This window comes from Pseudomonas sp. GM78 (assembly GCF_000282475.1).
Taxonomy (GTDB): Bacteria; Pseudomonadota; Gammaproteobacteria; order Pseudomonadales; family Pseudomonadaceae; genus Aquipseudomonas.
The window spans coordinates 1-57,671 of sequence record NZ_AKJF01000084.1 but is presented as its reverse complement, the minus strand read 5'-3'; the positions used below and the strand labels follow the sequence as shown (position 1 = coordinate 57,671).

Below are 57,671 nucleotides of genomic sequence, written 5' to 3'. Positions count from 1 at the left end.
GGCCTCGCTATCCAGTCGTTCGTCCAGCTGCAGCTCGCGGTCGATGTGGGTGTCGCGCACCAGTTGCAGGATGTCGCGTTGCAGTTCCCGGGCACGCCGTGGATCGAGCAATTGCGCCTCGTAGTATTCGTCCGCCAGCAACTCGAGGTTGCGCAGCGGGCCGTAGGTCTCGGCGCGGGTCAGTGGCGGCATCAGGTGGTCGATGATCACCGCCTGGGTGCGGCGCTTGGCCTGGGCGCCTTCGCCCGGGTCGTTGACGATGAACGGATAGATGTTCGGCAGCGGCCCGAGCAGCGCGTCCGGCCAGCAGTGCTCCGACAGCCCCACGCCCTTGCCAGGCAGCCATTCGAGATTGCCGTGCTTGCCGACATGGATCACGCCGTGGGCGCCGTAGGTAGTGCGCAACCAGAAATAGAACGCCAGGTAGCCATGGGGCGGCACCAGGTCCGGGTCGTGATACACCGCACTGGGATCGACCTGGTAACCCCGCGCCGGTTGAATGCCGACGAAGGTCAGGCCGAAGCGCAATCCGGCGATCATCATTCGTCCGTCACGGCACATCGGATCACTGTCGGGCGTGCCCCAGCGTTCCAGTACCGCCGCCCGGTTGGCGTCTGGCAGCGCGTTGAACATTTGCAGGTAATCGTCCATGGCCAGGCTTTGCTGGCACGGGCGTTGATCGAGGGTATCGAGGTCGTTGCTGACACCGCCGAGCAATTGCTGGATCAACGCGGTGCCGCTGTCTGGCAACCCGGCTGGCAGCGGATAACCTTCTTGATGAAGCGCACGCAGGATGTTCAACGCCGCAGCCGGGGTATCGAGCCCGACGCCGTTGCCGATGCGACCATCGCGGGTCGGGTAATTGGCCAGGATCAGCGCGATGCGTTTTCCGCCATTGGGCAACCGCGCCAGATCGATCCAGCGCCGCGCCAGTTGCGCGACAAAGTCCATGCGCTCCGGCTGCGCGCGGTAGCAGACCACATCGGACTGACTGCGCTCGCTGCGCCAGGCCAGGTCCTTGAAACTGATTGGTCGGCTGATGATGCGCCCGTCCAGTTCCGGCAATGCGATGTGCATCGCCAGATCGCGGGGGCCGAGCCCCTGTTCGCTGGCACGCCAGCCGGGCTCATTGTCCTGGGCGCAAATGGCCTGGATCACCGGGATATTGCGGCGAAACGGGCGCAAGTGCGGTGCTTCCGGGCTGGACTGAGCGAAGCCGGTGGTGTTGAGAATCACCCCCGCCTCGACTTCATCCAGCCAGTCCTCGATCGCCGCAAGGCAGCCAGGCTCTTTTAGACTGGCCAGCGCTATCGGCAGCGGATTAAGCCCCGCCGCCTGCAAACGCTGGCAGAAAACATCGATGAAAGCGGTGTTCGCCGCCTGCAAATGCGAGCGGTAAAACAGCACCGCCGCCACCGGTTGACCGCTTTGCCACTCGGCTTGCCAGTCACCCAGTGCCGCGGGGCTTTTTTGTGGGTGGTAGATCGCCGTTCGCGGCAAGGTGTGCGGCTCGGCCCAGGCGTAGTCGCGACCCAGCCAGCGATTGGCCAGGCAACGGAAAAAGTCGAGGGCATTGCCCATGCCACCCTGGCGCAGGAATTGCCAAAGCCGGTCGCGATCCTCAACGCCCACGGTGCTGAGATCGCTGAGCTCCGGGTCCGGGCGGTCATCGCCGGGCACCAGAATCAGCTGCACACCCCGCTGCGACAACTCCACCAGCCGCTCGACGCCGTAACGCCAATAGGCAATGCCGCCGTGCAGCGAAATCAGGATGACTTTGGCGTGGCGCAGTACTTCGTCGACATACAGGTCGACCGACGCATGGTTCTGCACCTGCATCGGGTTGGCCAGGCGCACGCTCGGGTAGTCGTCGGGCAACTGCTGCGCCGCTTCGGCAAGCAGCGCCAGGCTGGAGTCACCGCTGCACAGGATCACCAGCTCGGCGGGGGTTTGTCCAAGGTCGGCAATGTTGTCATCCGACACGAATCCGCCGGGCTGGGTCCTGAGCAGGTGCATGGGTTACACGCTGAGCGCGGCGCGCAATTGCGCTTCGAGCGTTGCGGCGTCCAGTGCCTGGCCGATCAATACCAGCCGGGTGGTGCGCGCTTCTTCTGCGCCCCACTGGCGGTCGAAATGCTTGTCGAAACGGGTGCCCACGCCCTGGATCAGCAGGCGCATCGGTTTGTTCGGGACCGCGGCAAAGCCTTTGACCCGCAGGATGCCGTGCTGCACCACCAGTTGGGTCAGCGCATCCATCAGCAGGCTTTCGTCGGATGCCGGCAGTTCGATGGAGATCGAATCGAAAGCATCGTGGTCGTGATCGTCTTCGCCTTCATGGTGGTGGTCGTGATGGCTGTGGCGGCTGTCGATGTGTTCTTCGGAACCGGCGCCGAGGCCGATCAGCACGTCCAGCGGCAGGCGGCCGCTGCTGGCTTCGATGACTTTCACCGCTGGCGGCAGTTCTTCGGCGACTTCCAGGCGCACGCGGGCCAGGTCTTCAGGGCTGATCAGGTCGGCCTTGTTGAGGATCACCAGATCGGCGCTGGCCAACTGGTCGGCGAACAGCTCGTGCAGCGGCGATTCGTGGTCCAGGTTCGGGTCGAGTTTACGCATGGCGTCGACTTGATCCGGGAACGCGGCGAAGGTGCCAGCCGCCACGGCCGGGCTGTCGACCACGGTGATCACCGCGTCAACGGTGCAGGCGCTGCGGATTTCCGGCCACTGGAAGGCCTGTACCAGAGGTTTTGGCAGGGCCAGGCCAGACGTTTCGATCAGGATGTGGTCGAGGTCGCCGCGACGGGCTACCAGTTCGCGCATCACCGGGAAGAACTCTTCCTGTACGGTGCAGCACAGGCAGCCGTTGGCCAGTTCGTAGACGCGGCCATTGGCCTCTTCTTCGGTGCAACCGATGGAGCACTGCTTGAGGATTTCGCCGTCAATGCCCAGTTCGCCGAACTCGTTGACGATCACCGCGATGCGGCGGCCCTGGGCGTTGTCGAGCATGTGCCGCAGCAAAGTGGTTTTGCCCGAGCCGAGGAAGCCGGTGACGATGGTGACGGGGAGTTTGGCCAGTGTTTTCATCGGATGCCCTTTGGCAAGGTGGCGGGCATACGGGACGAGAACCGGCAACGCACAAGCGCGCCGGATGCGTTCGCCACCGGATCACCCCGCCCGGTTGTAGTGAGAATCTGTATCGAGGCAGGTCTCCTGGCTGACGGCTGGCCAGTCATTGGACTGGCGGTTGCTGCGCCTTCCCGCGCGCGCCATGGCTGGCGCATGCAGTGGCATGGCAGAAACTGAACCGTTCACAGTTGCGGGGGCAGCCGCGGCATTGACCGCGTTCCCTTCTTAGCTTCGACAAACGCCGAAGAACCTCGAAAGCGCAAGGCTACGCATGGTATCGGGGCGGGTCAATGTCTTGTGTCGCCCGGATTAGATCATTCCCACGCGCAGCAAAGGAATGCCTCAACGGACGCTCCGCGTTCGGCTCCGGGTGGGACGCGGAGCGTCCCGGGCTGCATTCCGACGCAGAGCGTGGGAACGATCCAACCCTCAAACGAGAACCCTTGCCAATTGACGCCCGCCCCTTGCCCATGCTCTCCTACGCATCTTGTTACGGGTGCCCTTCACAGGGTGAAACGGGAAACCGGTGAATCATGTGCTTTACTTCAGGCCATGTCAGTCCGGTGCTGCCCCCGCAACGGTAAGCGAGCGAAGCGTCAGATCCACTGTGCCATTGCGGCATGGGAAGGTGACGCTTACAGGTCAGGGCTAGTGCCTGCGCCCCTCGTGAGCCCGGAGACCGGCCCGCAACACAAAGTGAACAATACGATCACTTCAATCAACAAACCCGCGGTGGGCGGGCGCTGTTCGGACTTCTGCGCGCCCGGTCGTGCGGAGCTCTGCTTGCGCTCTTATTCCCCGCTGACAGAACAGAGGGAAGCGCCATGTCAATCATCAGCAGCACCGGCCACAGCAATACCGCCAGCACCACCACTACCCTGTCCCAGCGCCTGACCGCCGCCGTTTGTGCGTCGATCCTCGGCGCGTGCCTGGTGTATTTCGCCGGTTTCTCGCACATCGAAGCCGTTCACAACGCGGCTCACGATACGCGCCACAGTTCCGCGTTCCCGTGCCACTGAGACCTGCCGACATGATCAAGCGTATTGCGCAAACCGCAGGTTTCACCGGGCTGCTGGCCGCCCTGCTGCTGACCCTGCTGCAAAGCTTCTGGGTTTCTCCGCTGATTTTGCAGGCCGAGACCTACGAAAAATCCGAACCTGCGGCCGTTGAAGTTCATGAACACGCCGCTGGCGTCGCCGCCCATTCCCACGATACCGAAGCCTGGGAACCGGAAGACGGCTGGCAGCGCGTGCTGTCGACCACTGGCGGCAACCTGGTGGTGGCGGTCGGTTTCGCCCTGATGCTCGCCGGTCTCTATACCCTGCGCGCGCCGACCAAAACCTCCCAGGGCCTGCTCTGGGGCCTGGCTGGCTACGCGACATTCGTACTGGCACCGACCCTTGGCCTGCCACCTGAGTTGCCGGGTACCGCCGCTGCCGATCTGGCGCAACGCCAGCTCTGGTGGATCGGCACCGCCGCCTCCACCGCTGTCGGTATCGCCCTGATCGTGTTCAGCCGTCACTGGCTGATGAAAGTCCTTGGCGTGGCGATTCTCGCCGTACCGCATGTGATTGGCGCACCGCAACCGGAAGTGCACTCGATGCTCGCCCCAGAGGCACTGGAAACTCAGTTCAAGATCGCTTCGCAGCTGACCAACGTGGCGTTCTGGCTGGCTCTGGGCCTGATCAGCGCCTGGTTGTTCCGCCGCAAAAGCGATGGCCAGTACCACGCATGACTGACCTCAGCGCAGCGCCGACCCTGGTGGTCGGCCTGGGCTGCCAGCGCGGCTGCCCCGTCAGCACGTTGCGGGCACTGCTCGACCAGGCACTGCAGGCGCACCGGATCGAACTGCATCGGATCAAGGCCCTGGCCAGTATCGATTTGAAGCGCGACGAACCAGCCCTGAACGAACTGGCCGAACAGCTTGGGTTAGAGATGCTGTACTTCAGCAGTGAACAATTGGCCGCTTATCAACCGCACCTCAGCCACCATTCGCAGATCGCGTTCGAGCGTACCGGCTGTTACGGCGTGGCGGAAAGTGCCGCCCTGGCCTTGGCCGAACAGTTGGCCCAGTCGCCGGCAAAATTGCTGATTCGTCGACAAAAATATGCCCAGGCCACCCTCGCCTTGGCCGGCGCCGCGTAAAATCCCCGATAATCCGCGCATTCGATCATGAGCAATCTTCATCTGAAGCCTTGCCCAGCCCCCATTTTCAACAGGAACCTTTGATGACCGTCTACTTCATTGGCGCAGGTCCCGGCGACCCGGAACTGATCACCGTCAAGGGCCAGCGACTGATTCGCAACTGCCCGGTGATCATCTATGCCGGCTCGCTGGTGCCCACCGCAGTGCTGGAAGGACACCGCGCCGAACAGGTGGTCAACAGCGCCGAACTGCACCTGGAACAGATCATCGAATTGATCAAAGCGGCCCATGCCAAGGGTCAGGACGTGGCTCGCGTGCATTCCGGCGACCCAAGCCTGTATGGCGCCATCGGCGAGCAGATTCGCCATCTGCGTGAGCTCGATATTCCTTTTGAAATCATCCCCGGCGTGACCGCCACGGCCGCCTGCGCAGCGCTTCTTGGTGCGGAACTGACGTTGCCGGACGTGTCACAGAGCGTGATCCTGACGCGCTACGCCGACAAAACCGCGATGCCCGCTGGAGAAGAACTGGGCAGCCTGGCGCAGCACGGGGCGACCATGGCGATTCATTTGGGGGTCAATCATCTGGAGAGAATCCTTGCCGAATTGCTGCCGCATTACGGCGCGGATTGCCCGATCGCGGTGATTCACCGGGCGACCTGGCCGGATCAGGATTGGGTGGTGGGGACACTTGAGGACATTGCCGCCAAGGTTGCTGCCAAGGGTTTTCGGCGCACGGCGTTGATTCTGGTGGGTCGGGTGTTGGGGAGCGATCATTTCAGCGAGTCGTCGCTGTATCGCGCCGGGCATGCACATTTGTATCGCCTATAAGGGCCCTATCGCTGGCAAGCCAGCTCCCACAGTTGACCGCGATCCCCTGTGGGAGCTGGCTTGCCAGCGATGGCGCCAGTAAATTTCACCCATAAAAAAACGGCGCTCACGGGGCGCCGTTTTTTTCATTCCGCAGCGAACACCTTAGTAGTAGGCGTTTTCTTTCTGCGTGTGGTCAGTCACGTCACGCACGCCCTTGAGCTCGGGAATACGCTCGAGCAAGGTGCGCTCAATGCCTTCCTTCAAGGTCACGTCCGCCTGGCCGCAGCCCTGGCAACCGCCACCGAACTGCAGGACGGCGATGCCGTCTTCGACCACATCGATCAGGCTGACCTGGCCGCCGTGGCTGGCCAGCCCCGGGTTGATCTCGGTTTGCAGGTAGTAGTTGATACGCTCGTTGATCGGGCTGTCGGCATTGACCATCGGCACCTTGGCGTTTGGCGCCTTGATGGTCAGCTGGCCGCCCATGCGGTCGGTGGCGTAGTCGACAACGGCATCGTCCAGGAAAGCTTCGCTGAAATGGTCGATGTACGCGGTGAAGCTTTTGAGCCCCAGCGCCGTGTCTTCGGGTTTTTCTTCGCCCGGCTTGCAATAGGCAATGCAGGTTTCGGCGTACTGGGTGCCAGGCTGGGTGATGAAGACGCGGATGCCGATGCCCGGGGTGTTCTGCTTGGAAAGCAGATCGGCCAGGTAATCGTGGGCGGCGTCGGTGATGGTAATAGCGGTCATGGAAACTCCTCGCAGGCTTGGGCGCAGTTTACGCCAATCATCGCGCCGGACAAAGTCCTAGTATTTTTGTCGGGAAAGATTCCAGCCAATCTCTCCAAAAGGGACTACAAATTTTCATAGCGATTCATGTCCAGCACGCCCTCTTCCACCGGCTCGGTTTCGTGGATATAGCGGCTCAGGTCATGAAAGTACTGCCAGAATTGCGGATGACTGCGCCGAATTCCCCAACGTTCGACGATTTTATCGAAACGATCGGCATCCTTGGCGTTTTCCATCGCATCGACAAACTCAGGCACCTGATCGGCCGGAATGTTGAACATGAAGTTCGGGTAACTGCTTAGAACCCCGGGGAAAATGGTGAGCGTATCGAGCCCCGGCTGATAGCGCAGCGACTCACCGAGCAGGAACGCCACGTTGCTGTGCGCACGGTTGCGCAGCAGGCTGTAGACCACACGCTGACCGCTCGCGGTTTCGATGCGCAGCATGGTCGCTTCCGGCAGCAGATCGATGACCTTGAGGCCGGCCGCCGGCCGTGAGGCTAAACGGCTCAAGACCTGCTCGGCTGCCTGCAAGGCCGGATCGATGTTCGGCCGCGAGCAATAGGCGCCGTCGCAGCGATTGATCGGGTCAGGCTTGGCGTTCAGCTCGCCGTAGCGGGCCAGCAGCTGCATGGCGAAGTCGCGCTTGGGGTCTTTTTCATCGAGTTTCAGGGCGGTCGGCGTGTCGTCGTCGATGGACTCATAATCCATCCACATCTTGAATTTCCCGCTGTTCTGATACCAATCGTCGAGGAAATCATCCCGGGAGTCAGCCGGCATCAGGCGCAGGAAATTCTGCTCGGCGCCATTGCGGATCAGGTCGAAATACAAGCGCGTCTGGGCCTGGTGGGACACATTGCCGAACACATCGAAATTCACTGCCAACTGATAGTAGGTGCGCTCCAGCAGCGGAAAGTCGAACAACCACATCGTCTGCGGTACGTCGCCGATCAGACCCTTGGTCACGGCGGCGCTGTCATAGTGGCGGAAAATGCTCAACAACGCGTTGTCATTGCCGGCCCACAGGCTCGACCAGCTCGGCGCCGGCAGATCGGCGTAGCTGTCCCGGCGCAGGGCTTCGTATTCGTTACGCTTGTCGCGATAGTCGTGCCACAGGCTCAGGACGCTGCCGACGTCGTCGTTCTGCCCCGGCATCGCCAGCAACGGCGTGGCCTGGCCGCGATAGTTCGGGTCGGTGATATAGAGGTCGTGTTCCGGTGCCTGGAACAGCGCCCAGAAGTTGTCGCGGATCACGTCAGTGGCGATCTGCCCGCGGCAGACCGGGCCGCGAATGAAGGTGCGCACGAAGTACTCGGCGTTATCGAGCATGAACTGATAACGCGCCTGGGCCGGGATGGCTTCGAAGGTGGCGAACGGATTGGCCCGACGTTCCGGACCGTAGCCGGGCAAGGCACTGACCTGCCAGTTGCCGTTGTAGAACAGACTCTTGACCCGGGCCAGCTTCGCCGCGCTCAGGGCATAGGTGATGTGGGTCTTGTGCACGATCACCCCCTGCACCGGCCACAGGCGGTAATACACCTGGGTGCCGGGGTCGTCGTTCGGGCGACGGGTGTTGATCAGGTCGATGGGCTGGCCGGTCGGCGTGCGGGATCGCACCCACTGGAAGAAATGCCCCGGCTCGCCGTCCTTGAAATACAGGTGCGCGAGAAACCAGTGCTCGAACAGCCAGCGCCCTACCAGACTCTGCCGGGCGCCCGGTGCGTTGAGCAGGTTTTCCCACTGCACCACTTGCAACGCTTCCTTCGCGCTGGGCACCAGGGCCTGTTCATCGATCGGCGCGCCCGAGGCCAGCCAGCGTTGCAGCGTCTGGTATTGCTGATCGGTCAGGCCGGTGACCGCCAAGGGCATGCCTTCCTTGGGATGAGCGCTGGCATACCCGTCGAACTCGCCCGGCAAGGCGCACATGTTGTCGCGATTGAGGCCCAGGACGATGTCCTCGGGCAATTTGGCATTGGGTTGCAAGCGGTTGGTGTGCCCCAGCTCGAGCATGCGCGCCATTAATGCAGCCTGGCTGCCCTGGGCGTCAAGCACCGAATAGAAGCCCTTTTGTTGCCAGGCCCGCTTGCCGAACGCGTCATAGAACAGGCGACTCGGCGCGACGGCCTGGCTGCGATCGCCGTCATACACCGGGACTTTCGTTGCACCACGGGCCGCGCCCTCCCCGCTGCCCAGGTTGAGCTGACAGGCGGCGTCGTTGCAGGCGTGGCAGGCCACGCACTTTTCGCTGAAGATCGGCTGAATATCGCGGGTATAGGAGATTGCAGGGGCAATCGCCGGACTTTGCGCGACCGCGCCCCAGCTTAAAAACATCAACACACTGGCGATGACGACGCGATACGACATGTCCCTGGTCCCGATCCTTTAGAAAACGCCGCGATTCTACCGGGCTGGCCGCCACACCAACATGAGCGATATTCATGGAAAACCCGGACATGCTCTAAAAGCGCACAGGTTTGCTATCATCCCGGCCCTTCGTCATGGTCTTTTCGAGTAGTCCCAATGTCCGATCGCAGTGTTCGCCTTCAAGCTCTCAAGCACGCCCTCAAAGAGCGCATCCTGATTCTCGATGGCGGCATGGGTACGATGATCCAGAGCTACAAGCTCGAAGAGCAGGATTACCGTGGCAAACGTTTCGCCGACTGGCCGAGCGATGTCAAAGGCAACAACGACCTGCTGGTGCTGACGCGTCCGGACGTGATTGGCGGCATCGAGAAGGCCTACCTGGATGCCGGTGCCGACATCCTGGAAACCAACACCTTCAACGCCACCCGGATTTCCATGGCCGATTACGGCATGGAAGAACTGGCCTACGAATTGAACGTAGAAGGCGCTCGCCTGGCGCGCAAGGTCGCCGATGCGAAAACCCTCGAGAACCCGGACAAGCCGCGCTTCGTTGCCGGCGTGCTTGGCCCGACCAGCCGTACCTGTTCGTTGTCGCCGGATGTGAACAACCCGGGCTACCGCAACGTGACCTTCGATGAACTGGTGGAAAACTACACCGAGGCCACCAAAGGCCTGATCGAAGGCGGCGCCGACCTGATCCTGATCGAAACCATCTTCGACACCCTCAACGCCAAGGCCGCGATCTTTGCCGTACAGGGCGTGTTCGAAGAGCTGGGCATCGAATTGCCGATCATGATTTCCGGCACCATTACCGATGCCTCCGGCCGTACCTTGTCCGGGCAAACCACCGAAGCGTTCTGGAACTCCGTGGCCCACGCCAAGCCGATCTCGGTCGGCCTGAACTGCGCCCTCGGCGCCAGCGAACTGCGCCCGTACCTCGAGGAGCTGTCGAACAAGGCAGGCACCCACGTTTCCGCGCACCCGAACGCCGGCCTGCCCAACGAGTTCGGCGAGTACGACGAACTGCCGGCGCAAACCGCCAAGGTCATCGAAGAGTTCGCTCAAAGCGGCTTCCTCAACATCGTCGGCGGTTGCTGCGGCACCACCCCGGGCCACATCGAAGCCATCGCCAAGGCCGTGGCCGGTTATGCGCCGCGCCAGATTCCGGAAATTCCCAAGGCCTGCCGCCTCTCGGGCCTGGAACCGTTCACCATTGATCGCAACTCGCTGTTCGTCAACGTCGGCGAGCGCACCAACATCACCGGTTCCGCCAAATTCGCCCGGCTGATCCGTGAAGACAACTACACCGAAGCCCTGGAAGTCGCCCTGCAGCAGGTCGAGGCCGGCGCGCAGGTGATCGACATCAACATGGACGAAGGGATGCTCGATTCGAAGAAGGCCATGGTGACCTTCCTCAATCTGATTGCCGGCGAACCGGACATCTCCCGCGTACCGATCATGATCGACTCCTCCAAGTGGGAAGTGATCGAAGCCGGCCTCAAGTGCATCCAGGGCAAGGGCATCGTCAACTCGATCAGCATGAAGGAAGGCGTCGAGCAGTTCATTCACCACGCCAAGCTGTGCAAGCGCTATGGCGCCGCCGTGGTGGTGATGGCGTTCGACGAAGCCGGCCAGGCCGACACCGAAGCGCGCAAGAAAGAAATCTGCAAGCGCTCCTACGACATTCTGGTCAATGACGTCGGCTTCCCGCCGGAAGACATCATCTTCGACCCGAACATCTTCGCCGTGGCCACCGGTATCGAAGAACACAACAACTACGCCGTAGACTTCATCAACGCCTGTGCCTACATCCGCGACGAGCTGCCCTATGCGTTGACGTCGGGCGGCGTGTCCAACGTGTCGTTCTCGTTCCGCGGCAACAACCCGGTGCGCGAGGCGATCCACTCGGTGTTCCTGCTGCACGCGATCCGCGCCGGCCTGACCATGGGCATCGTCAACGCCGGGCAACTGGAAATCTACGACCAGATCCCCGTCGAGCTGCGCGATGCCGTTGAAGACGTGATCCTCAACCGCACCCCGGAAGGCACCGACGCCCTGCTGGCCATCGCCGACAAGTACAAGGGCGACGGCAGCGTCAAGGAAGCCGAGACCGAAGAGTGGCGCAACTGGGACGTCAACAAGCGCCTGGAACACGCACTGGTCAAGGGCATTACCACGCACATCGTCGAAGACACCGAAGAATCCCGACAGTCCTTCGCCCGTCCGATCGAAGTGATCGAAGGGCCGCTGATGTCCGGCATGAACATCGTCGGCGACCTGTTCGGCGCCGGTAAAATGTTCCTGCCGCAGGTGGTGAAATCCGCCCGGGTGATGAAGCAGGCCGTGGCCCACCTGATCCCGTTCATCGAACTGGAAAAAGGCGACAAGCCGGAGGCCAAGGGCAAGATCCTGATGGCCACCGTTAAAGGCGATGTGCACGACATCGGCAAGAACATCGTCGGCGTGGTGCTGGGCTGTAACGGCTACGACATCGTCGACCTTGGCGTGATGGTGCCGGCGGAGAAGATCCTCCAGGTGGCCAAGGAGCAGAAGTGCGACATCATCGGCCTGTCCGGCCTGATCACGCCGTCGCTGGATGAAATGGTCCATGTAGCCCGCGAGATGCAGCGCCAGGATTTCCACCTGCCGTTGATGATCGGTGGCGCCACCACCTCCAAGGCACACACGGCGGTGAAGATCGAGCCCAAGTACAGCAACGACGCGGTGGTGTACGTTACCGACGCCTCCCGTGCTGTGGGCGTGGCGACCCAGTTGCTGTCCAAGGAACTGAAGGCCGGCTTCGTCGAGAGAACCCGCGAGGAATACATCGAAGTGCGCGAGCGCACCGCCAACCGCAGCGCCCGCACCGAACGCCTGAGCTACGCGGCGGCGATCGCCAAGAAGCCACAGTTCGACTGGAGCACCTACACGCCGGTCAAACCAACCTTTACCGGCGCCAAGGTGCTGGACAACATCGACCTCAAGGTACTGGCCGAATACATCGACTGGACGCCGTTCTTCATTTCCTGGGACCTGGCCGGCAAGTTCCCGCGCATCCTCCAGGATGAAGTGGTCGGTGAAGCCGCGACCACGCTGTACGCCGATGCCCAGGAAATGCTCGCCAAACTGATCGATGAGAAACTGATCAGCGCCCGCGCGGTGTTCGGTTTCTGGCCGGCCAACCAGGTGCGCGACGACGATATCGAACTGTACGGCGATGACGGCAAGCCCTTGGCCAAGCTGCATCACTTGCGCCAACAGACCATCAAGACCGACGGAAAGCCGAACTTTTCCCTGGCGGATTTTGTGGCGCCCAAGGACAGCGAAATCACCGACTACGTGGGCGGTTTCATCACCACCGCCGGCATCGGTGCCGAAGAAGTGGCCAAGGCTTATCAGGACGCTGGCGACGATTACAACTCGATCATGGTCAAGGCCCTGGCCGACCGCCTGGCCGAGGCCTGTGCCGAGTGGCTGCACCAGCAGGTGCGTAAAGACTACTGGGGTTACGCCAAGGACGAGACGCTCGACAACGAGGCCCTGATCAAGGAGCAATACAGCGGCATCCGCCCTGCCCCGGGCTACCCGGCGTGCCCGGATCACACCGAGAAAAGCACCCTGTTCACCCTGCTCGACCCTGAGGCCAGCGAAATGAAAGCGGGCCGCAGTGGCGTGTTCCTCACCGAGCACTACGCGATGTTCCCGGCGGCTGCGGTCAGCGGTTGGTACTTCGCGCACCCGCAGGCGCAATACTTCGCCGTGGGCAAGATCGACAAGGATCAGGTGCAGAGCTACACGTCGCGCAAGGGTCAGGAGTTGAGCGTCACCGAGCGCTGGCTGGCGCCGAACCTCGGCTACGACGACTGATCCGGTGAGCTCTGGAGTCGAGCCTGTCGACTCCAGAGTGTTGCCAACCGAGGATCAGGTCATCGTGGCCTGCTCGGCCAGTTCACGGGACGTGAGTTCGCTCAACAGGTTCTTGCGGTCGACCTGGTTGTCCGATTCCAGCGTCTTGAGCGCCTGAAAGTACGCCTGGTTGAACTCGGCGTACTGGTCTTCAAGGTCCGCGCATTTCTCTTGGAACTGCTGTTGCACCCGGGTGAATTCAGCCGGGTACTTTTCTTCCAGATAGTCTCTCCAGTATTTGCGCGCAATCAGTTGGTCGTTGAACACCGTGGTCTGCTCCTGGGCAATGATCCGGGTATAGGCTTGATCGAGATCAGCCGCCGCCACCCCCGCCATGTTGGCGTAGAGCATGCCTTGGGGTTGATCGGGAAGGTCCAGGCGTTGTGCCAGTCCGATGCGGTAGGCCAGGCGTATTTCCGCCGGATCGGTAGTCGGGCGAGCACTGATTCTTGCGCTGGCGATCTCCTCCACTTGCGACAGGCGAAACAGCCGCCTGGACAGCTTGAGCAACTCGCGACCCTTATGCTCGGGAGCAATGGACTTCAGGGCTTCGTACTCGAACACCTCGACTTCCAGCTCGTTGAACAACAGGATTCGACCATCGCCGCAGGTCATCTGATGCCTCAGTGCTTTCGCCAGACCCATCAGGCGTTGACTCAGCGACTCGTCAGCATAGGCCGACTCAATCACGCGCCACACCCGCTGCGTCAGGCCGAGACGATCCGTATGAAAATCCTGGGTATGGCGCAGCTGCGACAGAATGTATGAAAAGTCGTGGGTGATGTCCTGCTCGATCATGGCGCTCCACATCGCGTGCTTTTCCGAATCCGCCGCAACCCCGCGGAACCAGCGCTCCTTCTGGGCCTCCTTCGATTCTTGATCAGGATGCGCGACAGCTTCACCAGGCTCCGGCGATACCTCGGACTCAAATCCGGCCAGCAGGTGATCGATATCCAGGTGAGTGAATCCAAGGCCTCGCCCGGTCTGGCGCAAGTAATCCTGCAAGCGCACGAACTCATCCGGCTCAAGCAGGTTGTCGAACAGATTGGTGCCGCTCATGAGGTCCGCGTGCTCAGGCTGCAATGCCGCCTGGGGAATGGTCGATATCTGGTTGCTCGTCAGCTCCAGGGTGGTCAGTGCGGGTGCCTCCAGCACCCCCGCCGGCCAATCACGCAGGTTATTGCCACGCAGATCCAGGCCTTGCAGTCGGTCAAGACCGGTCATGTCAAATTCGCTCAAGTGATTTTCGCCCAGGTCCAGCCATTGCAGGCGCGGCAGGGAACGCAACTGGCGCTGTAGCGGCACGTTGGCACGGATGTCGGTAAAACTGGCGTTCAGGCGGGTCAACTCCTGGCACTGGGTCACAGCCTCGGGCAAGCTGCCCAGGCCGTTCTGACTGAGTGTCAGGCTGCGCACGCGCGGAAACGAACGCAGGAATCCTTCGGAATTTGCCGATAGCCCGACGTCACTCAGATCCAGTTCCACAACATGATTGAAGCTGAACGGCATTGTCGGCAGATCGCCGAGGATCAGGCCGTTGAAATCCAGAGTTCCCTCGACACCGGGAATATCCCTCAATGTGAGCTGCCAGCTTTCCAGCAATTGGTCGGCAGCCCGGCGACGGTCCACGGCGTTCACCCACGCGCGACGCAGGCGTGAAGCCGGGGCATCGATCCATTCATTCAGGCGACTGATCAGCTGGGTCTGTTGCAGCTCCCATTGCACCAGTCGCGCTTCAATCTCCGTCGCACCCAGGCCGCCAGCCAGCCATGCGTCGATGCGCTCTACGGCTTGGGCTTCGCCCAGTTGTGGATCAAGACGCTGCAGCCGGCCGGCGGAAGTCGGCGGCAAACTACCGTCAACTGGCGCGAGGTTCTGTGGCAACAGTAGATTGGGCTGCTCCGACACCTCGACCGGGAAAAACTCCGGATCGCCACCTGTACGACCTGCCGCCAGATGCGCCCGGGTGATGCCCATCGGCGTCTGGGACGGCGTGCGTTCAGCGAAGGCGCGCACTGCCACCAGGGCTTGGGGGCTCAGTCGGCAACCTTGCAGCAGGGTCACACCCAGCAGTCGATCATGACCGGTCAACGCCTCTACCGGGATGTCGGTGATCGCGCTGTGATTGAGGGCCAGGCGGCGCAGTCGGGGTAACGATAGCACTCCGTTGGGCCAGCGGGTCAGGCGTGTATGCCCCAGGTACAGGCTCTGCAGGTTCGTCAGCGAACTGACGTCCAGGGCGCCTACCCGGTTATACCCCAGGTTCAGCGTCTGCAAAGAGGTCAAGCGATTGATCCGGGCCTGCGCCGTCGCCGTGATTGTCAACTCGTTGAACGAAAGGTCGAGCGCGGTCAGTTCGGACAGCGAGTCGAAGGCCTGGGGCAACTCGGTCAATCGGTTGGCGCTGAGTTCAAGTGTGCGCAGTTGCGGAAACGCTCGCAGGAAATCGTTCACCTGCGCAGCCGTCAGCCGGCTGCCGGTCAGGTTCAAACGGCGGATATGGGCAAACACTGTATCGCCCAGTGCGGGCAGATCACCGATGGCGCCCAGCCCCGTCATGTCGAGCACGCCGATGCCTGACCTGGCAGGCGCCCACGACGGTCCTGCGACGGGTTCGTCAGGCGCGTATTGGGCGCGCAAGCTGTTGCGCACACATTCACGAACCCTGTCGGCAATCACCTCGCGATGATGAGCCTGGACCTGCTCCCCTTCGACCCTGACCGGGGTGTTCTGCCAGGCATCGAGCGCCAGATTCAATGCATTGCGTTGCTGGTGCAGGGCGTCGACTCGCTCGAGCAATGCCATGCCTGTCACCCCCTCGGCATTGAATCGCGCCAACGCGTCGGTCGCGAAGGAGTAATCCTGGGGCATCAGTAAGCCCAGTCGCGCACGACAGTAGTGCGCAACCATCTGCGCTTCATCCGCCAGGTGCGCGGGGTTGTCGCGCACGTAGTTGTAAGCCTTGCGCAACGCCTGCGGTTCCAGGGCCCCCCAATTCAACCTCAGGCCACGCCAGAGCGCTTCATGACCGGTATAGAGTTCGGCGGGCAGGTCCGGAATCGCCACGGTTTGCAAGTCCAGGACCTGGAGCGCCGGCAGATCCAGTACCCCGGTCGGCCAACGGCCGGGTTGGCCGAACAAGCTCAGGGAGCGCAGGCTCGTCAGCTTGCTGAAGTCCATCGAATCCGCGTCCCCCCACAGCGACAGAACCTCCAACTGCGTCATGCCCTCGAGTGCTCGCAGGAACTGCGGCGCATACGTCTGCCCCAGGCCTGCGAGGTTAAGCTCGGTAACCGTGGTCCACCGCGGCACTTTCCCGGCCAGGGCGGCCGTGTCCTGCTCCTGCACGAGAATGTCGAGTTTCTTGAGTTGCGAAAACCTGCCCAGCAATGCCGGGCCGGCGTCATCGGTGAGTTGACCGCTGTTGAGTCGCAAGGTTTTCACATGGCTGAAGTCGGCATCCCACTCGGGTAAAGCATCCGCGCCGTGCACATCCAGTTCAAAAGCAGGGTCCTGGCCCCGATAGAGGCCGTTGCGCCAGCACCGCAGAATTCTTTCCACCTGCGAGCGCCGCGCGGCTTGCCCGGGACCGATGCCGATCCAGGCGTTCAACTGGCGGGTTAACCCTTCGAATTCCCGCTGGCGGTTATTCAGCAGGTTGAATACCTGCTGATGGCTATCCCCGGCGCTCAGGCGGCTGCTGATGAACTGAATGGCTTGTTCATCGGAAATGTTCGGGTAGAGCACGCGAACCCGGGTAACCAACCCGGCATCGGGCAAGTCGCCGAAGCCGGCCCCACGACCGCTGGCCAGGTAGCCGAACTGGCCTGAAGGCAGGCGCAAGGACGGCCCCGGACCGTCGATGGGACGGTGATTGAGCACCTGCGCCATCTCCTCGCGGTGGGCGCTGGCAGAGGTGGCCAGGTCTTCACGCAAGGCCTGGGCCTGATGGCCTTGCAGGTTATCCCGGGCAGCTTGGGGCAACACCTCCACCAGCGACTCGAACAGATTGCGCCCGTGGGCGGGGATGCTGTTGAGCGCCACGCCCTGAGCATCGAACGCCCGGTAAGTATCCAGACTTTTGATCAGGTAGTAACCGGGCCTTGCCATTGCGCTGCCGACGCTGTCCAGCAGCGGGCCCTGAATGAAGCCGGCGCGCACTTCCACGCGCATCTGCGTGGTCCAGCCGGGCATGTGCTGCAGGCTGTGCAACGCCAAGCGGTCACTGGCCGCCGAGGCCATGCTGTCCAGGCGCAAGCCGCACAGTGCACGGTTGAGGGCGGCTTGCTGTAGATGCAGACGGATCGCCTTGGCCTGGCGCAGGGACATTTTGCCGCTACTGCGCAACCGGGACAGATCACTGGCACGGGAACCATTGAGCACGTCCTGGGCGGCCTCGGTCGACAACGTCGGGAAACTGCGCTGCAGGCGCTGGATATCGGGATGGGTTGTCGGTTCGGGGGTGTGCAGACGCTTGAACAATGACTGCCTGCGAGTCAGTGCCCGATCGGCGAGACGGTCCCTCAAAATCTGCACCCGGTCCACGCCGGGGCCTGCACTGTGCGCACCCAGCAGTTGAACTTTTTGCTGTTCGTCGAGGGCCGCCAGAACGATATCGGGCAGCTTTCCTGCGCGCACTTCGGCTCGAGTCAGCTTGATTGTCGGTCTGTCACTGTGTTGCCCCGACGTCACACCATAGCGCTGGGAGGCGCCCCAGTGTTCAGCGCCCTCGAAGACTTCCAGCACGCCCTCAACAGGCCAGTTGGGCAATTCGAGGGTCAAGGGTACGGCAAACTCGGCGGCGACGTTGAGGCGGGAACCCTGGCGCAGGCCTGAAATGAACTCATCCACCTGCTGATCGGCGCTGAACGTCGCGATGGTCTCCGCCAGGCGCGGCGGCGGTATTTGGTGATCGATATGCATCTGGCGCAAGGCATCATCACTGACCCCGCTGACCTGCGAGATTTGCTGCAACTGCGCATCCGAGAAGGCCTCCATCCGCGAGCCGATGCGGCGCAACAAGGTCAGGCGGTCCCACTCGAGGGGCCGCTCATCGAGATGGCGCCAGGCGCCGAACTGGTTGTGCTGCAAGATCGGCTGGTAGGCCTCGGGATCGGTGGGATGTTTGATGCGCCATTGCTTGAGCGCCGGGTCGTAGGTTTTCTCAAAGGCATTGCCGTCGAACTTGATGTAGGTCTTGTCCCCAACTTCATATTGTCCCAGTGCGTTTGGCGTCACGCCATCGAGTGCAACGCGGCTTTTGTACGACGCCAAATCCGGGTTCCACAGGCGCGGCTCGCCGAACGGCGTGGTAACTTTGCGCATGCCGTCAACGAAGCGCGACGCCGTGATCGGTGGCGCCTTGCTGGCCACTGCGCCCAGCACCGCCATGAAGGCCACGTTCTGCATGACCGACGTGAGGTGCCCCCAGGCCTCCTCGGCGTCGCCCTCCTTCCAGGCCTCCACCCCCTGATACACCTCACGGCCCAATTGCACCGCAGTCACCAGCAGCATCACTTCGCCAAGCCCGGGAACGAAGAACGCGCCGACGTTGAGGATGTTCAAGCCCCATTCGGCCAGGTGTTCGAGGCGTTCGATCCAGGCCTGGTGGTCAACGGCAGCCGTAGGCACCGCCAGGTGCCTGGCGTTTGACTTGATCCGCGCCAGGTGGGTTTCGTAGCGCGCACCGAATACTTCAGCGTCGATGAAGGTTTCGCTCAGGGCCAGGTTGACGTCGTCGTTCCACACCTCTTCATACATGCCACCCTGGTAGGCTTCGGGGTTGTAGGGCGGGCCCGGCCAGACCGGGTTCGGATTCCATCGCTGGGTTTTGAGTTGCGCTTTTAGCCTGCGAAAAAACCTCGGTGACTCGTCCTGGGGCAGCAATCCGGCGATAAAACGCTGAAAGCTTCGCGAGCGCAATCGAACGGCAAAGTCTTTGGCAAACTCGGCCAGCGACGGGAATTCCTTGACCGGGTGCTTCGGGTCACCCGGGATGTAGACGATGATTCGCGCCTGCGCGTCGACTGCCGCACGCCAAACGTGGACTGGCAAGAACAGCTCGGCGACATCTTCCAGGGTCGAGGTGGGCTTGCGGGACGCAGGACCCATGATCAATACATCGCTCAACACCGAACCCAGTGCCGTCAATTGGCTGTACGCCACGGCCCGACCATCGATCTTGGGCTCCGGGCTGCCATTGACTACCGCGAGCAAGGTCGCATACGCCGATTCACTGAGGTCCGACTTCATCCGCGCGATGTGAACTTGCAGGCGCATCAGGTCTTTGTTGGCCTTGATCATCTGTTCGCGCACGGTAGCACCGGCGCCCGGCGTATCGAACACCGTGCTCAGGTGAGCCTGGTACTGCTGGCCCAGGTCCAGTTGCCGGCACAGCGTGGCGAACTCTCCAGGCTTGATCGACAGCTTGTCGCGGATCTTGTAGCGCGTACTCCAGAACGGATAGTGCTCGCGCCGATCGTAAAGCTCGTTCTGCAATGCCCCGGCGGGAGCCAGCGCACTGGTCTCCTGCAGGGCGACTTCATCGAAGGGCTCATCAAGCTCGAAATTGCGTAACGCGGCCTGCAACAGTGTCTGCTCATCGACCTGGTTGGGCGCTCGCAGGTGAAACAGCATGGTCTTGGTCGGATCGGGGGATTGGCCAAAGGTCTTGTTCATGGCCTCTGCCAGCAACGGCTTGGCAAATTCGGTGATGCCCTTGAAGTCCTTGAGGGTCTTGGCCAGTACCTGGGTAGAACTGTTGCTGCGCAACTGACTGTCATACAGCGCCAGGCGCAGCGCGGGCGACGCCCCGGCGTACAGCTGCGGATGGTTCCTGGCGAATGTTTCGGCCGGATCCCTGGCCCGGGTAAGGTTGTCGATATGGGCGGGGGCGAGGTGTCGGGTCCAGTCGGGCAGGCGTTTCTTGATGAACGGAACATGAAATCCATGATCCATGGGCGGGGAAAGCTCGGGCATGACGTGCATCCTGATCACTGTGGTTGAGGGATCAGGAAATCACGGCCATTTGAGGGCATGGCGGTACATAGTTATGCAGGGCAACCGGGCTCATTCACCAACAGGGTTGTTTGACTATGCTTACAGATCATATCTGCATGGCGAGGGGTATATGGACGACGACAACACCAACAACAAACCGCCGACCTTTTGGCAAATGGTGCACAGCGTGATGGCCGCGGCATTCGGGGTGCAGAGCGGAAAAAACCGCGCGCGGGACTTTACCCACGGCAAGCCGAGTCACTTCGTGATCCTGGGAATACTGTTCACCACCGTGTTCGCCCTGACGCTGTTTGCCATCGTCAAGCTGGTGCTGTACCTCGCAGGCATCTGAGCCCGCTCTCAGGCATTGCTACGCAATGAATATTGCATACGGATAACCGGTCCGCAGTCGGCGCTGGCAGCCCGACCACGGCCCGGGCGCTAACGGTTATTGATGGCTGACCCAGAAAACGGCAGTGCCCACGACCAGGATGATCAGGAACAAAATGGCCCAGGCATCCACCGTGCTATCGGGTTTTGAAGCTTTGGAAGGGTTGCTCATTGCATCGCCTCTTGTCGGTTTTATCGGTGATTGCATAAAGACTCGATCACAGTAAAGACGACGATTGCCCGCACCACAAACAGGGGCTTTGCAACAACGATTCTCATTAGTCCTTTTGGTTCTTTACATATACTCAAACATCACTTTTGCGCATAACCGCAAACTGGTATCTTGCCCCGGCTCCATTAGGAGTGCGCGGCCGTGCGCGCAGAATTGCAGAGGCTCTTGGACTGCGGCAAGCAAAAAACGCAGCTGTATCCGAGCGACCCAAGCCTGAGAACAGGACTTATATGTACGTATACGACGAATACGATCAGCGGATCATCGAGGACCGCGTCAAGCAGTTCCGTGATCAGACCCGACGCTATCTGGCAGGCGAGCTGAGCGAAGAAGAATTCCGCCCCCTGCGCCTGCAAAATGGCCTGTATATCCAGCGCTTCGCGCCGATGTTGCGGGTGGCGGTGCCTTACGGCCAACTGACTTCGCGCCAGATGCGAATGATGGCCAAGATTGCCCGTGACTACGACAAGGGCTACGCCCACATCAGTACCCGGCAGAACGTGCAGTTCAACTGGCCGGCGGTGGAAGACATCCCGGACATTCTTGCCGAACTGGCCACCGTGCAGATGCACGCGATCCAGACCAGCGGCAACTGCCTGCGCAACGTCACCACCGACCAGTTCGCCGGTGTCGCCGCCGACGAGCTGATCGACCCGCGCCCGTGGTGCGAAATCGTCCGCCAGTGGACCACCTTCCACCCGGAATTCGCCTACCTGCCGCGCAAGTTCAAGATTGCCGTCAACGGTTCGACCTCCGACCGTGCCGCCATCGAAGTCCATGACATTGGCCTGGAGCCGGTACACAACGCCGCAGGCGAACTGGGCTTCCGCGTGCTGGTCGGCGGTGGCCTGGGCCGTACGCCGGTAGTGGGCGCGTTCATCAATGAATTCTTGCCGTGGCAAGACCTGTTGAGCTACCTCGACGCCATCCTGCGGGTCTACAACCGCTATGGCCGTCGCGACAACAAGTACAAGGCGCGGATCAAGATCCTGGTGAAGGCGCTGACCCCCGAGGTCTTCGCCCAGAAAGTCGACGCGGAAATGGAGCACCTGCGCGGTGGCCAGACCACGCTGACCGAAGCCGAAGTGCAGCGCGTCGCCAAACACTTCGTCGACCCGGACTACAAGGCGCTGGACAACCAGAACGCCGCCCTGGCCGAGCTCGACCAGCAGCACCCGGGCTTCGCCCGCTGGCGCGTGCGCAACACCCTGGCCCACAAGAAGCCGGGCTACGTGGCCGTGACCCTGTCCCTGAAGCCGACCGGCGTTGCACCGGGCGACATCACCGACAAGCAACTCGACGCCGTGGCCGACCTGGCCGAGCGTTACAGCTTCGGTCAATTGCGCACTTCCCACGAGCAGAACATCATCCTGGCCGACGTCGAGCAGGACAAGCTGTTCACCCTGTGGGGCGAGCTGCGCGAACAAGGTTTCGCCACGCCGAACATCGGCCTGCTGACCGACATCATCTGCTGCCCAGGCGGCGATTTCTGCTCCCTGGCCAACGCCAAGTCGATCCCGATCGCGGAATCGATCCAGCGCCGTTTCGACGACCTGGACTACCTGTTCGACATCGGTGAACTGGACCTGAACATCTCCGGCTGCATGAACGCCTGTGGTCACCACCACGTTGGCCACATCGGCATTCTCGGCGTGGACAAGAAAGGCGAAGAGTTCTACCAGGTGTCCCTTGGCGGCAGCGCCAGCCGCGACGCCAGCCTGGGCAAGATCCTTGGCCCGTCCTTTGCCCAGGAAGCCATGCCTGACGTGATCGAGAAGCTGATCGACGTGTACATCGAACAACGTACCGAAGACGAGCGTTTCATCGACACCTACCAGCGTATTGGCATCGACCTCTTCAAGGAGCGCGTCTATGCAGCGAATAATTAAGAACAACGAAGTCGTCGACGAAACCTGGCACCTGCTGCCCAAGGATTTCAGCATCGACGAGATCACCAATTGCGACGACTACATCGTCCCGTTGCAGTTGTGGCGTGAACACAGCCGTATGCTCCTGGCCCGCGACGGTGGCCTGGGCATCTGGCTGGACGCCGATGAAGAAGCCGAGGAGATCGGCGAAGACGTGGCCAGCTTCCAGGTCATCGCCCTGAACTTCCCGGCCTTCACCGATGGCCGCAACTACTCCAACGCCCGCCTGCTGCGTGACCGCTACGGTTTCAAAGGCGAACTGCGGGCGATTGGCGACGTGCTGCGCGACCAGTTGTTCTACCTGCACCGCTGCGGTTTCGATGCGTTCGCGATTCGCGCCGACAAAGACCCGTACGAAGCCCTGGAAGGTCTCAAGGACTTCTCGGTGACCTATCAGGCTGCCACCGACGAACCGCTACCGCTGTTCCGTCGTCGCTGATCGGTAAACCTTGAACCCCGTTCGGGGTTCAAGGCTCCCTCCTCGTTCTGACGCGACAATCCATTTACAGGCCTGCGCGCTGTTCCAGCGTTTCGAAAGCCGCCCATGGATTTTCGAGCCGTACACCCGCCGCGATCAATCGATTCCATATTGCGTCTGAAGCATCTGCCGCTTCCACAAGTCCCCAGACTCGCTCCTGAAGCGACAGGTAACCGACATGAAAATCAGGGGTCAGGCTCAATCTGTTTATCGCGCTCAAAAACCGCGTACCAGAGGGTTTTTCTGCCAGCCGCTGCCAAAGCGCTTGCCGGGATTGTTTCAGCGGTTCTTCGCAGCCTCGTAGCCACACCCTCGGCTGTCCATAATCAACGTCGGGCTCGCTCAGCCATAAATTGATCCCCGTTTGCTCACGATGGCTGATCAGTCGCCGAAGCGTGTCTTCGTCCGTCAGAGGATTGCCCTCCAGCAACACGCGATCCACCGAGACAGCCTGATTGATCACCGCGGGTGGAACCCGGACAATGCGGTTATCACGCAAATCCAGTGAGACCATATAGGGCTCATCCCTGACGCCGATCGGGCAACGTGCAATCCGGGTGTTGTTCAAGTTCAGCCACCGCAAGTCATTCATCCCGAGCAGAACGGGAGGTATGCCCAATGGGTTGTCACTCAGGTCCAGCATTTGAAGCCTAGCCAAGCCGCTCAGCTGCGACGCCGTCCCTTCGGTGAAAACCAGGCCGGTGGCCTTCAGATTGAGCGACCTGAGATGAACCAGGCTGAACAGGGTCGTCGGCAGAACAGTCTGCCCATTCCCCTCGGCGTCGAATTCGATCAGATCGGCATGTTCGAGATCCAAGGTCTGCAGATTCGGAAAACACTCCAGGAACCCATTCAGGGATTCACGCTCGGCCACATGCAAGTGTGGCATCGACAGCTCGACGACATCGTTGAACCGGACGTTCATAACCGGTAATCGGTGATAGTTCTCGAAGCCCATGTGGAGCTTTATTCCCACAAACTGTTCACCTGAATAGACGAGCTGGTCTGGCAATGCACGCCCTTGCCAAATCGCGGTCAGTTCAGCGGCCAACTCGATCCTGGTTTCCCGCTCGTAGTCCATGGTGTTTTCAACCAGCTCGGCGTTATGTGCTTCGATCTGCTCACCGGTCATCCCCTGCGCCTCGTCATCAGTGTCGATGAGGAAGGGAAAGTCCATGTCCTCAATGTCTTGCACCACCTGATCGATCCAGCCTCTCAAGTCAGTGTTGAGCTGCTGTAACTGCTGTTTCAGCAGATCGATGTGCGCCTGTGCATCACCACCTGCACGCTGGAGCAGTCCATCGGCCTCAGCATCCGAGAAATCCGGGTAGATCTCCCTAACCTGTAACCTCATCATTTCATGCGTCAGCGCTGCTGCCTGCGGCGTACCGGGGAAGCCGCCGCCACGTAGTCCTTGCGCCTCGAATGGCAGACCAGAATCCATCCTGTGCAGTCCGAGTAACAACTCCGCTCGGGGCAATGCCCGCTCGCTGATTTTGTGCCGTAATACCAAGGCCGGATCAACCGGGGAAAGTTGCAACGCCTCGCGCTCGCCCCCGGAAAGGACATCGAGCAGCGCCGCATAAAAATCCACTTGTCCGGTGCTTCCCTGGTAATGGCCGGCCACCTTGATCAGTCGTCGAACGTTGGGAGCGTCAAGCGCACCACTGCGATCCACAATCGGGCCGATGAGGGAGTTCTCGCGCACTTCAATCCGAATGTTCTTGGGCCATCCTGGCAGGTTTTTCAGCGAATGCAGGGCCAGCGTGTCCGCTTGCGCACTGACCTGCGAGCGCAGGTACAAGCCTTCATAGGCACGATTGAGCCGCACATGCTGTTGGTACTGCCGGGCCTTTTGGTCCAGATGCTTGAATACTTGCCGGACACGGGCAGCTTCCACGGGGCCCTGGATGTCCACGCCGTAGCGGTCGAGCATTTGCTCGATGGCACTTTTTGGAAGTCCCGGATATTGGCGTTGCAACAGCCGGACCCATTCATGAGCGGATTCTTGCAATGCTGCGTAACGACTGTTGAACAATTCGGCTTGTCCGTCCTGCCCAAGCGCCTGATCGAGCTTAAAGCGGCTGATCGTATCGGCCAGTAGCGGCGTTGGCGGTCGCCCAGTGTGCATCAGGCGCAGCATGTCGTCATCGACCGTGCTGACTTTTCCGATCTGCACCAATACCTCATCGCTGAACGAGGCCACCGAGGGACCGATACCGCGCATCAGCTGCAGTCGTGACATCCCGGCTGCTGCTTTCACCCCGTCTTCCACAGGCGGTACCACAGGGACGGGCTCACGAGGTATCAGTGCGCCGGTTTCAACCCGCCCAACACTGTCCTGCGCCCCGGCGCCCGCCAGCGGCAGCGCGTTGAGCAATCCAAACACCAAGCGAGTTACGCCCTCCTTTCGCTGACTGGACGTTTCACCGTTTACGGCCTCGTCCAACCCGTAGCCGGCATCGATCAGTCCAGCCAGCGCCAACAAACCTTCCCCTCCCGGTACAAACAAGGCCAGAGGCCCGAACCGGTTGACCCACTGTACGAGCGGCTCGACCACGGCGCTCAGATTGTCGCGATTGACCTGTGCGTCGTCACGGATGGTTATGACACTGTCCCGTGCAGCCTGCTTCATCGTCAGCACAAGCTGTGCGAACGGATCGATCGCCGGTTCCTGATCGTCGAAACCGATGTAGTCGGCGGGGTCCCAATAACCGTCATTGTTGAAGAAACCGGCATTGTTGGTCAGCCAATGCTTTTTCGGGTAAATCGCCATGCCGTCCAGCGCGGTCAGCACACCCGCATGGAAAGTACCGTCCTGACGGTCATCTTCGGAAAAGTGCGACGCCAGGGCCTGCTTCGTGTCCTCGGCGGCGCCCTGTTTCACCACCCATTGGTGCAGCTGCGAGACGTTGGTGAACTCATGCAGCGGCGAAGAATTGCCCGGGATGTACACCAGCACCCGGTCACTGGCCGCACCGCGAAACATCCAGATATCGGTCGCGGTATAGCGATAAAGCTTCAGACGGCTGGCCGTGACCTTCGGCGGCATTCGGGTGGGGGCTTTCAGCTGTTCAAGCGTCAGGGTTTCCCAAGGCTGATCCGTTGGCAAGCCGGCTGCCTGTATCGCCAGGGCAAGGCCCTTTTCGCTCAAGCGCCGTTCATGACGCTGCAACCAGGCCGTCATGACGAATGCGGCTTTGGTCGACGTTCTCAAAGGGTAAGGACTGGCAGCAGCAATCACTTCGTCCGACGGCCAGGCGTGATCTAGATAGGTTTTGTAAAGCTCCTGCAGGTCCAGCTCCCACACCCATCGTTTGAAATCCGCCGGTCTCACATCGATCTGGGTCAGCGGACCATAGGTTTGTGGAACCGTTTGCCGATAAATTCCTTCATACGCCTGATGATTGCCGCTGCCATGATTGGCGAATTCATCGACGTTCTCGACAATCCGCACGCATGGCCCGATGTCCGGTTGCGTGTACAGACCCAAGGCCGTTTCAGCAAAACGTCCATCTTCAACGGTCTGGTAATTGGCAAGCAGCGCTTGCAGCAGCGATTGCGAACGCGCCACTTGCCCCTGCTCGATACCGTCCTGTGCGGGATGGCCCTGGTAGTGGTAATCGAGCGTCACCAGCAAGGCAGTCTGCGGATCGATGTTCGTCCCCCACTTTTGCTTGATCGAGTGCTCGCCAAACTGGCCGGGGGATTGTGGCAGTGCGATGTCCACGACGCTTTTCAATTCATCGCGCATGTGCAGAGACGGCACCGGGCAAGGGCCGGCAACATCGTGAGGTAGTTCTTTCATGGTGCATTCCGTTGCAGTCATTTCCGAACCACCACTCTACTCGACCCACTCCCCGGAAAAAGCAGGAGCGATTGACAGTGACGATAGGAAATTTCGCTGTTTGACCACGGAAAGCGGAGCGTTCTGAAGGGCAAAAAAAATGAAACCGTGGCGGTTACCACGGTTTCATTTGTTTGAAGCGCTGAAAGTTACCAGAAGCGTTGCTGGGTCAACCGGCTCCACCAACTCAGCAGCAGGCGATCAACCGAACCGCTGGCCGCCATGCCGATGCGTTCCGGCAGGCTTTTGCGTTCGGCGTAGTGCAAATGGTAAAGCTCCGATTTTTTCGCCCGTTCGGCGAGGTACTCATCACTGGTCTTGAGCTCGTCCACCAGTTGCTTGTCCAATGCCGCGATGCCGAGCCAGATTTCACCCGTAGCCACTTCGTCAATGGCCAGTTGCGGGCGATAACGCGATACAAAGTTCTTGAACAGCTGATGGGTGATGTCCAGGTCTTCCTGGAACTTTTCCCGGCCCTTCTCGGTATTTTCGCCAAACACAGTCAAGGTTCGTTTGTATTCACCGGCGGTCAGGACTTCGAAATCGATGTCGTGTTTTTTCAACAGGCGATTGACGTTGGGCAACTGTGCCACCACACCGATTGAGCCAAGGATGGCGAACGGCGCGCTGATGATCTTCTCGCCGATGCACGCCATCATGTAGCCACCACTGGCGGCGACCTTGTCGATGCACACGGTCAATGGCACGCCGGCCTCACGGATACGCGCCAGTTGCGAAGACGCCAGGCCGTAGCTGTGCACCATGCCGCCACCGCTTTCCAGGCGCAGCACCACTTCGTCCTTTGGTGTTGCCAGGGTCAGCAGCGCGGTGATTTCGTGGCGCAGGCTTTCAGTGGCCGAAGCCTTGATGTCGCCGTTGAAATCCAGCACGAACACCCGGGGTTTGGCGTCGGGCTGTTTCTTCTGTTTTTTCTCGGTCTTGGCCTGGGTCTTGCGCAAGGCCTTGAGCTGGTCCTTGTCGAGCAAGGTTTGCTCCAGGCGTTCGCGCAACCCTTTGTAGAAATCATTGAGCTTGCTGACCTGCAGCTGGCCGGCGGATTTGCGTCGACCTTTGCTGCGCAAGGCCGCAAAGCTGGCCAGGACCACCAGTATGGCGATCACCAGGGTCACGGTCTTGGCCAGGAAAACGGCGTACTCGGACAAAAACTCCACAGGGACTCCTTAAACGTTGCGCGGCATGCAAGCGCGCGGGATACCACCAGCATACCCATGCGCCGCCCCTGCTACCAGCCGTGAAACCTCTGGAAACAGGCCTGTAACAGGCATTTCAAACAAGCGTATGTTTTTTCATTGACAGCTCACCGTCATCCCCATAACCTCGCCAAACCTTCAACGTACCGGGATGACGCGGACGTGGGCAGTATCTACTTGATTCGACATGGCCAGGCCTCCTTTGGTGCAGACGACTATGACGTCCTGTCGCCCACCGGTATCCGCCAGGCAGAAATCCTCGGCCGGCACCTGGCCGAACTCGGTATCAGCTTCGACCGCTGCCTGTCGGGCGACCTGCGCCGCCAGCAACATACGGCCAATAGCGCGCTCGAACAATACGCTGCCGTTGGCCTGCCGGTGCCGATCCTCGAGACCGATAGCGCGTTCAATGAATTCGACGCCGACGCGGTGATCCGCGCGCTGTTGCCTGCCATGCTGGCGGACGAGCCCGAAGCGCTGAACATCCTGCGCAACGCCGCGCAGAACCGCGGCGAGTTCCAGCGCATCTTTGCCCTGATCATCGAACGCTGGCTCGCCGGCACCTACGACACGCCGGGCCTGGAAAGCTGGCTGGGCTTTGTCGAACGCGTGCAGGCCGGCTTGCAGCGCATCCTCGAACAAGCCGACAACACCCAGAAAATCGCCGTGTTCACCTCCGGCGGCACCATCACCGCCCTGCTCCACCTCATTACACAAATGCCGGCAAGACAGGCTTTTGAATTGAACTGGCAAATCGTCAACACCTCGCTCAACCACCTGAAGTTTCGTGGTCGCGAGGTGGCCCTGGCTTCCTTCAACAGCCATGCGCACCTGCAACTGTTGAAGGCCCCGGAACTCATCACGTTTCGCTGAGTCCGGACTATTGTGACCTTGGCTGTAACCACCCAGCTCTTATTACCCTTGCTCTAATTACCAAAAAAAGGATCAAACCATGACCTCCGTAGCTGATGCCGTACAAGCAATGAAAGCCAAGTTCAACCCAGCCGCTGCTGCCGGTCTGGACCTGGTCTTCGGTTTCCGCATCGACGACACCAAGAACTTCTCGCTGGTCGTCAAGGACAGCACCTGCGAATTGCTGGAAGGCGAAAACCCGGACGCCCAGGTGACCCTGGTGATGGACGGCGAAACCCTGCAAGGCATCGTCAGCGGCGAAACCGACGGCATGCAAGCGTTCATGGGCGGCAAGCTGCGCGCTGAAGGCGACATGATGCTGGCGATGAAACTGTCCGAGCTGTTCCCGGCCTAAGCGCGTCGCTTGCGGCTTGCGCAAGCGACCCTGGCTGCAAACGAATCCCGCCCCTTATGGCGGGATTCGTCGTTTTACACGCCTGAAAACGGCTGCCTGCGGATTTGCCGTCTATATTCCATCTGGCCGCATGCGGCTGCTTTCAGCTGTTTGCCCTCAACTCACGTTGCGCGGAGCACTGACATGAGCCCACCTGAGGACCACAACGGCGTCAACCGCCGCCATGTACTCCAAGGCCTGTCCGCAGGTGCCGTCGGTGCCTGGATCAGCCCGCTGTTCGCAGGGAGTAAAACCATGCCAGACAACCCCGCCGATCTCATTCTCTACAACGGACGCCTGCACACCGTCGATCGCAAGAAACCCCAGGCCAGTGCCGTCGCGATCAAGGACGGGCGCTTCGTGGTGGTCGGCAGCGACGCCCAGGCCATGGCCCTGCAAGGCCCCGGCACGCGAGTCATCGACCTGCACGGGCGCACGGTGATTCCCGGCCTCAATGACTCACACTTGCACCTGATCCGTGGCGGCCTCAATTACAACCTCGAACTGCGCTGGGAAGGCGTACCGTCGCTGGTCGATGCGCTGCGCATGCTCAAGGACCAGGCCGACCGCACGCCCACGCCGCAGTGGGTACGGGTTGTCGGTGGCTGGAACGAATTCCAGTTCGCCGAAAAACGCCTGCCCACCCTCGACGAACTGAACAAGGCCGCGCCCGACACGCCGGTGTTCGTCCTGCACCTGTACGACCGTGCGCTGCTCAATCGCGCCGCGTTGAAAGTGGTGGGTTATACCCGCGACACGCCGAACCCGCCGGGCGGCGAAATCCAGCGCGATGCCAATGGCGATCCCACCGGCATGTTGATCGCCCGGCCCAACGCCATGATCCTGTATTCAACCCTGGCCAAGGGGCCGAAACTGCCGCTGGAGCATCAGGTCAACTCCACCCGGCAATTCATGCGCGAACTCAATCGCCTGGGTGTCACCAGCGCGATCGACGCGGGCGGTGGCTATCAGAATTACCCGGACGACTACCAGGTCATCCAGCAACTGGCGAAGGATCAGCAACTGACCGTGCGCATCGCCTACAACCTGTTCACCCAGAAACCCAAGGAAGAACTGACCGATTTCAAGCATTGGACCAGTACCTCACGCTACGGCCAGGGCGACGATTTCCTGCGGCACAACGGTGCCGGGGAAATGCTGGTGTTCTCGGCAGCAGACTTCGAAGACTTCCTTGAGCCGCGCCCGGACCTGCCATCCACCCTGGAGCAAGACCTGGAACCGGTGGTACGCCACCTGGTGGAGCAACGCTGGCCATTTCGCCTGCATGCCACCTACAACGAATCCATCAGCCGCATGCTCGATGTGTTCGAGAAGGTCAATCGCGACATTCCGTTCGACGGCTTGCCGTGGTTCTTCGACCATGCCGAAACCATCACTCCACAGAACATAGAGCGGGTCAAAGCGCTGGGCGGCGGCATCGCCATCCAGGACCGCATGGCCTTCCAGGGCGAGTACTTCGTCGACCGCTATGGCGCCAAGGCGGCCGAACACACACCGCCCATTGCACGCATGCTGGCCGAGGGCGTACCGGTAGGCGCCGGCACGGATGCGACGCGGGTGTCGAGCTACAATCCATGGACGTCGCTGTACTGGCTGGTCAGTGGCCGGACTGTCGGCGGCCTGGCGTTGTATCCGCAAGGCTTGAGCCGCGACACCGCGCTGGAGCTGTTTACCCATGGCAGCGCCTGGTTCTCGTCCGAGCAAGGCAAGAAGGGCCAGATCAAGGTCGGGCAACTGGCGGACCTGATCGCACTGTCGGCCGACTATTTCCATATGGAGGTCGAGGGCATCAAGGGTATCGAATCGGTGCTGACCCTTGTCGATGGCAAGGTTGTCTACGCCAGCAACGAGTTCGAAAAACTCGGCCCCCCGCCCATCCCGGTGGTGCCGGAGTGGTCGCCCGTGGCCAAGGTGCCCGGCCACTGGAAGCCATCGGCACCGCTGACGGCTCAGGTTCATCAATGTGTCGGGGCTTGCGTGGTGCATGCGCACAGTCACGAACGGGCGCGTTTGTCGAATGCGCCGGTCAGCGACTTCCGCGGGTTCTGGGGGGCGTTTGGCTGCTCCTGTTTCGCGTTTTGACCTGAAGTGCAAAAGATCGCAGCCTGCGGCAGCTCCTACAGGGGTTCTCTGTAGGAGCTGCCGCAGGCTGCGATCTTTTGATTTGCCTTACAATGCCAGCACTTCCCGCACTGGCCGCCCCATGGACATCGACCTCGCCCGCACCTTCCTGGAAATCGTCCGCCACGGCAGCCTCGCCGCGGCCGCCGAGAAACTCCACGTCACCCAGACCGCGATCACCGCGCGGGTACAGAAGCTGGAAAGTCACCTGGGCAGCACGCTGTTCGTACGCAACCGTGCCGGCGCCCGCCTGACGCCCAATGGCGAAGCGTTCGTGATCTATGCCAATCAACTGGTGGAAACCTGGGAAGCCGCGCGCCGGGACTTGCCCTTGCCCGAGGGCTTCCATGACGTACTGCACATCGGGGGCGAGGTCAGCCTGTGCAATCCGTTGATGCTCAGTTGGGCCGGCGTACTGCGCGACAGGATTCCCGGCCATGCGCTGCGCATGGAAATCCGCGATGGCGAACACCTGCTGCGCCAACTGGAGCTTGGGGTGCTCGACGCGGCGCTGGTCTATCAGCCCGAATACTGGCCGCGCCTGCAGGTCGAGCAGATTCTCGAAGAAAAACTCATCCTCGTGCGCCACCCCGAACGCCCCGAACCCTACGTATACATCGACTGGGGCCAGCACTTCCGGCGTCAACATGACGCCGCCCTGCCGGAAAAGGCCAAGGCGGCGCTCAGTTTCAACCTCGGCCCCCTGGGTTTGCAGTACATCCTCGAACACGGCGGCAGCGGCTACTTCCGCACCCGGGTGGTCCAGAGCTACCTGGAAAGCGGCATGCTGGAGCCCGTACCCAAGGCCCCGGAATTCAGTTACCCGACCTACCTGGTTTACTCCCGCGACCGCGACTCGGCGGCACTGCAGCTGGCTTTCGATCTGCTGCGCGAGGTGATCAAGGGCGATGACGATTGGTCGCAACGCTGGAATCCGCTGACCTGAATCCGTTTTATCAAGGATCGGCCAACCAAAACCCCGGGATCGACTAATCTGCTGGAGATAACAATAACGACAGGTGATTGCAGTGAGGCAGACCACCGAAGCATTCCGTGCCCGTTACCGTTGCGACATTCACCCCCGTTATAACCCCTGGCTGCATGGCACCTTCGTGCTGGTGTTCGGCCTGGTGGCGATCGGCATTTTCTGGAGCACCGTGCATAAGGTTCAGCCTCTCGAATGGCTGGCAGTACCGGTGTCCCTGCTGTTCTTCAGTTTCATTGTGTACATGGTGCATCGCCACCTTGGCCATCATAAAAAAAACTTCGCGCGGATGTTCTATGCCCGCCATGCCGGCGACCATCACAGCTTTTTCGCCCCCGGCAAAATGACGTATGACAGCGCTCGCGACTGGCGCGTCATCCTGTTCCCGGCCTGGTTGATCGTGGTGCACACGCTGCTGATCGCCCTGCCCCTGTGGTGGCTGCTCCAGCCCTTGGACGCCAACGCCGCCGGGCTGGTAGGCGGCTGCCTGGTCCTGGGTTACCTGACCTACGAAGTGTTCCATGCCTGCGAGCATCTGCCGGCGCACAACCGGATTACGCGCCTGCCATGGATCCGCCAGATGCGTCGCCTGCATGAACTGCATCACCGCCGCGAGATGATGCAGCAACGTAATTTCAACATCGTCTTTCCGTTGATGGATTACCTGTTCGGCACCCTCTACTGGGAGCCGGAACCGGAACCGGCCATCGAGTACCTGAAGAGAACGCCCATGACCCGCATGCAGCATCAGATCGACATCGCCGGTAATCCCGTTGCCGTGCTCGCCTATGCCAGCACCGTGAGCAGTTGGCCGCAGTGGCATCCATCGTCCCTGCGGATCAACGGCCCGAAAGGGCCTTTGCATGCTGGCGCGCGATTCGAGGAGGACATCCGCGCCGGTGGCCGTGACGGGCACTTGAGCTGGGTGGTCGATGAGTACCTGCCTGGACGCCGCTGGATTGCCCGGGCCCATGGCGACAATGGCCTGTCATTGCTGCTGACTTACGAATGTGCAGCTGAAGGCGATGGCACGCGGTTCGTGCGCACGCTTGAATACCGGTTCAGCAGCCTGGGAATGCGAGTGGCCAATCAATTGCTGCTCAAGCGACGGATCGATCGCGAATCGGCGGCGTCGATGCTGGCGCTTCGCGACACCGCGCAAAAACACCTGGCACAGTCAGGAGTCCGTGCGTGATTCGACCGATCAGGTTTCTCCATGGGCTATTGCTGCTGATCGTTGCCCTCGGCGCCTTCCTGCTATTGATGCCGACCAAGGTCGACCCTGTGGCCTGGACGCCGCAACCGGCACCGTCCCTCAGCAGCGGCCCGTACGCGGACAACCAGCGTCTCAAGGGCCTGGTACGCGTCGGCGCGCAGAACATCGACGGCCCCGAAGCGCTGCTCCTGGAAAACAACGCGCTGATTACCGGGCTGCATGATGGCCGGGTCATTCGCACCAGCCTGGACGGCCAGGACACCAGGATGTTGACCGACACCGGCGGCCGCCCCCTGGGGTTGGCCCGCCACCCCAATGGCTTGCTGGTGATCGCCGACGCCGTCAAGGGCTTGTTGTCACTGGACGCCCAGGGTCGCCTGGTGGCCTTGACCACCAGCGCCAATGGCGTGCCGTTGGGTTTCACCGATGACGTGGCCATCGATAAGTCCGGGCACTACGCCTACTTCAGCGACGCCTCCAGCCGTTTCGGCTACGGCGAGGACGGTGAGGCTATCATCGAACATGGCGGCGACGGACGCTTGCTGCGGTATGACTTCCAGACCGGCAAGACCACGATGCTGCTGGACAAGCTGGAGTTTGCCAATGGCGTCACCCTGGGTCCGGACGATGCCTTCGTGCTGGTCAACGAAACCGGTGCGTATCGCATCACTCGCTACTGGTTGAGCGGACCGAAAGCCGGCACCCATGACCTGTTCATCGATAACCTGCCGGGGTTGCCGGACAACCTGTCTTTCAACGGCCGCGACCGTTTCTGGGTGGCGCTGTATGCGCCGCGTAACGCCTTGCTCGACAAAACCGCGCCACACCCTTTCGTGCGCAAGATGATCGCGCGAGCGCTGATTGTTCTACCCAAGCCGGTGGAAAAACGCGCCTTTGCGCTGGGACTGGATCTTGAGGGCAAGGTGATCGCCAACCTGCAGGACGGCAGCAGCGACAGCTATTCGCCGATCACCACCGTGCGTGAGTATGGGGACTGGTTGTATTTTGGCTCGTTGAAAGCGAAAAATATGGTGCGATTGCCGCTGAGTACGGCGTTGCACTAAAGCGGTAAACCTGTGGGAGCGAGCCTGCTCGCTCCCACAGGGATTTGGGTACACCGCATTATCGATTTTTTTCATGCCCCCGTTCCCGATCGATGTCAGTGCCGTCATCCTGATCCATGGGGATGGCACCTTCGTTATCGGGCAGTTCATCAATGCCCGGCTCGTCCTCCGGGTTGACGGTAGTTCGACCGGGACTCAAGGGATCGGGATGGGTCGGAATGGGGTCATAGCCCCCTTGTTCTTCGCTGGGAAATTTTGGATCAGCCATGGGGCACCTCGCCTGTCGCCGCATCATCGGGCTCTGAACATTCGAGGTGCCGGTCAATATCGTCGTTCCAATTATTCAGCCACCGATTGTCGGTGGCTCATCACGAAACATCAGGACGACGACTGCAGCTGTTTGACGATCTTGTCCTTGACCTCCAGGCGTTTCGCCTTGAGCTTGGTCACCGCGTCGTCGCTGGATTTGGCTTCCTCTGCCTCCACCACAGCTTTATCCGCCTGGGAATACTTGTTGATCAGTGAATCCAGTAACGGATCCTCGGCGCGTTTCTTCTGAATTTCTTCCTTTGTGCGTTTCAGATCCTGAAAAAGGTCGTGGGGCACCGGCATGGAACACCTCCGTTTGTTAATCGGTAGCAAACGCGATTGATTGCGTTCGCCAATTATCAGAATGGCCTCGGTTGGCCGGTTCTGTCGACCATCTGTCAGACCAGCGGTGCCCATTCGTCGTCCTGTCGCCAATGCGATAAAACCTTTACCCCCACCGCGACCTCCACAGCGTAACGATCAATTCGATCGCCCATGACAACCGTGTGGAGAAGAACCAATGGACAGATTCAACCTGCGCCATCTCACTCTGGCCATCGCCTTGAGCACCAGCATGGGCGCGGCCTTCGCGGCAACCGACAATGATTTCGTCGACAAGGCGGCTGCCGGCGGAATCGCCGAGATCGAAACCAGTCGCCTGGCCCTGGAAAAAAGCCAGTCAGCCGATGTCAAGGCGTTCGCCAACATGATGATCACCGATCATTCCAAGGCCAACGATGAACTGGCGGCCATCGCGAAAAAGAATGACATTGAAGTGCCGGACAACACGACACTGGTGAAGCAGGCCAAGGAAAAGATCCTCGACATGCGTGACGAATCTTTCGATTCGGCCTACGCCAACAATCAGGTCAAGGCTCACGAAGACGCCATCGAGCTGTTCAAGAAACAAGCCAATACCGTGACCGACGACAGGACCAAAGGCGCAACCGAACTCAAGGGCTTTGCGCAAAAAATGTTGCCAGGGCTGGAAAAACACCTGGATATGGCGAAAAAGCTTCAGGCTGCCCATCCAGACAAATAATCCTCATCAGAATAAATAGACCGCATCCATCGATGCGGTCTTTTTATCTGGGCCAGGCCATGCCGCCCTCGGTGTCGATGCAAAAAAAAAGATCGCAGGCTGCACCAGCTCCTACAGTCCATATGCAGCGAATGAAAATACCTGTCGAACGCGAACAACTATTTCATCCGCGAAATGTCACTGCTTTTGCGCCGGTCATTTTTTCCGGGAATCGGCCGCATACCACTCAAGGAGACAAGTCCCATGGCGGCACTGCAAACCAGCACGCTCGATGCGATGAAGAACAACCAGGCACAACTGCTCACCGAGTGGAAAAACGGCTTGGAATCCAGTGGCGCTACGCGCAATCTCAAAGAGCAGGACCTGCAACAGCAGACGTCGGAATTCCTGCAACTGGTCATTTCGGGCCTGCAAAACGGCAATGACCAGAACATCGCCACAGCCGGCTGGGACGAAATTCGCCAGTTCCTCGACAAGCTGTCCCATAGCCGCGCGCTACTCGGCCAGGATTCGCACCAGACCGCCAGCTTCATCTTCTCGCTCAAGGGGCCGCTGTTTGCCCTCCTGCAGAATCATTACCAGGACAGCCCGGCGCTGTTGGCCGAGCAACTCTGGGAAATTTCCGAATTGCTCGACGCCCTGGGCATGCACACCATCCGCACCTTCCAGAAATCCCGCGAAGCCGTGATCAAACGCCAGCAGGAAGAACTGCTGGAGCTGTCGACCCCGGTGGTCAAGCTCTGGGACGGCGTCCTGGCCCTGCCGATGATCGGCACGCTGGACTCGCAACGCACCCAGGTGGTGATGGAATCGCTGCTGCAGCGCATCGTCGATACCGGCTCGGAGATCGCCATCATCGACATCACCGGCGTCCCGACCGTCGATACCCTGGTGGCCCAGCACCTGCTCAAGACCGTCACCGCGATTCGACTGATGGGGGCCGACTGCATCATCAGCGGCGTGCGCCCGCAGATCGCCCAGACCATCGTGCACCTGGGGCTGGACCTGCAAGGCGTGGTCACCAAGGCCAACCTGGCCGATGCCTTGAAACTGGCCCTGACCCGGCTGGGCCTGGCCGTCAGCAAGGCGGACTGAGCCAATGGAGCGCATTCCGATTCTGCAAATGGGCGACTTCCTGCTGGTGACCATCCAGGTGGACATGCATGACCAGCTGGCGCTGACGCTGCAAGACGACCTGTCCGAGCGCATCAGCAGGACGTCCGCCCGCGGCGTGCTGATCGATATCTCCGCCCTGGACATGGTCGACTCCTTCATTGGCCGGATGATCGGCACCATCTCCGGGCTGTCGAGCATCATGGATGCCCGGACCGTGCTGGTCGGCATGCAGCCGGCGGTGGCCATCACCCTGGTGGAGCTGGGCCTGACCCTGCCTGGTGTCAGTACCGCGCTCAATGTCGAGCGCGGGATGAAACTGCTTCAGGAACGAGTACGCAACCAATGACTGTGCGCAGCAGCGGCACTCACCCGATTCACATCGAGCAGGACGTCGTCCTGGCCCGCCAGCTGGCGCGCAAACTCGCCCAGGACTGCGGCATGCGCCTGATCGACCTGACCAAGCTGGTGACCGCGGTTAGCGAGCTGGCGCGCAATACCATGGTGTACGGCGGTGGCGGCGACATGGACTGGCAGATCCTCGATGAAAGCCCGCGCACCGGCCTGCGCCTGGTCTTCCGCGACGAAGGGCCAGGTATCGCCGACCTCAAACTGGCAATGACCGATGGCTGGACCTCCGGTGCCGGCCTGGGCCTGGGCCTGACCGGAGCCAAGCGCCTGGTCAATGAATTCGATATCGACACAGCGCCGGGAAAGGGTACTCGCGTAACGATTACCCGATGGACATGAACATCGGCGGTTCGATGACCCAAGTGCTGGTCATCGAGGACAACAGCCAGATCGGCCACGCTCGACGCACCGCGCAGCAACTCGCGCAGCAACTCGGTTTCGACACCACGGACGCGGGACGGGTAGCGCTGGTCGCCACCGAACTTGCCAGCAACATTCTCAAGCACGCCAACCGTGGTGAATTGCACCTGAGGGTCCTGCCCCGTGCCAGCGGCGCCGGTATCGAGATGCTCGCCATCGACCGCGCACAGGGTTTTGACCTGCACGCCTGCCTGGCCGACGGTTTTTCCACCGGCGGCACCCAAGGCATTGGCTTGGGCACTGTGTCGCGGCAGACCGAGGTGTTCGATGTCTATGCCGATTCACGGGGCGCCGTGCTGCTCACAAGGTTGTACCCGCGAACGGACAAGGGCGCAGACCGACGCATTGGCGTCAGCCAGCATTCGTTGCACCAGGATCCCGCGTGCGGCGATACCTGGCACCTGGCGCTGGACGGGCCGCGCATCAGCGCCCTGGTGATCGATGGCCTGGGCCATGGTGAAGAAGCCGAACGCGCCGCCCGCGCCGGCGAGAAAGCCTACGCGCTGCTGCCCTTCGCCTCACCGCTGCAGGTGCTGGAAGACATTCATCAAGCCATGATCGGCACCCGTGGCGGTGCAGTGGCCATCGCCCAGTTCGACGCCGGCAGCGACGCCTTGAAATTCCTCGGCATCGGCAACATCGGCGCCTGCCTGGTCGCACCGGACAAGTCCCGGGGCCTGGCCTCCCACCCCGGCATCGTCGGCGGGCAGTTTAGAAAGGCGCAGCCCTTTGACTATGCTCAGGTGAGCGGGCAATTGCTGATCATGTACAGCGATGGCCTGCAGTCGCGCTGGAACCTGTCTGATTACCCCGGCCTGGTGCACCGCCATCCCGCCGTGATTGCCGCCATCCTGCACCGCGATTTCTGTCGTGGACGAGACGATGTCACCGTGCTGGTCATTGCCCTGGAGGCCGCCCATGGCTGAAGTGCCCATGAGTCAAATCGACGAACAAGCTGCAATGATCGCGCGTTTGCAGGGTGAAGCCATTGCCCTGCGCGCCGAGCTGGATGAAACCAACCAGGGCGTCCTGGCGCTGTACGCCGAACTCGACACCCAGGCCGAACAGCTACGCCAGGCCTCGGACCTCAAAAGCCGCTTCCTGTCCTACATGAGCCATGAGTTTCGCACGCCATTGGGCTCGATCCTGAGCATCGCCAGCCTGCTGACCGATGAACTCGACGGGCCACTGAGCAGCGAGCAGCACAAGCAGGTGGCTTTCGTCAGCAATGCCGCGCGGGAGCTGAGCGACATGGTCGACGACCTGCTCGACCTGGCGAAGATCGAAGCCGGGCGCATCACCATTTCACCGGCCTGGTTCGACATGCTCGACCTGTTCGCCGCCCTGCGCGGCATGTTTCGCCCGATCGTCGATACCAGCGCCGTGGACCTGATCTTCGAGGAACCGGTGGGCCTGCCCCGGCTGTACACCGACGACAAGAAGCTCGCGCAGATCCTGCGCAATTTCATATCCAATTCGTTGAAGTTCACCACCCGCGGGGAAGTTCGGGTCTCGGCGCAAATGGAAAACCGCGATTACGTGCGTTTCGCCGTCAGCGACAGCGGAATTGGTATCGCTCAGGAGCTGCATGGCGCATTGTTCGAAGACTTCTCCCAGGTCGATTCCCCGCTGCAAAAACGCCTGCGTGGAACCGGGCTCGGGTTGTCGCTGTGCAAACGCTTCGCGGTGCTGCTGGGCGGCGAAGTCGGGGTACAGAGCACACCGGGTGTGGGCTCGACCTTTTTTGTGATCATCCCGCTGGCCATCGCCATGGAGCCTGCCGATGAAACGTGACCTGCGCTTGCTGATCGTCGATGACAACGTTGCCACGCGCTACGCCTTGCGTCGGCGCCTGGAACGCCACGGCTATGAGGTGCTGGAATCCGGCACCGGCAGCGAAGGTCTGGAATTGATCGCCAGCGTGGCGATCGACGCCTTGATCCTCGACGTCAACCTGCCGGACATGAGTGGCTTCGACATCGTGCGCAAACTGCGATCGGAGCCCGCTACCGCCCTGCTCCCGGTGATTCACGTGTCCGCGGCGTCGATCCAGACCGGCGACATCATCACCGGGCTGGACGCCGGTGCCGACGCTTACCTGATCCACCCGGTGGACCCGGATGTGCTGCTGGCGACCCTGCGAACCTTGCTGCGGGTGCGCGAAACCGAGAATGCCCTGCGGGACAGCGAGGCGCGCTTTCGCGAGATTTTCGTCAATGTGTCGGCCCCCATCGCCGTGCTGGATGCACAGCTCAAGGTCCACGAATGCAACCATGCGTTCGCCCAACTGATCCAGGACAACCTCGACCCGGATACCCTGCACCAGTGTTTCGCCGACGACCAGTGCGCCGTGATCGAGGAACTGCGCCTGCGCCTGGCGTATGGCGAACGCTGGAAAGGCACCTTGAGCATGCGGGTGCAGGGCGAACTTCGCGAAACCGAATGGCAGATTTCACCCTACCGCACACCGGCGTTGAGCCTGGTGTTCGTCGAGGACGTCACCGAACACCGTCACCGCGAACGCTCGCACCTGGCGCGCCTGGACGATGCCACCACCCAACTGGCCAATGAAGTCGCCGAACGCGCGCGCACCGAAGCCCAGCTGTTGCAGGTGCAGAAAATGGACGCGCTGGGCAAGCTGACCGGAGGCATTGCCCACGATTTCAACAACCTGCTCACCGGCATTATCACCAGCCTGGAACTGATCCAGAAGCGCGTTGCCGAGTCCCGCACCGACAAGGTGGCCTTCTATGCCGAAGCGGCCTTGAACTCGGCCATGAGTGCCGCCTCCCTGACCCATCGCCTGCTCGCCTTCGCCCGCCAGCAGCCGCTCGACACCCGGCCCGTGGACATCAACGAGCACATCCGTTCCCTCGAGGAGCTGCTGGTGCGCACCATTGGCGAACGCATCGCCCTCAAGCTTGAACTGACGAGCAAACCGGCCATTGCCCTGGTCGATCCGATCCAGCTGGAAAGCGCCGTACTCAACCTGGTGATCAATGCCCGCGACGCCCTGCCCCAAGGGGGCAATATCTGGGTCAACACCTATGCCGCCTTTTCCCACGGTGACCCCAACCTGGCCGATGGCGCCTATGTCGCCTTGTCGGTGCGCGACGACGGCACCGGTATCGAACACAACGTCATCGACAAGGTGTTCGACCCATTCTTCACCACCAAGCCCCTGGGCCAGGGCACCGGGCTGGGGTTGTCGACCATCTACGGGTTTGCCCGCCAGTCAGGTGGCGACGCGCACATCCGCAGCGTGGCGCGACGCGGTACCGAAGTGACCATCATGTTGCCGGCCAGTGCCGATCCCACGGCCGGCGCAGTCGCATCGTCGACGACTCACGTCCAGGGTGGCGGTGAACATGTGCTGATCGTCGAGGACATGCCGTCAGTGCGCATGTTCGTGGCCGAAGTGCTGGTGGATGCCGGCTACCGTTGCACCGAGGCGGGGGATATCGAAAGCGCCCTGGAACGCCTGCAGAACGACGACTCCATCGACCTGTTGCTGACCGACGTCGGCCTGCCGCGCATGAGCGGCCGGGAACTGGCCGATATCGCGCGAGGCTGGCGCGAACACCTGCCGATCCTGTTCATGACCGGATATGCCGAAACCGCGATCAACCGCCAGGTGTTTCTCGGCGACGGCATGGAAATGCTGATCAAGCCCTTCCAGATCAATGAATTACTGGACAAGGTACGACGCACCCTCGACAGCGCCTGATAGCAAAAGATCGCAGCCTGCGGCAGCTCCTACATTTGTTCACCGACCCATGTAGGAGCTGCCGCAGGCTGCGATCTTTTGATCCATCACGCACCAAGAACCCTGGCAAGAAACGGCGCCGTCCGGCTCTTTCTGCTCTTGGCCACTTTCCGCGGTTCCCCCGCCACCACAACCTTGCCCCCCTGATCCCCCGCCCCGGGTCCGATATCGATCACCCAGTCACTCTGCGCCACCACGCGCATTTCATGTTCGACGACGATCACCGTGTGCCCTGCCGTCACCAGGTTGTTCAACTGCTCGAGCAAGCGATCGACGTCTCGCGGGTGCAGGCCCGTGGTGGGTTCGTCGAGCACGTAGAGCGTCGCCCCGCGCGGGTTGCGTTGCAGTTCGGTGGCCAGCTTGATGCGCTGTGCTTCACCACCGGACAGCTCGGTCGCCGGTTGGCCAAGGCGCAGGTAACCCAGGCCGATATCACGCAGCACCTCCAGGGACCGGCGCACCGCCGCTTGTTCGGCGAACACCTCCACGGCCTGGTCCACGGTCAATTGCAGCACCTGGGCGATGGTCCGGCCCTGCCAGGTGATCGCCAGCGTCTCGGGGTTGTAGCGCGCGCCGTGGCAGGTCGGGCATGGCGCGTAGACGCTGGGCATGAACAACAATTCGACGCTGACAAAACCTTCCCCTTCACAGGTCGGGCAGCGGCCCTTGGCGACATTGAAGGAAAACTGCCCGGCGTCGTAGCCCGCCGCCTGCGCCTGAGGCGTTGCCCCGTAAAGCTTGCGCACATTGTCGAACAGCCCGGTGTAGGTCGCGAGGTTGGAACGCGGCGTACGGCCAATGGGCTTCTGATCGACCTGCACCAGCCGCTTGATCGACGCCAGCCCCGCCGTGACCTGTCCGCCACTGACGGTCGGCGCGTCATCTTCCAGGCTCAGCTCCTGCGGTTCACTGTCAGCACCCGGCCGCCCCAGATGCGCGCCGACCAGTTCCAGCAGCGCCTGGCTGACCAGGCTGGATTTACCCGAACCCGACACACCGGTCACTGCGGTGAAGCAGCCCAAGGGAAACTCGACACTGAGGTTGTCCAGGTTATTGCGCGTGACGCCTTCCAGGCGCAGCCAGTCGCTGGCCTTGCGCGGGCGGCGGGATTGGCTGAGGTGCTCGGCGAACAGGTAGGCGCGGGTCTGCGAATCCGTCACCTGTGCCAGCCCCGCCGGGGCACCGCTGTACAGTACCCGTCCGCCATGCTCGCCCGCCGCCGGGCCGACATCGATCAACCAGTCGGCGCGGCGCATGGTTTCCAGGTCGTGTTCGACCACGAACAAGGTATTGCCCGCCGCTTTCAAGCGTTGCAGGGCTTCGAACAACGCTTCACCGTCGGCCGGGTGCAAGCCGGCCGAGGGTTCGTCCAGCACGTAGATCACGCCGAACAACTGCGAGCCCAGTTGCGTCGCCAGGCGCAGGCGTTGCAACTCGCCGGACGACAGCGTCGGCGTGCTGCGTTCCAGGGCCAGGTAACCGAGGCCCAGGTCGGTCAGGGTGCTGACCCGCTCCAGCAAGTCCTGGGCAATGCGTTGCGCGGCGAGGCGTTTTTCCACCGAGAGATTTGGCGTGTGGCGCACATCGGGGGCGTTGGCGTGGCCACTGGCGCCGTGGGCCACGCGCTGTTCACGGGCCTGGCGGGTCTGCAGGTGGGTCAACACCTCGCCCGCCTCATCGCGCTCTTCACCTTCTTCCAAATAGTGTCGGGCCGCCACCGGCTTGAGGACTTCGGCGACTTGCAGCAATGGCATCTGCGACAGTTCGCCGATGTCGTAGCCGGCGAAGGTCACTGACAACGCTTCGTGCTTGAGGCGCTTGCCATTACACAACGGGCAAGGGCTGCCGAGCATGAAGCGCGAGACGCGTTTTTTCATCAGCGCACTTTGCGAATGGGTGAAGGTGTGCAGGATGTAGCGCCGTGCGCCGGTGAATGTGCCCTGGTAACTCGGCTCCATCTTGCGCTTGAGGGCGACGCGGGTTTCTTGAGGGGTGAGCCCGGCGTAGACCGGGACCGTCGGGGTTTCTTCGGTGAAGAGAATCCAGTTCCGCTGCTTTTTCGGCAGGTCACGCCAGGGCACATCGACGTCATAACCCAGGGTCACCAGGATGTCCCGCAGATTCTGCCCTTGCCAGGCCATGGGCCAGGAGGCGACCGCACGCTGGCGAATGGTCAGGCTCGGGTCCGGCACCATCAGCGCTTCGGTGACCTCGTACACCCGGCCCAGGCCATGGCATTGCGGGCACGCACCCTGGGGGGTGTTGGGGGAAAAGTCTTCGGCGTAGAGCATCGGCTGCCCCGCCGGGTAACTGCCGGCGCGCGAATACAGCATGCGGATCAGGCTCGAAAGGGTCGTCACGCTGCCCACCGAGGAGCGCGTGCTCGGCGTGCCCCGTTGTTGTTGCAAGGCCACCGCTGGCGGCAGGCCCTCGATGGAATCGACATCCGGCACGCCCACCTGATCGATCAAGCGCCGCGCATAAGGCGCCACCGATTCGAAATAGCGGCGCTGTGCTTCGGCATACAGGGTCGAAAACGCCAGGGACGACTTTCCTGAACCGGACACCCCGGTGAACACCACCAGGGCATCGCGGGGAATGTCGACATCGACGTTCTTGAGGTTGTGCTCCCGGGCGCCGCGCACCCTGACCATGCCTGAGGGAGGGTTGGCGGTTCGCTTGTCGGTCATGGGGCAGCCTTGACGGGAAGGTTCGAAGTGAGGATATGTCAGCCATTGAGCACGGTACGAATCATCCGGGTCAGCGCCTGCGGCCCATAGGGTTTGCTCAGCAAATGGGTATCCGGGCTCAGCTGATGGTTGCGCGAGATAATGTCACGGGTGTGGCCCGAGGTGAACAACACCGCCACCGGGGGATTCTGGACCTTGGCCCAGGCCGCCAGGTCCGAGCTTTTTATCAGGCCAGGCATGACCACGTCGGTGAAGATCAGGTCCACCGCCGCCCCCTCCAGCAACATCTGCATGGCAAGGTCGGCATTAGCGGCGGTGAGCACCTGATAGCCCTCTTCGCGCAGCAACTCCACGGTTGAAACGCGCACCGCCTCATTGTCCTCGACCACCAGGATCCGCTCATTCGCGCCCCGTTGTTGCACCTCGGCACGGGGTGTTTCACTGTCCACCGAGCGCAGGCTGCGCGGAAAATACATCTGCACCCGGGTACCCTGTCCAACCACGCTGGACATCTCGATATGTCCGCCACTCTGCTTGACGAAACCGAACACCATGCTCAAGCCCAGCCCCGTGCCATGGCCATCGGGCTTGGTGGTGAAAAACGGCTCGAAAGCCTGCCCCAGCACCTGCGGTGACATGCCCAGGCCGCTGTCCGACACCGTGACCCGCACGTAGTCACCGGCAACGATGCCCTTGCCCTGGCAGAATTCGCGGTCGAGGCTGATGTTATCGGCGCACAGCTCGATAGTGCCCTCGCCTTCCATGGCATCACGGGCATTGATCATCAGGTTGAGGATGGCGTTTTCCAGCTGATTGCGATCGACATAGACCGACCATGGGTCAGTGGGGGTGCTCATGTGAACCTGGAGGGTTTCCCCCAGCGCACGTTGCAACAGTTCGCCCAGGCCATCGAAAATCTGCTGCGGCGTGCAAATCGCCGGGGACAAGGGCTGGCGACGGGCAAACGCGAGCAATTGCGAGGACAGTTTTGCGCCGCGCTCAACCGCGGCAATGGACGCCGCGACCCGGCGCTGCACGTTGGCATTGTCCGGTTCATGACGGGCGAGCAAGTGCAAATTGCCGGCAATCACCTGCAGCAGATTATTGAAATCGTGGGCCACGCCGCCGGTCAGGCCGCCGATGGCCTCAAGCTTCTGGGACTGGCGCAGTTGCTCTTCAGCCGCCAGTCGCGCTTCGACTTCGTCGGCCACGCGCTGCTCCAGGTTGCGGGTGAACCTGAGCAAGGACTCTTCGGCGGTCTTGCGTTCGTGGATGTCGATCAGCACCCCGGGGAAACGAAAGGCCCGGCCCTGCTCATCGAACTCGCAGCAGCCGCTGGCGAGCACCCACAGGTAACTGCCGTCGGGACGCAGCACCCGGTATTCGGCGTTATACGGCGCGCCGGTCTCAATCGATTGCCTGACCTGCTCCTCGACCCAGCTGCGATCATCGGGATGGATATGGGCTTGTGCGAAATCCTGGGGCAAATTGTCCAGGCTTTGCCCGGGGGGAAAGGAAAACGTGCGGGCAAAGCGTTCATCGCCGCTGAGGGTATTGGCCTTGATGTCCCAAACGAACGAGCCGAGCAGCGCCCCGGCATTGAGGGCCAGGCGGACCCGCTCGTTGTCGGCGCGGTAGGCGTTTTCCGCCGCCTGGCGCAGACGTTCGGAAATCACGAATTCGGTGGTTTCGACCACCATCGCCATGACGCCGGCAGGATGCCCGTCATCATCGGCGACCGGGCTGTAGTAAAGGTCCAGCCAGACGTCCTCGGGCACTCCGTCGCGCAGCAACACCAACTCTTTGTTGCGGTAGGACAAGGTCCCGCCTGCCAGGCAGGTGTCGACCACATGCCGGTTGAATTCGGCGACTTCCGGCCAGCCCAGCTCCACCGCGCAACCCAACAGGTAAGGATGGCGCCCGCCGGCGAATATCGAATAGGCGTCGTTGTAGATCATGTAGCCGGCCCGGCCCCAGAGCATCACCATCGGCAAGGGTGAGGCAAGCATCAGCTGTACCGCACTGCGCAGGCTCCTGGACCAGTTTTCGAGGCGCCCAAGCTCGGTCGGGCTCCAGTCGAACGCACGAATGCGCCCGGCCATTTCGCCGTTCCAGCCGGCACATCCGTGGTTATCTTCTAGAAACTGCATCGACTGGCTCTGCGCCCCGGTAACTGCACCCGTTTGTTTCGAGCTTCGCGGATGGCAATGGTTTCATAGAGGTATAGCTGATTCTCGCGGTCCACTCTGATCGCCCCGAATCTGTGGCTGGCAAAATCCCTGTGGAACAGGGCTTGAACGGGTCTACAGAGGGGATCGCGGCCTTTGTTCATGTACGCGGCTTTCAGCCGGGAATACGCTGACTGTGATTCTCGGCCCATCGCAGGCACTTGCCAGAAGGTTGAAGGATCAGCGTGAGCTGGTTGAACAGGTGGATATCGGCGTACAAACCGAAGAAACGATTGAGCATCTCGCCGAACAGGCTGATGTCACCCTCGCCGGAAAAACCCTTGGCATCGAGCGTGACTTCGATGTCGACGCCGCGCAGCAGAAAGCCTTTTTCAAAACGCTGCTTCAGGTGGTGCCTGACCTCGACGATGGCCGCCAGACGCCGCCGGTTCAGTTCGTCCCCCGTCCAGTCATACAACGCCAGCGTGCCACGCAATACTTCGGCATTGTCGAGCATCGGCAGAAAGTTCGAGCCCAGGTGGCTGAGTATTCGCCAGTGGAATCGGTCGCGGTTCGGCGGGTAGCACGGCAATGTGGGTGCGCACAGATTGCGCACCTGCAAACCGATCTTTGAGGATTGCCCCGGTGTGTCGAGCAACGTGCTTTGCAATGCTTTGCGCGGGAGCTGTCCGTTTGTGCCGGTCAAGCGCAGCGACAGGTTCTGGTTGAGGCCCAGCTGGTCCTTGTCAAAACCGTCACCGCCGAGAATCAGCCACGTGTCATGCAGGCCATTGGCACCCCGTTTCAAGCGGGTATGGAAATAACGCTCGGGCATGTCATCACGCAACATGCCACCCTTGTGGCGAAAGCTGGTGAACGGTACGTAGTCCTGGTGCTCGCCATTCCACGACGCAGTGACCTGATCCACCGAATAAATTTCCGTATGACCGTCCTGCAAACGCATGGGACGAAGCAGGTAGTCGGTTTGTAGCGGCTGCAGCGCCAGCGGATCGGACTCCAGTGTAAACGCATTGATCACCGGCACCGCATGCAAGCGAATGTGCCCGGTGCTCAGGTTGAATGCTTGCGGCCACGGTTGGCGTAACACCACGTCCAGTTCGAACCAGAGATCGCCCGGCTTGATACTCAAATGCTCCAGCCCACACAGGGTGACGAACATGAACTTCTCGCGGAAGGTGAAATACTCCAGCAACAGCTGATAGCCGCTGAAGGCGCTGTCGCCCTTGGGCCACAATCGATCGTCATCGGCAAACCCCTTTGGCGAAAAATAACCCTCCAGCACAGAGCGGCCCGCCTGCTCAGGCAGGCGCACATACAAGGCCTGAGCGTTGAGGGTCAGTGCCTGGTGTAGCGCGCTGGCCAGCGGTGCGTCGGCATTCAGGTACAGCGGCAGGCGACTCAGGTCAATCTCGCTCCAGGGGCTCATGGCCCCGCGGGCGAAGCGCAGGCGTAGCACTGAACGCCCGTCCGGCTCATGGGCCAGACGCACAGACTCCAGGGCGAGTGGCCGCAGTGTCAGGTCCTGGGTGGTGGTGTATCGACAACGGGTGCGCTGCGCACCGATGGGCTGCGACAGCACTTCGAAGCCAGTGCCGATCAACTCGGTGCGCTTCATCTGCGCAAGCTCCGGTGCCAGCTCGACGATACAGAGCGAGGGAATGGTGCGCAGGTAATGCGGCCACAACAGACTGACCAGGCCTTCAGTCAGCTCCGGCAGGTCATCGTCGAGCTTTTCGCGCAATCGCCCCATCAGGAAGGCAAAGCCCTCGAACAGGCGTTCCACATACGGATCACGTGCGCCCTGCTTGTCCAGATTCAGTTGCGCCGCCCGGTCTGGAAAGGCCTCGGCAAACTCCTGGCCGGCCTCACGCAGGTAGCGCATCTCGGCGTCGAAATAACGCAGTGTCAGATTTTCATTGTTCAAAGAAAGACTCCTGATGAATGACGTTTAACCGCAGAACACGACGGCGCGTACCGAAGGGCGTCGCGCTCGCCGATGCATCGGGCAAACAATTTGCGCACACTCATTTTTTCAACCTCTTGTTTTGTGCCACCTCCTCCCCTTCACCCAGGAAGATCTGCATCGGCAATTTAAAGCCGCGCAGCTTGAGCAACGCCATCGGCCCCGCCCCCAGTTCGGTGCGCAGGTACCAGGTCAGGCCGATGCCGTCGGGCGCCTTGAGCACCACACGAAAACGGCTGTCGCCGTCGTCCAGTGGCGTGACTTGGGCCTGCTCCAGGAGGCGGATCAGGCCCCAGGTGCCCGGGTAGTCGCCAAACAGCCGTTCGTTGGCCCGCACGCTGGTCCAGGTCAGGCTCGCGCCGGGGTACTGGCGGCGGCCCGGCCAGTTGAAGCGCTGCCAGCTTTCCTTCTGGTTGAAGTACTCGTGTTTCTCGCCGTTGAGGGTGAAGGTGGTTTGCACCACGTCGCTCACCGGTTTGCCTTGCAGCTCGAAGCTCAGGCCCATGCCGCCGTCGGTGAACAGCACGTCGGCCAGGTGGCTGAGCTGGTTGATCGCCGTGAGGAACTGCGGGTTGAAGCGCAGGCCCTGGCTGTGTGGCGTGTCGACCACCCAGCGGCTGCCTTCCTTGCGCAGCAAGCCGCCCAGTTCGCGCTGCAGGAACTGCTCGAGGCGCCCGGAGTCGGCACGGATCATCTGCCCGAGCATCGGCAGCGAGGCGTCGCTGGCGGTGGCCGCGAAGGGATAACGACCGGTGAACGCCTGCTGCCAGTCGCTGACGATCGCCCGTTGCCACTGGCGGTTAAGGCTGCTGGCCGAGGGTTGCAGGACGCCCTGCCAGGCCTGCTCCAGCGGCTGCACGAACAGGGTCTGGCCGATACCGCCCCACTCCGCGCCGAGGCTGGCGGCGAGCTGGCTGCCGTAGGCGCGGGTGTCGGTGAGGTCGATGCTCTTGCCCTGGAACACCGTCTGCGCCAGGGTCTGGGTCATGTCCTGCGGGTCGGCGGCGTGGTTCACCTGTTGCAGGGTCAGGCGCGTGCGCGTGACTTGGTTGAGGAACGCCTGCAGGCTCAGGCGCTCGCGCTCGTCCTGGCCTTCCGGGGTTTTGCCGAGCAGCGCCAGCAGCGGGCCAAAGGTGGCGTCCAGGGGGCTTTGGGGGCCCTGCTGCGTCTGCTCGACCATCGGCCCCGGGGCCTGGGCGATCAGCTTTTGCGCCGAGCTGATCAGCGAGTCGGCCAACGCCTGGGTGCGTGTGCCGGCCTGCCCCTGGTAGGCCAGGGTGTTCATCAGCGCGATCAGCGGCGACTGGCGCACGTCGCTCATCAGGGTCAACTGGTCGATCACCTCGCCCAGGCTGTTGGCCGGCTGCCAGCGCAGGCGGTTGAGAAACTTCAGCCAGGCGCTGGCGTAGTCCTGGAAGTAGCGCCGGGTCAGGCGTTCACGCAGCATGTCCGGCGTCAGCTCGGCGGCGATGTCGCCCGGCCGGTCGCTGAGCACCCAGTCGATTTCCTCGCGCCGCGCCTCGGCGATGGCCTCGATCGCCGGACGCACCTGGCCCTCCCAGGCCTGGCGGGTAAACACCCCGGGCACGCTGGCTTGGCTGACGAACAGCGCCCGCGCCTCGGTGTCGCCGACCATCTGCGCCAGGCTCAACGCCGGGTAATGATTGGCCGAAGCGTCGAGCACCTGGCGGTACAGGCTGGCTTCGGCATTGCGCTGACCCAACTGGCCGAGCAGCAGCTGACGAACCTGGGCCACCAGCTTCGGGTCGGCCACGCTGCGCCAGTCCGGATGCGCCGCCAGTTGCTCGCCATAGAACTGCCAGAGCATCGGCGACAGGCCGTGCCACAGCCCCGACGAGACACCGCCGGCGCTCGGCTCGAGCGGGCCCAAAGTCTTGACTAGAAAACCCGCATCGGCTTTTTCCGGGCGCGCCAGCATCAGGTAGGCCTTGAGTTGTTCGTAGGCCTGCGGCGCGCGTTTGAGCCGTTCGGGGCTGTCGGCGGGCAAGCGGATCAGGGCGCCGAGCTGCTGTTGCAGGCTGGCCACCGCCGGGTCGCGCAGCAGGCGCTGGTTGGCCTCGACGTAGGCGGGCCAGAGCATTTGCAGGAGTTCTGGATTCTTGTTCAGGCCGAAGCGCTGGTACCAGGGGGTGCCGTGGGTGGCGCGGTAGTCCAGGCGGCCCAGTTCGCGGGTCAGCTCGTTGAGGGCGAGGAATTGTTCGTCGCGGATGGAGGATTGTTGCAAGGTTGCCAGTGACGTTTGCACCTGGGTGATGTGTGCGCGGTTGCTGACGAAGGACAGCAGCATGCCGGCGCCCCAGGCCAGTGCCAGGGCGAGCATCAGGGCCTGCGCGATGCGGGTCGCGGGCCAGCCGAGGCGACAGGCGTGTGACTTTTTATCGCCGAGTACGCCCTGCCATACCGGCGCTATCGACCAGAAGTGACTGCGGTTATTGGGATCCGGTGACACCTCCGGTAACGGCAGGCTGAACCACAACCCGCGCACCGGCATGCTCCCGGCCAACTCGCCGAGCAACGGCGCCAGCGCCTGCCGCCAGCGGGCGATGCCCTCGACCTGCAGATCGCGGGACTGGCGCAGCAAAAAGTCATGCGGCATGTGCTCGCGCATCTGCTCCAGACCCTCCTGCCGCAAGGGCTCGAGCAATTGCTCCAGGCGACTCTCCAACTCGACAACTGTGAAACCGTCTGGCAACGCGCAACCCACCGCCTGCGTCTGTCGCGAGTGCTGCGGCCACCCAGTGTCGCAGACCTGCCAAAGGTGCAGCGGCAACTGCCAATGCAGCGCCCGCGCCAGATCGCACAGGCGCCGCACGTTTTCGCCGAGCGCTGCGGCGTCAGTGGTCTGTTCCTTGTTCAGGACCCAGACCACGCCATCGAAGGGACGCCAGCGGCTCAAACCCTGCCATTGGCTGAACAGGGTTGGCACCTTCACGCTACCGCCGAAGAGCAGCACGGTGTCCTGTGCATGCAGGAACTGCTGGGTGGTCAGGCCCGGGGCGATGGCTTCGATCTGCTCGGGTTCGCCGACGACCAGGAGCAGGCGAACTTTGAAGCGCCAGAAGGGGCCGTAGTATTTATTGAGATACACGTGAGCCACCCGGACCTGCTGCGCGCTCGGAGCTTTCGGACTCTCAGTAGGCGGTGGCTCGGGCACGTCATCCGACGCCTCTGCGCGATGCACCGAATGCACCACACGGCGCCACAGCAGTCGGTAGGTTCCCAAGACCAACACCGCGATAAAAGTGAACGCTGGTACCGCCAACAACCAGGTGTTTTGCCGGTCACTGCCAGACCCCATCCCCAGCCACTGAGGAAAATACCAGACCATGAGCTCCACGAGCACGCCGGTCAGGAATAACAGGCCGACCACTACATCCGGCCCTGGATAGCGTCGAAACTGCATTCAAGACTCCTTCGTCGAAAGCGGCAGGACGGGCATCAGCACCGTGCTCCACAGCCCCGCATCGACGGCGCTGTCACCACTGAAAATGAACTGCGGCCCAGCGCCGCGCTGAATGTTTTGTGTCGCGGCTGCGATTGCCAGCCATGGTGAAGGGGTACCGGGGTGTCCCAACAAGGCATCCAGGTCGATCAAGCCCTGATTGCGCTTTACCGGCATTTGCACTTCAGCCAGAACGGTGCTTATTGCCGCCTGGTGTTGCGCATCGATTCCCGCGCACCAGGCGTGCTCGATCGACTGGGCATCCAGCGGGACCCAATCCAGCGCATGGCGAGAGGCATACAACAGTGCATCAGGGTTGAGCGCTCGCGCCTGCTCCGGACGGTGAAGGTAGGCCATCGGCGGTAACGTGGTTTGCGTCAAACGGTTGCCCAACAGTAGCCCGACGGCCGCTTCTGCCGTGCCTTCAGGCTGTAGCGGCGCGAACTGCAATGCCACCACCAGCAGTAACGCCTGATCATCAATGCGCTGGTCGAGCCACTGGTCCAGTGCAGCTAACCCTTGCCCTTCGACCGGCACCGCTGACTGTCGGATGCCGGAGGCGTTCCACGCCCTTTGCCATGCCGGACGCCACTGACTCTGCGGCAGACCGCTCTCAACCTCCAGCAACAATGCCAACGGTTTTTCGTCCGGCAGGTGTATCAGCGTCTGCGCCAGCTCAGTGAGGACCTGGCTAAAGACACCGAGCAACACTTTTTCCAGATTTTCATACTTTGCACCAGATAAGCGACTATGACGCACGACGGATTCTTCCATCCGGGTCGGTTGGGCCGTCAATGCCTTCGTCCCGCTCAGCAAGGCATCGAGTTGCGCGCTCCCCTCTTCCCCCGGCTTTCGCAGGGCAGTGAACAGACTTGCGCTCAATACTTGCTGGGAGCGCCGACCTCGACGCATTTTGCGGCGTAAATCCTCATCGCAGGCTTCGTCCCAGCCCTCGGCCGCGCCGTGTTGACCGCTGTACAACAGCAGCCGCCCGAACAGCAGCACACACCAAAGGAGAAGCGGTAAGCCCAAAGCTCGCTGCCAGTCATCAATGGATTGCTGATGCAACGGTTCAGCGCCGAACAATAACGTTTCACCCACACCCAATAGCAAAAGCAGAGACAGTAAACATGCCCAGAACCAGATACGAGGGGGCGCGGGACGCGGGGCCGGAGAAGAGAGTTGATCCAGTCTGACAGGCATGGTTATTTCGGACTCGCTTCAGGTCGTAACGACAAAAAAGAATTTTCAGAAACAGCACAAGACTCTTCATCGAGACGTTTCTTTTCTTTACAGGAGAGGCGTTCCGCCAAGTCTTTGACAAACACTACTTCGCAGGAGAAAACAGTCTCACCAATGGGCTGAAGCGGGGTAACGCCAACTTCCAAAACAAGCCTCCCATCTTTAAAGGTTCCGCTTTTAAATTCTACAGCCGTATAGCCATCTTCAAATTTCTCCCCATCTATAGAACAGATATCGTTCTCACTCGACACCTTTCCCCTACCCCCAGGAGCCAAGTTTTGAATAATGAGACAAGGCTCTCCGGACAAAACCAGAAACCTTACAAATAACTCTCCCACATCCCCCGCTCCCGCCAAAATTACTCGTTCATAGTCATGCTCCTTAGCCTCGACCACACCAATCGAACACAATATCAGGACAAGAAAAACTGACACATTCATCTACAGGTACTCCGCACGACGTTTAAACCTATCATCGGGAACACTCCCCCAGTAACTCCTATTAGAAATGATGCTTTTAACCATCCCTACATCGTTATCCAAAAAAGGCTTTTGAATAAAAGACCTCGAATACGGGGTGTAGTCACCTCTGTAGATCAGGTCAATTACAACATCCTGCACCTTACCGCTCACTGCCCCCCAGTTCAGCACACCAAAATCCGCCTTGTTAACACTTGAACTCGAAATACGAATTACTTCTTTCTTCATATAATCGTAAACCGGCAAAAACAATCGATACTGTTGCCACCTGGTAATTTTGAGCTTTCGTATATCAACCGGAGCATTGGCGACATAATTCTTAGCGGCGACCCCCGAAAGGCCTTTAGCACCAATAAGCCAAGATCGTAGAGGCTCCTCAACGCCTGCATCACTAAGATCTTTTCCAGGATTAGGTCGTTGACCAAGATCGTAACCTCGTCCAATTGTTACGCCAGACACACCTCCAGGCCAGTGAGCAACCCTACTGAAGTATCTAAACAAAGGATTCAATTCATCTTCAATGTCGTTCCCTTCAGCATCAAATGTCAGTTGACCATTGGGCACCGTTAACCAACTTAAATCGTTTTCATCAATATCTGTGGCAAAACTCCCCATCAACCCAATCGGATGAAAGTGATAAGCCGTCCCCCACGACGGCAACCCCACCTTCTCCGCCACCTCTTCCCACCAACTGTGCTCCTTGATCCGCTGCTTCTCCGCCAGCCAGTTCAAGTTCGGCGTCGAGCCGCTATGGCCGAGCATTTCATCCAGCACATCCCATACATGCGCCCGATGAAACCACTCGCTTTCCTTGCGGATGACCATTTGCGCGATCGCTTGCGCCTGCGCCGGAAACCTGAGCGCCGCTTGCAGTGCTTCGGCGGTGATCTGACCGACGCGGTTGGGGTCGATGATGTCGAACAAGCGGCTCCTGATCGGCCCCTGCTCCTCGTCGTCGGCCAAGGATTGGTAGTGTTCCAGTTGTGCTTTGCTGAAGCGGCGCATGCCGCGCATAAACGAGGCCATGGCGTGGATGGGCCGGCCATAGTCGTGCAGAACCGCGTAGCCTTCCCAATCCCAGGGACTGACCCACGGTGTGAGCCCCACGTCTTCGCGCACCCAGCCGTTGAGCAGGTTGCCGTCGGCGTCATGCAGCAGGCCTGCGAGGCGATACCAGTTGAGGGCCCTTCTATCCGGCGTGGCAGGCACGGCAATCTTGTCCTCGGCGGGAAGGCGCTCAAGCAGGCTTTTGGGGATCAACAGGTCGGCAGTGCTCAGCGGGTCGTTCGCGCTCGGTACCGGCCAGCGTGTGGCACTCGCGCCGTCGCGATGCGCCATTACGGCGGTGCCCGCGGCCAGTTTCAGCCAGATCCGCTCACGGGCCGGCAGGCGCTGGGCCCAGGCGCGACTGGCCGTAATGAAGACTTCCACGTCTTGTTCGCTGAACGTTTCCAGGTGCAGCTTTTTTTCCGCTCGTTCCGCCCCTTCACTCTGATAATCGCCGACGTGGCCTATCAGCGCGCCGGCCTGGATCGCGACGGGGGTGTCGAGGACCACGGTCCGGTCCGTCGCCAGCGGTTCCAGCACGCTTTGCAGCGCGGCGAACTGTACCCACTGCGTGACCCGTTCCAGTTTGCGAAATTCGCCTTCACCGCTGACGTTGACGATCGTGCCTTTGGGTAATTCGCTGATTTCCTCGCTGTGCAGGCTCGCTTCCGGGCGCACCTTGAGTGCACCTCTAGCTGTTTCGATGCGATGCTGGCCGTCCACCACCGACTGCAGGAACCGGGACGCGAGGTAACCGCGTAACGAGCCATCGGCGTTGCTCAGGCTGGCCGGGCCCAGGCGATTTTCCAGGCGGCGGTACTCGCCGTCGCCGCTGATGATCACCTCGGCGCCGCGGGGCAAGAAATCAGCGACCTTGTCGGAGCGGGGGCGGTAGTAAACGTACACGCCGCGTTGTTCGGAATCGTCAGGATGCGGATCGTTCGCTGTGGCCTTGACCCGGTGCACTTCGCCCCAGAACCCCGGACACGCCAGAGCCGGATCTTCTTCATACTTCACCCAATCCTGCAGGTGCATGTACAGGCTGTAGAAGATCAGGCTCGGCGGCTTATCAGTGCTGTTCGGGAGCGTCGGCAGCTGCAGGCGGTGGCGCACCAGCACGAAGTTGCGCGAGAAGGGATTCTGGACCGTCAGCTTGTGGGCGTAGTAGGTGGTCTTCGGCGATTCGCGGTCGATGCGGTAAGCCACCACTTCACCGTCGGCCAGGCAGTGCACGTCGAATTGCTGCTTCAGGCCCGCAGCGGTGCCGCTGTCAAAATGCACGCCGCCGTGCCACAGGCCATTGCGGCCCAGAGGGTAGTAACCGGCGGTGGCGTTGGCCAGATGGGTTAGTTGCTGCAACGGGTCACGTTTATCCTTGAACGGGTGGCACCAGTTTTTCAGCGGTGGCAAGCGGTCGGCTTTCGAATTCGCCGCTGGGCGGGAGGGCTGGGTATCGCGCGTTGGCCAGACCGGGGGCATGGCACTGGGAGTGCTTGAGTCGTAGTGGCGTCCAAAAATCCAGTCGAGCAGCTTTGCCATGGTGTGTCGCTCCAGGTTTGCGAAAGAATCAGCCAGAGAAATCCGTAGGTTCCGGGGACTGGACAAGGTGTTCGGACCGTTGCGCTAGCGCCGGCATTTGCCGGGCCTGCCCGCCAGGTCCCTTGAACTCGTGATGTGCGGCCTTGACCAGGTGATCGCCAGAGGTGCCGGATTCGATGCCGCCTACATCGAGGTTGAGATAGCTGCCGCCACCATTGAGGGCGATTTTCTTTTTCGCGGTGATGCAGATTTCGTCTTCGGTGCTGGTGATCGACAGCCCGTGACGAGCCAGCAGTTCCAGGCTGTCGTTTTGCGCCTGCACGCTCACCGGCCCCTGGTTGGCAATCAGCTTGATCCCCAGCTTGCGCACGAACAGGCTCAGCCCCCGGCCGACGCCGATGAACAGGCGCTTGACCACGCTGAGGTCGGCCGCGCCGCCGGCGTTGAGCATCAGGTTTTCCTGCGCCGCCAATTGCAGATGCTGACCGCTGCTCAAGGCGATGCCTTGGGGCGCGCTGAGCAGGATTACCTGGGCCTGGAGTGCTTCGATCCGTTCGCTCAAAAAGGCGAGTTGCGCCTGCACATCGGCAGGTTCGGCGTGGGCCGCCTGGGCGTCGCTGGACAGGCCTTGCAATTGCTCGCCAGCCTGTTGCAAACGGCCCAGCGCGGCTTGCATGTCCAGCATCTGCCCCTGGGCCTTGGCTTGTTCATCGGCGCTGACAAACAATCCTTTGCCTGCACGGAGGGCGCCGTGTCCATCACTCCTCAGCTCAAACCCTTCCCCCCGCTTCTGTTTCTTGGCATCCACCAGATGCCCCAGGTTCAACTGACTCTTGCCGCCATATTCCGTGCTGAGCTTGACGTGCTCTTGCCCCCGCAGGTCTTCCATGCGCAGCTTGTTATTCGCCGGCGTGCGCAGCACGTTGCGGGTGTGGTCGCGATTGCGCAGGGTCACGTGGTCCGGGTGTTCACTGTCGTGCAGAGCGTGGGCGATGTAGGGGCGGTCCGGGTCGCCCTGTTCGAAGGCCACCGCGACTTCGGTGCCGGCCAGCATCGGCAGGTGCA

At 61.3% G+C, this 57,671-nt stretch carries 38 protein-coding genes and 2 riboswitches (1 of these 40 running past the window's edge); of the genes, 21 read left to right on the top strand and 17 right to left on the bottom strand.

From position 1 onward, the window contains the following. Both cobN and cobW read right to left on the bottom strand, forming a co-directional pair. Positions 1 to 2,016, bottom strand: part of the annotated coding region (gene cobN, locus PMI35_RS17285) for a cobaltochelatase subunit CobN (protein WP_008059282.1) (this coding region is incomplete at its 3' end). Its footprint begins 383 nt before the window's first position; 2,016 of its 2,399 annotated nt are in view. Positions 2,017 to 2,019: 3 nt separating this feature from the next. After that, entirely contained in the window at positions 2,020 to 3,081 is a 1,062-nt protein-coding gene (cobW, locus tag PMI35_RS17290; protein ID WP_008059281.1) for a cobalamin biosynthesis protein CobW, read from the bottom strand. A 99-nt stretch (positions 3,082 to 3,180) separates the two neighbouring features. Then, positions 3,181 to 3,392: riboswitch (cobalamin riboswitch) on the bottom strand. Positions 3,393 to 3,600: 208 nt separating this feature from the next. Next, positions 3,601 to 3,825: riboswitch (cobalamin riboswitch) on the top strand. A gap of 122 nt (positions 3,826 to 3,947) precedes the next feature. Between cobW and PMI35_RS17295 the strand changes: the two genes are divergently transcribed. The 4 genes from PMI35_RS17295 to cobM all read left to right on the top strand — a co-directional run bounded on the left by PMI35_RS17295 (position 3,948) and on the right by cobM (position 6,098). After that, positions 3,948 to 4,142, top strand: coding sequence for a CbtB domain-containing protein (locus PMI35_RS17295; protein WP_008059280.1), 195 nt, complete (start codon positions 3,948 to 3,950; stop codon positions 4,140 to 4,142). A gap of 11 nt (positions 4,143 to 4,153) precedes the next feature. Then, a complete protein-coding gene (locus PMI35_RS17300; protein WP_008059279.1) occupies positions 4,154 to 4,858 on the top strand; it encodes a CbtA family protein in 705 nt (234 codons plus the stop codon). After that, on the top strand, positions 4,855 to 5,268 hold the full coding sequence (locus PMI35_RS17305) for a cobalamin biosynthesis protein (protein WP_008059278.1): 414 nt from the start codon (positions 4,855 to 4,857) through the stop codon (positions 5,266 to 5,268). Before PMI35_RS17300 ends, PMI35_RS17305 begins: the two co-directional genes overlap by 4 nt. Before the next feature lie 83 nt (positions 5,269 to 5,351). Continuing rightward, positions 5,352 to 6,098 (top strand): precorrin-4 C(11)-methyltransferase, encoded by a 747-nt coding sequence (gene cobM, locus PMI35_RS17310; RefSeq protein ID WP_008059276.1) that lies wholly within the window; start codon positions 5,352 to 5,354, stop codon positions 6,096 to 6,098. 144 nt (positions 6,099 to 6,242) lie between these two features. On the opposite strand, the gene nfuA is transcribed toward cobM, so the two are convergent. Beyond that, positions 6,243 to 6,827 (bottom strand): Fe-S biogenesis protein NfuA, encoded by a 585-nt coding sequence (nfuA, locus tag PMI35_RS17315; protein ID WP_008059275.1) that lies wholly within the window; start codon positions 6,825 to 6,827, stop codon positions 6,243 to 6,245. Positions 6,828 to 6,931: 104 nt separating this feature from the next. After that, complete coding sequence (locus PMI35_RS17320; RefSeq protein ID WP_008059274.1) at positions 6,932 to 9,229, bottom strand: fatty acid cis/trans isomerase; 2,298 nt, start codon at positions 9,227 to 9,229, stop codon at positions 6,932 to 6,934. Positions 9,230 to 9,385: 156 nt separating this feature from the next. On the opposite strand from PMI35_RS17320, the gene metH reads away from it, so the two are divergent. Beyond that, positions 9,386 to 13,096 (top strand): methionine synthase, encoded by a 3,711-nt coding sequence (metH, locus tag PMI35_RS17325; RefSeq protein ID WP_008059272.1) that lies wholly within the window; start codon positions 9,386 to 9,388, stop codon positions 13,094 to 13,096. Between the two features lie 54 nt (positions 13,097 to 13,150). On the opposite strand, the gene PMI35_RS17330 is transcribed toward metH, so the two are convergent. Next, on the bottom strand, positions 13,151 to 20,113 hold the full coding sequence (locus PMI35_RS17330) for an NEL-type E3 ubiquitin ligase domain-containing protein (RefSeq protein WP_008059252.1): 6,963 nt from the start codon (positions 20,111 to 20,113) through the stop codon (positions 13,151 to 13,153). Positions 20,114 to 20,264: 151 nt separating this feature from the next. Here PMI35_RS17330 and PMI35_RS17335 point away from each other — a divergent pair, with 151 nt between their 5' ends. The 3 genes from PMI35_RS17335 (at position 20,265) to PMI35_RS17345 (ending at position 23,123) form a co-directional block, all read left to right on the top strand. After that, on the top strand, positions 20,265 to 20,486 hold the full coding sequence (locus PMI35_RS17335) for a DUF2970 domain-containing protein (protein ID WP_008059251.1): 222 nt from the start codon (positions 20,265 to 20,267) through the stop codon (positions 20,484 to 20,486). A gap of 500 nt (positions 20,487 to 20,986) precedes the next feature. Beyond that, entirely contained in the window at positions 20,987 to 22,645 is a 1,659-nt protein-coding gene (locus tag PMI35_RS17340) for a nitrite/sulfite reductase (RefSeq protein ID WP_008059249.1), read from the top strand. Then, entirely contained in the window at positions 22,629 to 23,123 is a 495-nt protein-coding gene (locus tag PMI35_RS17345) for a DUF934 domain-containing protein (protein ID WP_008059248.1), read from the top strand. The genes PMI35_RS17340 and PMI35_RS17345 overlap by 17 nt, the downstream gene beginning before the upstream one ends. 64 nt (positions 23,124 to 23,187) lie before the next feature. Here PMI35_RS17345 and PMI35_RS17350 read toward each other — a convergent pair whose 3' ends face one another. Both PMI35_RS17350 and sohB read right to left on the bottom strand, forming a co-directional pair. Continuing rightward, on the bottom strand, positions 23,188 to 26,970 hold the full coding sequence (locus PMI35_RS17350; protein ID WP_008059246.1) for a leucine-rich repeat domain-containing protein: 3,783 nt from the start codon (positions 26,968 to 26,970) through the stop codon (positions 23,188 to 23,190). Positions 26,971 to 27,158: 188 nt separating this feature from the next. Further along, complete coding sequence (sohB, locus tag PMI35_RS17355) at positions 27,159 to 28,181, bottom strand: protease SohB (RefSeq protein ID WP_008059244.1); 1,023 nt, start codon at positions 28,179 to 28,181, stop codon at positions 27,159 to 27,161. A gap of 201 nt (positions 28,182 to 28,382) precedes the next feature. On the opposite strand from sohB, the gene PMI35_RS17360 reads away from it, so the two are divergent. The 6 genes from PMI35_RS17360 (at position 28,383) to PMI35_RS17385 (ending at position 34,933) form a co-directional block, all read left to right on the top strand. Further along, on the top strand, positions 28,383 to 29,093 hold the full coding sequence (locus PMI35_RS17360) for a histidine phosphatase family protein (RefSeq protein ID WP_008059235.1): 711 nt from the start codon (positions 28,383 to 28,385) through the stop codon (positions 29,091 to 29,093). Between the two features lie 79 nt (positions 29,094 to 29,172). Beyond that, on the top strand, positions 29,173 to 29,487 hold the full coding sequence (locus PMI35_RS17365) for an SCP2 sterol-binding domain-containing protein (protein WP_008059234.1): 315 nt from the start codon (positions 29,173 to 29,175) through the stop codon (positions 29,485 to 29,487). Positions 29,488 to 29,781: 294 nt separating this feature from the next. Further along, positions 29,782 to 31,629, top strand: coding sequence for an amidohydrolase (locus tag PMI35_RS17370; RefSeq protein WP_032831579.1), 1,848 nt, complete (start codon positions 29,782 to 29,784; stop codon positions 31,627 to 31,629). A 121-nt stretch (positions 31,630 to 31,750) separates the two neighbouring features. Further along, the gene (locus tag PMI35_RS17375) at positions 31,751 to 32,614 is read left to right on the top strand and encodes a LysR family transcriptional regulator (RefSeq protein WP_008059232.1); all 864 of its coding nucleotides are present in this window, start codon (positions 31,751 to 31,753) and stop codon (positions 32,612 to 32,614) included. 82 nt (positions 32,615 to 32,696) lie between these two features. After that, on the top strand, positions 32,697 to 33,848 hold the full coding sequence (locus tag PMI35_RS17380) for a sterol desaturase/SRPBCC family protein (protein ID WP_008059228.1): 1,152 nt from the start codon (positions 32,697 to 32,699) through the stop codon (positions 33,846 to 33,848). After that, on the top strand, positions 33,845 to 34,933 hold the full coding sequence (locus PMI35_RS17385) for an SMP-30/gluconolactonase/LRE family protein (RefSeq protein ID WP_008059227.1): 1,089 nt from the start codon (positions 33,845 to 33,847) through the stop codon (positions 34,931 to 34,933). Before PMI35_RS17380 ends, PMI35_RS17385 begins: the two co-directional genes overlap by 4 nt. Positions 34,934 to 34,991: 58 nt before the next feature. On the opposite strand, the gene PMI35_RS17390 is transcribed toward PMI35_RS17385, so the two are convergent. After that, the gene (locus PMI35_RS17390) at positions 34,992 to 35,201 is read right to left on the bottom strand and encodes a hypothetical protein (protein WP_008059226.1); all 210 of its coding nucleotides are present in this window, start codon (positions 35,199 to 35,201) and stop codon (positions 34,992 to 34,994) included. Positions 35,202 to 35,311: 110 nt separating this feature from the next. Next, complete coding sequence (locus PMI35_RS17395) at positions 35,312 to 35,545, bottom strand: DUF465 domain-containing protein (protein ID WP_008059225.1); 234 nt, start codon at positions 35,543 to 35,545, stop codon at positions 35,312 to 35,314. 217 nt (positions 35,546 to 35,762) lie between these two features. Between PMI35_RS17395 and PMI35_RS17400 the strand changes: the two genes are divergently transcribed. The 7 genes from PMI35_RS17400 to PMI35_RS17430 all read left to right on the top strand — a co-directional run bounded on the left by PMI35_RS17400 (position 35,763) and on the right by PMI35_RS17430 (position 41,955). Beyond that, positions 35,763 to 36,284 (top strand): DUF4142 domain-containing protein, encoded by a 522-nt coding sequence (locus PMI35_RS17400; protein ID WP_008059224.1) that lies wholly within the window; start codon positions 35,763 to 35,765, stop codon positions 36,282 to 36,284. Positions 36,285 to 36,527: 243 nt separating this feature from the next. After that, positions 36,528 to 37,379, top strand: a complete 852-nt coding sequence (locus tag PMI35_RS17405; protein WP_008059222.1) for an STAS domain-containing protein — start codon at positions 36,528 to 36,530, stop codon at positions 37,377 to 37,379. A 4-nt stretch (positions 37,380 to 37,383) separates the two neighbouring features. After that, on the top strand, positions 37,384 to 37,746 hold the full coding sequence (locus PMI35_RS17410) for an STAS domain-containing protein (protein WP_008059220.1): 363 nt from the start codon (positions 37,384 to 37,386) through the stop codon (positions 37,744 to 37,746). Beyond that, the gene (locus PMI35_RS17415) at positions 37,743 to 38,147 is read left to right on the top strand and encodes an anti-sigma regulatory factor (RefSeq protein WP_008059219.1); all 405 of its coding nucleotides are present in this window, start codon (positions 37,743 to 37,745) and stop codon (positions 38,145 to 38,147) included. Before PMI35_RS17410 ends, PMI35_RS17415 begins: the two co-directional genes overlap by 4 nt. After that, positions 38,144 to 39,154, top strand: coding sequence for an ATP-binding protein (locus tag PMI35_RS17420; RefSeq protein WP_008059213.1), 1,011 nt, complete (start codon positions 38,144 to 38,146; stop codon positions 39,152 to 39,154). The genes PMI35_RS17415 and PMI35_RS17420 overlap by 4 nt, the downstream gene beginning before the upstream one ends. Beyond that, on the top strand, positions 39,147 to 40,022 hold the full coding sequence (locus PMI35_RS17425; protein ID WP_008059211.1) for a sensor histidine kinase: 876 nt from the start codon (positions 39,147 to 39,149) through the stop codon (positions 40,020 to 40,022). Before PMI35_RS17420 ends, PMI35_RS17425 begins: the two co-directional genes overlap by 8 nt. After that, positions 40,012 to 41,955: a response regulator gene (locus PMI35_RS17430; RefSeq protein WP_008059209.1), complete on the top strand. Its 1,944-nt coding sequence runs from the start codon at positions 40,012 to 40,014 to the stop codon at positions 41,953 to 41,955. Before PMI35_RS17425 ends, PMI35_RS17430 begins: the two co-directional genes overlap by 11 nt. Before the next feature lie 86 nt (positions 41,956 to 42,041). Here the strand turns inward: PMI35_RS17430 and PMI35_RS17435 are convergent, their stop codons facing one another. The 8 genes from PMI35_RS17435 to PMI35_RS17470 form a co-directional block, all read right to left on the bottom strand. Further along, the gene (locus tag PMI35_RS17435) at positions 42,042 to 44,684 is read right to left on the bottom strand and encodes an excinuclease ABC subunit UvrA (protein WP_008059207.1); all 2,643 of its coding nucleotides are present in this window, start codon (positions 44,682 to 44,684) and stop codon (positions 42,042 to 42,044) included. A gap of 38 nt (positions 44,685 to 44,722) precedes the next feature. Beyond that, on the bottom strand, positions 44,723 to 46,834 hold the full coding sequence (locus PMI35_RS17440) for a hybrid sensor histidine kinase/response regulator (RefSeq protein WP_008059206.1): 2,112 nt from the start codon (positions 46,832 to 46,834) through the stop codon (positions 44,723 to 44,725). Positions 46,835 to 47,027: 193 nt separating this feature from the next. Then, on the bottom strand, positions 47,028 to 48,797 hold the full coding sequence (tssF, locus tag PMI35_RS17445) for a type VI secretion system baseplate subunit TssF (RefSeq protein WP_008059205.1): 1,770 nt from the start codon (positions 48,795 to 48,797) through the stop codon (positions 47,028 to 47,030). A gap of 100 nt (positions 48,798 to 48,897) precedes the next feature. After that, positions 48,898 to 52,260: an ImcF-related family protein gene (locus PMI35_RS17450; RefSeq protein WP_008059204.1), complete on the bottom strand. Its 3,363-nt coding sequence runs from the start codon at positions 52,258 to 52,260 to the stop codon at positions 48,898 to 48,900. Beyond that, positions 52,261 to 53,502, bottom strand: coding sequence for a hypothetical protein (locus PMI35_RS17455; RefSeq protein WP_008059203.1), 1,242 nt, complete (start codon positions 53,500 to 53,502; stop codon positions 52,261 to 52,263). Positions 53,503 to 53,504: 2 nt separating this feature from the next. After that, a complete protein-coding gene (locus PMI35_RS17460) occupies positions 53,505 to 53,981 on the bottom strand; it encodes a hypothetical protein (protein ID WP_008059202.1) in 477 nt (158 codons plus the stop codon). Beyond that, complete coding sequence (locus PMI35_RS17465) at positions 53,982 to 56,606, bottom strand: hypothetical protein (protein ID WP_008059200.1); 2,625 nt, start codon at positions 56,604 to 56,606, stop codon at positions 53,982 to 53,984. Between the two features lie 28 nt (positions 56,607 to 56,634). Next, the coding region (locus PMI35_RS17470; protein ID WP_008059197.1) for a DUF2345 domain-containing protein at positions 56,635 to 57,671 on the bottom strand (1,037 nt) is incomplete at its 5' end.

Coding starts and splice junctions, on each gene's coding strand:
- cobW (WP_008059281.1), bottom strand. CDS start 3,081: ATGAAAACACTGGCCAAACTCCCCGTCACCATCGTCACCGGCTTCCTC.
- PMI35_RS17295 (WP_008059280.1), top strand. CDS start 3,948: ATGTCAATCATCAGCAGCACCGGCCACAGCAATACCGCCAGCACCACC.
- PMI35_RS17300 (WP_008059279.1), top strand. CDS start 4,154: ATGATCAAGCGTATTGCGCAAACCGCAGGTTTCACCGGGCTGCTGGCC.
- PMI35_RS17305 (WP_008059278.1), top strand. CDS start 4,855: ATGACTGACCTCAGCGCAGCGCCGACCCTGGTGGTCGGCCTGGGCTGC.
- cobM (WP_008059276.1), top strand. CDS start 5,352: ATGACCGTCTACTTCATTGGCGCAGGTCCCGGCGACCCGGAACTGATC.
- nfuA (WP_008059275.1), bottom strand. CDS start 6,827: ATGACCGCTATTACCATCACCGACGCCGCCCACGATTACCTGGCCGAT.
- PMI35_RS17320 (WP_008059274.1), bottom strand. CDS start 9,229: ATGTCGTATCGCGTCGTCATCGCCAGTGTGTTGATGTTTTTAAGCTGG.
- metH (WP_008059272.1), top strand. CDS start 9,386: ATGTCCGATCGCAGTGTTCGCCTTCAAGCTCTCAAGCACGCCCTCAAA.
- PMI35_RS17330 (WP_008059252.1), bottom strand. CDS start 20,113: ATGCCCGAGCTTTCCCCGCCCATGGATCATGGATTTCATGTTCCGTTC.
- PMI35_RS17335 (WP_008059251.1), top strand. CDS start 20,265: ATGGACGACGACAACACCAACAACAAACCGCCGACCTTTTGGCAAATG.
- PMI35_RS17340 (WP_008059249.1), top strand. CDS start 20,987: ATGTACGTATACGACGAATACGATCAGCGGATCATCGAGGACCGCGTC.
- PMI35_RS17345 (WP_008059248.1), top strand. CDS start 22,629: ATGCAGCGAATAATTAAGAACAACGAAGTCGTCGACGAAACCTGGCAC.
- PMI35_RS17350 (WP_008059246.1), bottom strand. CDS start 26,970: ATGAAAGAACTACCTCACGATGTTGCCGGCCCTTGCCCGGTGCCGTCT.
- PMI35_RS17365 (WP_008059234.1), top strand. CDS start 29,173: ATGACCTCCGTAGCTGATGCCGTACAAGCAATGAAAGCCAAGTTCAAC.
- PMI35_RS17370 (WP_032831579.1), top strand. CDS start 29,782: ATGCCAGACAACCCCGCCGATCTCATTCTCTACAACGGACGCCTGCAC.
- PMI35_RS17375 (WP_008059232.1), top strand. CDS start 31,751: ATGGACATCGACCTCGCCCGCACCTTCCTGGAAATCGTCCGCCACGGC.
- PMI35_RS17390 (WP_008059226.1), bottom strand. CDS start 35,201: ATGGCTGATCCAAAATTTCCCAGCGAAGAACAAGGGGGCTATGACCCC.
- PMI35_RS17395 (WP_008059225.1), bottom strand. CDS start 35,545: ATGCCGGTGCCCCACGACCTTTTTCAGGATCTGAAACGCACAAAGGAA.
- PMI35_RS17400 (WP_008059224.1), top strand. CDS start 35,763: ATGGACAGATTCAACCTGCGCCATCTCACTCTGGCCATCGCCTTGAGC.
- PMI35_RS17405 (WP_008059222.1), top strand. CDS start 36,528: ATGGCGGCACTGCAAACCAGCACGCTCGATGCGATGAAGAACAACCAG.
- PMI35_RS17410 (WP_008059220.1), top strand. CDS start 37,384: ATGGAGCGCATTCCGATTCTGCAAATGGGCGACTTCCTGCTGGTGACC.
- PMI35_RS17415 (WP_008059219.1), top strand. CDS start 37,743: ATGACTGTGCGCAGCAGCGGCACTCACCCGATTCACATCGAGCAGGAC.
- PMI35_RS17420 (WP_008059213.1), top strand. CDS start 38,144: ATGAACATCGGCGGTTCGATGACCCAAGTGCTGGTCATCGAGGACAAC.
- PMI35_RS17425 (WP_008059211.1), top strand. CDS start 39,147: ATGGCTGAAGTGCCCATGAGTCAAATCGACGAACAAGCTGCAATGATC.
- PMI35_RS17430 (WP_008059209.1), top strand. CDS start 40,012: ATGAAACGTGACCTGCGCTTGCTGATCGTCGATGACAACGTTGCCACG.
- PMI35_RS17435 (WP_008059207.1), bottom strand. CDS start 44,684: ATGACCGACAAGCGAACCGCCAACCCTCCCTCAGGCATGGTCAGGGTG.
- PMI35_RS17440 (WP_008059206.1), bottom strand. CDS start 46,834: ATGCAGTTTCTAGAAGATAACCACGGATGTGCCGGCTGGAACGGCGAA.
- PMI35_RS17450 (WP_008059204.1), bottom strand. CDS start 52,260: ATGCAGTTTCGACGCTATCCAGGGCCGGATGTAGTGGTCGGCCTGTTA.
- PMI35_RS17455 (WP_008059203.1), bottom strand. CDS start 53,502: ATGCCTGTCAGACTGGATCAACTCTCTTCTCCGGCCCCGCGTCCCGCG.
- PMI35_RS17460 (WP_008059202.1), bottom strand. CDS start 53,981: ATGAATGTGTCAGTTTTTCTTGTCCTGATATTGTGTTCGATTGGTGTG.
- PMI35_RS17465 (WP_008059200.1), bottom strand. CDS start 56,606: ATGGCAAAGCTGCTCGACTGGATTTTTGGACGCCACTACGACTCAAGC.